A 55379-nucleotide genomic window follows, 5' to 3' on the forward strand; every position below is an offset into this window, starting at 1 on the left:
CCAGGCACTTCGCCGCCGAGATCCTGCCCCAGGTCTCCGTCGCGCGGTCCGTCGCCGACGGCGTCAGCCTCGACATCATGGACCTGCCCGAAGAGGCGTTCTGACCCGGTCCTGACCGGTTCTGGCCGGGACCGATACGGCAACGGCGGCCCGCTCCTCCCTCGGGGAGCGGGCCGCCGCGCGTCCTTATGCTTGAAGCATGAACCCTCAGCCCCACTTCGGCCGCGGCCACACCGACGACCTCGCAGCGTTCCTCACCGCCAGCCCGTCGCAGTACCACGCGGTCGCGAGCGCCGCCGAGCGCCTGGAGAAGGCTGGATTCCAGCAGGTGGCCGAGACCGAGGCGTGGGGCGCCGAGGCGGGCGGCAGGTACGTGCTGCGGGGCGGGGCGATCATCGCCTGGTACGTGCCCGAGGGGGCCGGGCCCGCCACCCCCTTCCGGGTGGTCGGCGCGCACACCGACTCCACCAACCTGCGCGTCAAGCCGCGTCCCGACTCCGGCTCCTTCGGGTGGCGCCAGATCGCCGTCGAGATCTACGGGGGCGCCCTCCTCAACACCTGGCTCGACCGCGACCTGGGGGTGTCCGGCCGGCTGGTGCTGCGCGACGGCACGACGGCCCTGGTCCACGTCGACCGGCCGCTGCTGCGGGTGCCGCAGCTCGCCGTCCACCTGGACCGCGGTGTCAACGACAACGGTCTCAAGCTCGACAAGCAGCGCCACATGCAGCCCGTCTGGGGCCTCGGCGAGGTCGAGGAGGGCGCCCTGATCGCCTTCCTCGCGGAGGAGGGCGGGGTGGCCGCCGCCGACGTCGTCGGCTGGGACCTGATGACCCACGACGTCCAGCCGCCCGCCTACCTCGGCCGCGACCGCGAGTTCCTGGCCGCGGGCCGGCTCGACAACCTGCTCTCCGTGCACGCCGGCACGGCCGCCCTGGCCGCCGTCGCCGGGGCCGACCTGCCGTACATCCCCGTGCTGGCCGCCTTCGACCACGAGGAGACCGGCAGCGAGTCCGACACCGGCGCCCTCGGCCCGCTGCTCGGCAACGTCCTGGAGCGTTCCGTCTTCGCCCGCGGCGGCAGCTACGAGGACCGCGCCCGCGCCTTCGCCGGCACGGTGTGCGCCTCCGCCGACACCGGCCACGCCGTCCACCCCAACTACGCGGAGAAGCACGACCCGACGCACCGCCCGATGCCCAACGGCGGCCCCATCCTCAAGGTCAACGTCAGCCAGCGCTACGCCACCGACGGCACCGGCCGCGGCGTCTTCGCCGCCGCCTGCGAGCGGGCGGGCGTGCCCTGGCAGGCCTTCGTCTCCAACAACGCGATGCCCTGCGGCACCACCATCGGCCCCATCACCGCCGCCCGGCACGGCATCGCGACCGTGGACGTCGGCGTGCCGATCCTCTCGATGCACTCCGCACGCGAACTGTGCGGCGCCGACGACCCGTTCCTGCTGGCCAGCGCCCTGAAGGCGTTCCTGGAGGGCTGAGCCCCCGCCCCCGCCGGCGAAGTCCGCCCGCAAGGAGCGGACTTCACCGGCGTCCGGCGGTCATGAGTCGCCCGCACCGGGGTACCCGAGTCCTACGAGTCCGTAGCGCCAACCCCGTTCGGAGGCGGACATCATGGGCATCGGCGGTTGCATCGGCCTGATCGCGGTGGGGGCCATCCTCACCTTCGCGACCGACTGGCACATGGCCGGGGTCAACCTCGACCTGGTCGGCCTGATCATGATGGCGGTCGGCGTCATCGGCCTGGCCGCGTACATCAGCATCTTCAAGAAGCGCCGGGTCGTGGAGCCGATGCCGGTGATGGACGAACGCGCCCGCAACTACCCGCACGTGTGACGGACGTGCGGATGCGTCAGGCGTCCATCCCGGCGAGCACCAGGGCGAGCCGGGTGTCCCCGTCGGCCGTCAGGCGGACGGGGACACCCCAGTCCTGCTGGTGCACGTGGCAGGCCGGGTACTCGTTGTCCGGGTCGTCGTCGCAGGACGCGGCCATGGCCGACACGTGGAGCACGCCCTCGCCGACGTCCCCGTTCAGGACGACGTCGCGGAAGAGGTCCGTGCCCTTGCCCGCGCCCTCCAGCAGCAGCTCCGGCGGCGTCGCGCTGACCAGCAGCCGCGTCGACGGGCCGTAGCGCTCGTCGAGCTTCTGGCCGGCCGGGGCGGAGAACACCACGTCCAGCCGCAGCGGCCCCGGCGCCACGTCCGTCGCGGGCCGCTGTGTACGGTGCGCCGCGCCCTCGACCCGCACCGCCTCCTCCGGCAGGCGCAGCCGCGTCAGCCGGTGGCGGGCGGACTCCACCACCACGATCTCCGCGCCGTCCAGCACCGCTCCCGACGGCTCCCGCAGGTCGGTGGCGAGCGTGGTGACCTCACCGGTCGCCGGGTCGAAGCGGCGCAGCGCGTGGTTGTACGTGTCGCTGACCGCGACCGACCCGTCGGGCAGCGCGGTCACCCCCAGCGGGTGCTGCAGCAGTGCCTGCTCCGCCGGGCCGTCGCGGTGGCCGAAGTCGAACAGCCCCGTGCCCACGGCGGTGCGCACCGCGTACCCCGGGCCGTCCGCGGCCCGCTCGACCCAGCGCAGCGCGCTGGTCTCGGAGTCCGCGACCCACAGCCGCTCCCCGGCCGCCGCCAGCCCCGACGGCTGGGCGAACCACGCCTGCTCCGCCGGCCCGTCGACCAGCCCCTCGTTGGTCGTCCCGGCCGCCACCGCGACCGTCCCGTCCGCCGGGTCGTACGTCCACAGCTGGTGGACGCCCGCCATGGCGATCCACACCCTGCCGTCCCACCACGCCAGGTCCCACGGCGAGGACAGGTCGGTCCCGAGCGCCGGGCCCGAGGACGCCGACCCCTGCCACCACTGCTTCCCGGTACCGGCCACCGTCTCCAGGGCGCCGCTCGCCGGGTCGAACGTCCGCAGCCGGTGGTTCACGGTGTCCGCGACGACCACGGTGCCGTCCGGCAGGAGCGCCAGGCCCTGGGGTTCGTTGAACTCCCCGGGGCCGCCGATGCGGCGTACGACGGTCTCGCCGTCCGGCTCCATCTCCACCAGCTGGTGCCGGGTCGAGTCGGACACCAGCAGGTTCCCCGACGGCAGCCGCAGCGCCTTCCCCGGGAACCGCAGGTCCGTGGCCACCGGCTCCGGCGGCACGTACGGCCCGTCGCCGCGGCGCAGCGTCCCCTTCGCCGCGTGCTCCGCCTCCAGCTCGGTGACCAGCGTCTCCAGCGCGTGCGCGTGGCCCTCACCGGAGTGCTGGGCGACGACGTACCCCTCCGGGTCGATCACGGTCAGCGTGGGCCAGGCCCGCACGGCGTACTGCTTCCACGTCGTGAGCTCCGGGTCGTCCAGCACCGGGTGGTGCACCCCGTACCGCTCCACCGCGTCCACGACCGACCGGTGCTCCGCCTCGTGCACGAACTTCGGCGAGTGGACGCCGACGATCACCACGGTGTCGCGGTGCTTCTCCTCCAGCTCGCGCAGCTCGTCCAGGACGTGCAGGCAGTTGATGCAGCAGAAGGTCCAAAAGTCGAGAATGACGATCGATCCCCGCAGGTCGGCGAGGGTCAGCTCCTGGCCGCCGGTGTTGATCCAGCCGCCCTTGCCGACCAGCTCGGGGGCTCGGACGCGGGCACGGCGGGTGGTGGGGGCGGCTTCGTTCATGCTGCAAGCATGCCACCCCGCGCGCGGGGCGATCGCAGCCGTGCGGCCCGTACAACCCTTTCCCGTCGCGGACCGTCTCTCCTGTACCACCGTCCCTCGTGCCACGGCAGGACCAGAGGTCACAGCGATGCTCCACCGCGTCGCACTCCTGCGTCCGGACGGGCGATCCAGACCAGCGCGGGCCGCCGCACGGCCCCGCACGCAGCAGGAGTTCGCATGCCCACGCGCAAGAACCTCCGCCTGGCCGCGGCGACGGCCGCAGCCTTCGCGCTGACCGGAGGACTGCTCACCGTCTCGGCCGGGAACGCCGCCGCCGCACCCGCCAAGTACGCCGACGACTTCAACGGCGACGGCTATCGGGACTACGCCACCGGCGCCGGCGGTTCGGTCACCGTCACGTACGGGACCGCGAGCGGCCCCGGGACCAAGGTCAAGACCTTCACCCAGAACAGCGCCGGCATCCCCGGGACCGCCGGGGATGCCGGAGGGTACGCCGACTCGTTCGGCGACTCCCTGGCGGCGGCCGACTTCAACCGCGACGGGTACGCCGACCTCGCGGTCGGCGACGGCTCCGAGAAGGTGGGCAGCCGCGCCGGCGCGGGCGCGGTCACCATCGTCTGGGGCTCCAAGGCGGGACTGTCGTCCACCGCCACCCGCCTTCCGCTCAAGTCCCCCAGCACCAGGTACCAGTTCGGCCGCTCGCTCGCGACCGGCGACTTCAACGGCGACGGCAAGATCGACCTGGCCGTCACGGACATCGGGTCCGTGTACGTCTACCGGGGCGGTTTCGCCAAGTCCGGCACCACGGGCAAGGTCACCCGCCACGCCCCGGCCCCGGGCGCGGGCACCATGCTCGAAACCGCCGGGCTCGTCGCCGGGAAGGTCACGAAGGACGCGGCCACCGACCTGTACGTCCTCGGTCAGAGCTACCGGAACGGCAGGGCCACCTCGGCCGCCTGGTTCCTGCGCGGCGGTTCCACCGTCAAGGCGGGCAAGTTCACCACGTACAACGCCTCGTCCCCGAACTACGGCGTCTCGGGCGTGATCGCGGACTTCGACAAGAACGGCTACGGGGATCTCGCGGTCGGCGACCAGCCGTACAACAAGAACGCCGGCGCCGTCTACGTGCTGCGCGGCGGCTCCGCCGGCCCCACCACCGGCTACCGCCTCACCCAGGCCAGCGCGGGTGTCGTCACCGGCGCCACCGGCGGTGACCTGTTCGGTGCCGCGCTCTCCGCGGGCGACACGAACCGCGACGGCTACCCGGACCTCGCGGTCGGTGTACCGGGGGAGAAGATCGGCACCACCAAGGGCGCGGGCGGCGTGCACGTCCTGCGCGGCGGCAAGAAGGGTCTGACGGGCACCGGCTCGCAGTGGTTCAGCCTGCAGACCGCGGGCGTCCCCGGCGACGCCACGGAGTACTCCGGGTTCGGCTGGTTCGTCCGGCTGCGCGACCTCGACCGGGACGGCGACGCCGACCTCCTCGCCTCCGAGGGCGCCTACCTCCCGTCGGGCGTGCTGCTGCCCGGCGGCACGAAGGGCATCACCGCGGCCTCCGCCCGGGTGATACCGCTGCGGGCCGCGTTCCCGCAGTAGCCGGGCCGGGGTCCGGCTCGACGACGGAAGGGCCCGGGCGGCCGCTCGCCCGGGCCCTCCCGTCCGCCGGCGCCGCCGAGGGTCAGGGGCGCAGGTCGCTCACGGCGTCCGTGGTGGCGACGAGGCCGGAATGGATGGTGGGGGCGAGGCTGGAACTGGCGAGGCAGAAGCCGAGGAGGACGCAGAGGATCGCGTGGGAGACCTTCAGCGACTTCGCCCGGAGCAGGATGAGCGTGATCACGATCAGGAGCAGGACCACGGAGATGGATACCGCCATGGCCGTATGACGTCACATATCGCCGCCCGGGTGGGGGCGACACGCGCGGGAAGGGCCCGGACGCACAAATGTCCGGGCCCTTCCCGTCGCCGTGTCCGAGGGCGGATCAGGCCCAGGTGATCAGGCGCTTGGGGTACTCCAGGACCGCCGCAACGTCGGCGAGGAACTTGGAGCCGAGCTCGCCGTCGACCAGGCGGTGGTCGAAGGAGAGCGCGAGCGTGGTGACCTGGCGGGGCTTGACCTTGCCCTTGTGGACCCAGGGCAGGTCCTTGACCGCGCCGAAGGCGAGGATCGCGGACTCCCCGGGGTTGAGGATGGGCGTGCCGGTGTCGACGCCGAAGACGCCGACGTTGGTGATGGTGATCGTGCCGCCCTGCATGGCGGCCGGCGAGGTCTTGCCCTCACGGGCCGTGGCGACCAACTCACCGAGGGCGGACGCCAGTTCGGGCAGGGTCTTGGCCTGGGCGTCCTTGATGTTGGGGACGATCAGGCCGCGCGGGGTGGCCGCGGCGATGCCCAGGTTGACGTAGCCCTTGTGGACGATCTCCTGGTTGGCCTCGTCCCAGGCGGCGTTGATCTCCGGGTTGCGGCGGATCGCGACCAGCAGGGCCTTGGCGACCAGCAGCAGCGGGCTGACCTTGAGCCCGGCGAAGGCCGGGTCGGTCTTCAGCTCCTGGACGAGCCGCATGGTCCGGGTGATGTCGAAGGTGACGAACTCGGTGACGTGCGGCGCGGTGAAGGCGCTGGCGACCATGGCCGCGGCCGTGGCCTTGCGGACGCCCTTGATCGGGACCCGGGTCTCCAGCGCGGCGGAAGCCGGGGCGGCGGCGACCGGTGCCGCCTCCGCGACCGCGGTGACCCGTGCGGGGGCGGCCGGCGCGGCGGCGGGGGCCACCGCGTTCTGGACGTCCTCGCGGGTGATCGTGCCCTGCGGCCCGGTCGGGGTGACCGAGGCCAGGTCCACGCCCAGGTCCTTGGCCAGCTTGCGTACCGGCGGCTTGGCCAGCGGGCGCACCTCGGCGGGTGCGAACGCCGTGGCGGCCGCCGCCGGGACGGCCGGGGCCGCGACCGGGGCCGGGGCGTGGCCGTTGAGCTCGCCCTGGACGGCCTGCTGCGCACCGGACTGCGCCGGGACGGCGGGCTGCTTGCGCGGCCGGCGCTTGGTCGACGAGACGGCGACGCCGTAGCCGACCAGCACGGGCTGCCGCTTCTGCTCGGGCTCCGCGGCGGGCGCCTGGGCGGTCCCGGCGGCCGCGGTCGCGGCGGCCGGCTCGGGGGCGGCCGCGGCGGGCTCCTCACCCTCGCCGGTGTCGACGGTGATGATCACCGTGCCGACGTCGACGGTCTCGCCTTCGGGGAAGCGCAGCTCGTGCACCACCCCGTCGAACGGGATCGGGAGCTCGACCGCGGCCTTGGCGGTCTCGACCTCGCAGACGACCTGGCCGTCGGTGACGGTGTCGCCGGGCTGGACGAACCACTTGAGGATCTCGGCCTCGGTGAGTCCCTCGCCGACGTCCGGCATCTTGAACTCACGGAAGCGCTGCGGTGCTGCCACTGTCGTCACAACCCTCTCCTCAGAACGCCATCGAGCGGTCGACGGCGTCCAGCACCCGGTCCAGGCCGGGCAGGTACTCCTCCTCGACCCGGGCCGGCGGGTACGGGGCGTGGAAGCCGCCGACCCGCAGCACCGGGGCCTCGAGGTGGTAGAAGCAGCGCTCGGTGATGCGGGCGGCGATCTCCGCGCCCATGCCGAGCTGCACCGGCGCCTCGTGCACGACCACCAGGCGGCGGGTCTTCTCCACCGACGCCTGGACGGCGTCGAAGTCCAGCGGGGAGAGCGACCGCAGGTCCACGACCTCCAGGCTACGGCCCTCCTCGGCGGCCGCGGCGGCGGCCTCCAGGCAGACCTTCACCATCGGGCCGTAGGCGGCCAGGGTGAGGTCGGTGCCCTCCAGGGCGGTCCGGGCCTTGTGCAGCGGCGCGGGGATGCCGTCGGTGTCGACCTCGCCCTTGTCCCAGTAGCGGCGCTTGGGCTCGAAGAAGATCACCGGGTCGTCGGAGTCGATCGCCTGCTGCAGCATCCAGTAGGCGTCCTGCGGGGTCGACGGGGAGACGACCTTGAGACCGGCGGTGTGCGAGAAGTACGCCTCGGGCGACTCGCTGTGGTGCTCCACGGCGCCGATGCCGCCGCCGTAGGGGATGCGGATGACGACGGGCAGCTTGATCTTGCCCAGGGCGCGCGCGTGCATCTTCGCGAGCTGGGTGACGATCTGGTCGTACGCGGGGAAGACGAAGCCGTCGAACTGGATCTCCACGACGGGGCGGTAGCCGCGCAGGGCCAGGCCGATCGCGGTGCCGACGATGCCGGACTCCGCGAGCGGGGTGTCGATCACCCGCTCCTCGCCGAAGTCCTTGTGCAGGCCGTCGGTGATCCGGAAGACGCCGCCGAGCTTGCCGATGTCCTCACCCATGAGCACGACCTTGGGGTCGGTCTCCAGGGACTTGCGCAGCGCCTCGTTGAGGGCCTTGGCGATGGTCATCGTTGCCATGGTCAGTGACCCTCCGTGCTGTCCGCGAACGACGCCTGGTACGCGGCGAACTGGGCGCGCTCCTCGTCGACGAGGGCGTGGCCGTCGGCGTAGATGTTCTCGAAGATCGCCATCGGGTCGGGGTCGGGCATGGCGCGCACGGCCTCGCGGACCCGCTTGCCGAGCGCGACGCTCTCCGCCTCGACCTCGGCCAGGAAGGCCTCGTCGGCGATGCCCTGCTTCTCCAGGTAGGCCCGCAGCCGCAGGATCGGGTCCTTGTGCTCCCACTGCTCGCGCTCCTCGTCGAGGCGGTAGCGGGTGGGGTCGTCGGAGGTGGTGTGGGCGCCCATGCGGTAGGTGAAGGCCTCGACGAGCATCGGGCCCTGGCCGGAGCGGGCGTGCTCCAGGGCGGCGCGGGTGACCGCGAGGACCGCGAGGACGTCGTTGCCGTCGACCCGTACGCCGGGGAAGCCGAAGCCGGCGGCGCGCTGGTAGATCGGCACGCGGCTCTGCTTCTCGGTGGGCTCGGAGATCGCCCACTGGTTGTTCTGGCAGAAGAAGACCACGGGGGCGTTGTAGACGGCGGCGAAGGTGAAGGCCTCCGCGACGTCGCCCTGGCTGGAGGCACCGTCGCCGAAGTAGGCGATGACGGCGGAGTCGGCGCCGTCCTTGGTGATGCCCATCGCGTAGCCGGTCGCGTGCAGCGTCTGGGAGCCGATCACGATCGTGTACAGCTGGAAGTTGTTCTCGTTCGGGTCCCAGCCGCCGTGGTTCACCCCGCGGAACATCCCGAGCAGGTTGACCGGGTCCACCCCGCGGCACCAGGCGACGCCGTGCTCGCGGTAGGTGGGGAAGACGTAGTCGTCCGGCCTGGTGGCCCGCCCCGAGCCGATCTGTGCGGCCTCCTGGCCCAGCAGCGACGCCCACAGACCCAGCTCGCCCTGCCGCTGCAGGGACGTGGCCTCCGCGTCGAACCGGCGGGTCAGGACCATGTCCCGGTACAGACCGCGCAGCTCTTCGGGGCTCAGGTCGATGGAGTACTCACTGTGCTGGACGCGCTCGCCCTCGGGGGTCAGGAGCTGTACCAGCTCCGGCTCGCCCTCACGGCGCTTCGCTCCACCGCGCGTGCCCGTACGGGGCGTACGGGGCTTCGCGGCAGTGCTTTTCACGCTCACGCTTGCTCCTCCGTCTGTCCGGCCCCCGGGATCCGCCGGCGGCCAGTGCGGCTCTGCCCGACTCGTCGCGGCGCACGGGGTGTGTGCGGCACGGCCGAGCCGGGAGTGTTGGTGACCCGGCAGGAGGCCCTGCGAAGTGAACGTTACCCACACCTTCCGCTTTCGCGCGAAGGGTGTTCTACCTGCGGTTTTGTTTGGATTTCCTAGTAAATGGACGTTCTCGCAGGCCACCGGGACAACGGCACGGTATCCCGAGGATCGATTCTTCGTAAGAGGTCGGCGCGGGTCGCGTGTGCAACGCTGAACTTGTGACCGAAAAGTCGGGCATTACGGTTTTCCTACTGGACGACCACGAAGTCGTCCGGCGCGGGGTGCACGAGCTCCTCTCCGCCGAGGACGGGATCGAGGTCGTCGGCGAGGCCGGCACGGCCGCCGAGGCCCTGGCCCGGATCCCGGCCGTACGTCCCGACGTGGCGGTGCTGGACGTACGCCTGCCGGACGGCAGCGGCGTCGAGGTGTGCCGCGAGATCCGCTCCTCCCAGCCCGGGATCGCCTGCCTGATGCTCACCTCCTACGCGGACGACGAGGCGCTCTTCGACGCGATCATGGCGGGCGCCTCCGGCTACGTGCTCAAGGACATCCGGGCCAGCGACCTGGTCGGCGCGGTCCGGGACGTCGCCGCGGGCCGGTCGCTGCTGGACCCGGTCGCCACCGCGCGCGTCCTGGAGCGGCTGCGCGGCGGCGGGGAGCGCCAGGAGGACCGCCTCTCCGACCTGACCGACCAGGAGAAGCGGATCCTCGACCTGATCGGCGAGGGCCTCACCAACCGGCAGATCGGCGACCGGCTGCACCTGGCGGAGAAGACCGTCAAGAACTACGTCTCCTCGCTGCTCGCCAAGCTCGGCATGCAGCGGCGCACCCAGGCCGCCGCCTACGTCGCACGGCTGCGCAGCGGCGGTCCGGCGGCCACGGACACGGGAACGGGGTCGGGGACGGGCCCCGGGCCGTCCGGATCCCGGCCGCCCGGGCCCTGACCGTCCGGCCCCGCGCGAGGCCCGCCCGACGACCCACGTACCAGTCCGTATGCCGGACGAGGACTGCCCGTGCATACGCCTTGTATCTATGATGTGCGCATCATGACCCGGAGCCCCCTCGCGACCGCCGGCGCCACCGCCGAGCCGTCCGCCAAGCAGCCACCCGCCGCCGAGCGGGTCTACACGCACGTCAAGCAGGCGGTGCTCGACCGCCGCTACGAGGGCGGCACCCTCCTGAGCGAGGGTGAGCTGGCCGAGGCGGTGGGCGTCTCGCGCACCCCCGTCCGCGAGGCCCTGCTGCGTCTGGAGGCCGAGGGCCTGCTGAAGCTCTACCCGAAGAAGGGCGCGCTGGTGCTGCCGGTCTCCGCGCAGGAGATCGCGGACGTCGTGGAGACCCGGCTGCTGGTGGAGCGCCACGCGGTGACAAAGGTGGTGCCCGCCCCGGAACGGCTGCTGACCCGCCTGGAGGAGGTGCTGGACGAGCAGCGCGGCCATGCCGCCACCGGCGACCTGGCCGCCTTCGCGGCGGCCGACCGCTGCTTCCACGCCGAGATCGTGCGCGCCGCGGGCAACCGCATCCTGTCCCACCTGTACGACCAGCTGAGGGACCGTCAACTACGGATGGGCGTGGCCACGATGCACGCCGAACCAGGCCGCATCGCCAAGAACGTCGCCGAACACACCGAGATCCTCGCGGCGTTGCGCGCCGGGGACACCGCCGCGGCGGCCACGCTGGTCGAACGGCACGTCAGCTGGGTGAGCCACCTGGCCCGGGGGGAGTGATGGCGACGAGCGGCACCACCACCACCGGTGAACCGCCCGGCGGCACCAGGGCCGTCGCCGTCTGGAGCATCGGCACCCTCGTCTACACGGTCGCGGTCGTGCACCGCACCAGCCTCGGCGTCGCCGGCATCGACGCCGCGGAGCGGTTCCACATCGGCGCCTCGGCGCTGTCCACCTTCTCGATCCTTCAGGTGCTGGTCTACGCGGGCATGCAGATACCCGTGGGCCTGATGGTCGACCGACTCGGCACCAAGAAGGTGCTGAGCATCGGCATCGTCCTGTTCACCGCGGGCCAGCTCGGCTTCGCCCTCTCGCACGCGTACGGACCGGCGCTCGCCGCCCGCGCGGTGCTGGGCTGCGGCGACGCCATGACCTTCGTCAGCGTGCTGCGGCTCGGCTCGCGCTGGTTCCCGGCCCGGCGCGGACCCATGATCGCGCAGGGTGCCGCGCTGTTCGGCGTGGCGGGCAACCTGCTGAGCACCGTGCTGCTGGCGCGGCTGCTGCACTCCGCGGGCTGGACCCCCACCTTCGTCGGGACGGCCCTGGGCGGCGCGCTCGTCCTCGTCCTGGTGCTGCTCTTCATGAAGGACCACCCCGAGGGCTTCGAGCCGGCGCCCCCCGAGCACCCCGGGCGCGGTTACGTGAAGCGGCAGATCGCCGCCGCCTGGCGCGAGCCCGGCACCCGGCTGGGCATGTGGACGCACTTCACCACCCAGTTCTCCGGGATGGTCTTCCTGCTGCTGTGGGGACTGCCGTACCTGGTCGAGGACCAGGGGCTGTCCCGCGAGACCGCGGGCACCCTGCTGACGGTGGTCGTGATCGCCAACATGGTCTTCGGGATGCTCTTCGGGCAGATCATCGGCCGCCACCACGGCGCCCGGATGCCGCTCACCCTCGGCGTCGTCGGGGCGACGGCGGTGATGTGGGCGGTGGTCCTGGTCTGGCCCGCGGACCACGCCCCCCTGTGGCTGCTCGTGCTGCTCTGCGTCGTGCTGGGCACCTGCGGCCCGGCGTCGATGATCGGCTTCGACTTCGCCCGCCCGGCGAACCCGCCCGAGCGCTTCGGCACCGCCTCCGGCATCGTCAACATCGGCGGCTTCACCGCCTCGATGGCCGCGCTGCTGGCCATCGGCGTCCTGCTGGACGCGAGCGGCGACGACTACCGGGTGGCCTGGAGCAGCGTTTTCGTGCTCCAGGCGTTCGGCCTGGTGCAGATCCTGCGGCTGCGCGGCCGGGCCGCGCGGCTGGAGCGGCAGCGCATCGCCGTCAGCCGCGTCGAGAGCGTCCACGTCCCCGCCGGGACATGAACGCTCCCCCGGGCGTCACTGCGTGACGGCGATGTTCGCCAGGATCGCGTCGGCCAGCGACTGGTCGCCCTCGGTCTTCAGCCGGTCCTCCACCGCGTGCGCACGCGTGCGACCGCAGGTCAGCCGGACGAAGGTCTCCCAGTCCAGGGTCAGCGTGACCGCCGGGCCGAGCGAGACGCTGCCGTCGATCGAGCCGTGGCCTTCGGGGTCGACCCGGACCGTCCGCATGAACTCCAGCTCACCGTGGACGTCGAACACCACGGCGGAACCCGCCGGGGCGCCCGCGCGCTCGGCGACGACCTTCGGCAGCTCGGACAGGATGTGGTCCCGGGCCACGGCGGCGCCCGCCGAGTCCAGGTTGCCGGGCTCGCCCAGCGCCCGGCGCAGGTCCTGCTCGTGCACCCACACGTCGAAGACCCGCCACTTCAGCAGCTCCCCGAGGGTCGTCTCCCGGCCCATGGGGCCGCGGACGGTGTCCTGCGCGCCGCGGGTCTCGTTCCGCAGCTGCCGCGACCGGCGGATGATGGTGTAGTCGAGTTCGCCGACCACCTCGGGCGCGGTGTGGTGCCGCCGCTTGTCGACCGGCACCTCGACGTAACGGGCGTGCTCCGTGGTCATGTGCCGCAGGTCGCTGGGGAGCGTGTGGATGGGCCGCGGATCGCCCAGCAGCTCGCACTCGAACGCGATCACGTGCGAGACGACGTCGCGCACGGACCAGTACGGGCACTCGGTCGGCCGGTTCCAGGCACCCGCCGGAACGGGGCGGACCAACTCGGCTATGGATTCTATGGAGTGGGTCCAGGCGTCGATGTACGGCTGGATCTGGCTGTGGACGGTGCCGGTCACGGGACCCCTCGACGGTCGGTGCGCGGTCGTGGTGTGCGCCTTAAATTACGCTGCGCAGTGACACCACGGGAGTGCTTTCGTGTGACGATCGTAGGCCCGCAACAACGTGCCGAACTCATGGGCGGTGGTACTGTGCGCGTTTCCCTGCTCCAGATCGACGTCGACCACGGCGAAGCGGTGGACGCCCGGCGCGAACGGGTCGCGTCGCTCGTCCGCGCACAAGCCGGATCGGACCTGGTCGTCCTGCCCGAACTGTGGCCCGTCGGGGCCTTCGCGGCCGATCTTTTCCAGCCAGAGGCCGAACCGCTGCGGGGTCCCACCGCCGAGGTCATGAGCGCCGCCGCGCTCGACGCGGGCGTCTGGCTGCACGCCGGGTCGATCGTCGAGCGCGCCGCCGACGGCGCGCTGTACAACACCTCCCTGCTCTTCTCCCCCGACGGTGAACTGCGCGCGAGCTACCGCAAGATCCACCGCTTCGGCTTCGACCGGGGCGAGGCCGTGCTCATGAGCGCCGGCGACCGCGTCGTCACCAGCGACGTCCAGGGCGTCCCCGTGGGCCTGGCCACCTGCTACGACCTGCGCTTCCCCGAGATGTTCCGGCTGCTCGTCGACGCGGGCGCCACCCTGGTCGTCCTCCCGGCCGGCTGGCCCGCGCGACGCCGCGAGCACTGGACGCTGCTGGCCCGGGCCCGGGCGATCGAGTCGCAGGCCTACGTGGTGGCCTGCGGCACCGCGGGCACCCACGCCGGGGTGGACCTGGCCGGGCACAGCGTCGTCGTCGACCCCTGGGGCGCCGTCGTCGCCGAGGCCGGACCGGGCGAGGAGGTCCTCACCGCCGACCTCGACCCGGGCCTGGTGGGCAGGACCCGGGCGGACTTCCCGGTGCTGCGCGACCGCGTGCTGGGCGTGCCGGCGCCGGATTCGACGCCGCATTCGGCACCGGATTCGGCACCGGATTCGGCGCCCGTGCCCGATTCGGCCGGTTGAGGTCGTATGACCCCATCAGGGACCATCGACCCCGGAGGTGGGGGCTGAGTGCTCTGCGCCTCCGGGGGCCCCGCCCGGCAGGGTGGTTCCCATGGAATTCGAGGGGCGCGCTGCGCTGGCGCTGCTGGGAAGGGTTCGGTACGGGCGGCTGGCGCTGACGCGGGGGGCCCTGCCGTACATCGCCGTGGCCCGGCACGTCGTCGACGACGGCTCCGTGCTGATCCGCACCGACCGCTCGTGGGGCGTGGACGGCACGGTCGTGGCCTACCAGGCGGACGACCTCGAAGCGGGCTGGGCGGTGCAGTTCCTCGGCACGGCCCGCGCGTTCCGCCCTTCGACGGCACAACGGGCGCTCTTCGGCACAGATCATCAAAACGATACAAGCCGGGAGCCGGGCCATGTGTACGTACGGCTCGACCCGCGAGTCCACCACCGGAATGATCTAGCATCTGCCTGGTGATCGGGAGTTCGGCGACGGCGCCGCCCTCCGCCGGGACACTGGACACCCTGCTGCGCCGATACACGGACGCCGGCGCCCCGCTGTCCTGCGAACCCGTTGCCCAGGGCCTACTGAACCGGGGATTCCGGCTGGCCACCACCCGCGGCCGCTACTTCCTCAAGCTGTACGTCGACAGCGCCACCGCGGACTCCGCCGTCATCGCCCGCCAGCACCGGGCGACCCAGCGGCTGGACGAGGTGGGCCTGCCCGTCGCCCCGCCGGTGCCGGACGCCGACGGCCGCACCGTCGCCGTGGTCGGCGGCCGCTGCTTCGCGCTCTACCCCTGGGTGGAGGGACGGCACCGCGAAGGCGGCGAACTCACCACCGGCGACTCCCGCCGCCTGGGCGCGCTGCTCGGTCTCGTCCACACCACCCTGGCCCAGGTGCAGCCCGCCCCCGAGCCGGGCCGGCACGCCAGCGCCGACCCCGAACTGACCTACGCGCTGATCACCGCGCTGCTGCGGAGGGTGCACGATCGCGCGCCCCGCGAGACCTTCGACGAACTCGCCGAGCACCGGCTGCTGGAGCGCCGCGCCCTGCTGGAACGTCACGCCCACCGCCGCCCGCCCGACGCCGCCGGACCGGTGTCCGGCTGGGTGCACGGCGACTTCCACCCGCTCAACCTGCTCTACCGCGAGGACGAGCCCGTCGCCATCGTCGACTGGGACCGGCTCGGCGTGCAGCCGCGCGCCGAGGAGGCGGTACGGGCCGCCGTGATCTTCTTCGTGCAGCCCGGCGGCGCCCTGGACCTCGACAAGATCCGCGCGTACGCCCGGGCCTACCGCGGCGCCGCGGGCGTGGCGGTGGACGAACTGGCCGCCGCCGTGCACCGGGTGTGGTGGGAGCGGCTGAACGACTTCTGGATGCTGCGCTGGCGCTACGTCCTCGACGACCGCAGGACCGACCCCCTCTTCCCGGCCTCGTCCGCCCTGGTCGTCTGGTGGACCGCGGCGTACGAGGCCGTGCTGGAGGCCTTCACCGGCTGACCCGGGCAGGCGGCGGTGTCGTCGCCGGCCGCCGGCCGGCGGCCACCGGTCATCGCCGGTCAGCCGCCCGTGACGCCGCCGTCCGCGCCCTCGGTGCCGGCCGTACCGCCGGACGCCTCACCCGAGGTGCCCTCGGTGCCGCCCGCGGTCTCGGTCGGGGTCGGCGTCGGCGTCGGCGGCGCGGAGCTGGCCGGGGCGCTCGGCTCCTTCGTCGGCGCCTGCGAGGTCGCGGGGGCCTGCGAGGTCGGCCGTGTGTAGGTGGGGGACGAGTTGTAGGACGGCTTCTCGGTGACGCCGCCGGTGCCCTCCTGCGTACCGCCCGTGGTGTCGTCCTGGGTCGGCTGCGAGGTCGGCTTCTCCGGCTGCGACTGCGTCGGCGTCACCTTCTCCGCCGGGGGCTTCTTGTCGCCGGTGTGGGCGACGGCGAAGTAGATGCCGAGGGCGACCGCGAGCACCGCCGCGACCACGAAGAGCACCGGCTTGACCCAGCGCCCGCCGCCGTGCGGGGGCCGCCCGCCGCCGTAGCCGTGGTCGCCGCCGTCACCGCCGGGCGGCCCGAGCAGCAGGGGCGGCTGCAACTCCGAGGTGTGGTGCGCGTTCTGCTGCCCGTACTGCGGGGGGACGCCCATCGGCGCGGTCGGGGCGGCCTGCGGCGCGGGCACGTAGCCGGTGTTCCAGGTGCCGGTGTGGCCGCCGCGCTCGTTGAGCATGCCCAGCGCGTACTGGACGACGCCGCGCATCTCCTCGGCGGTCTGGAAGCGGTCGTCCGGGTGCTTGGCGAGCGCGTGCAGCACCAGCCCGTCCAGCTCCGGCGGCACGCGGTCGCTGAGCTCGGAGGGCGGCCGCGGCTCGTCCTGGACGTGCTGGTAGACCACCGACAGCGGGGTCTCGCCGGTGAACGGCGGCCGCAGCGCGAGGAGTTCGTAGAGCAGGCAGCCCGTCGCGTACAGGTCGGAGCGGGTGTCGACCGTCTTCCCGAGCGCCTGCTCCGGCGACAGGTACTGCGGGGTGCCCATGACCATGCCGGTCTGCGTCATCGTGGTCGAGGCGCCGTGCAGCGCCCGCGCGATGCCGAAGTCCATCACCTTCACCGCGCCGGTGTTGGTGATGATCACGTTCGCCGGCTTGATGTCCCGGTGGACGATGCCGTGCGCGTGGCTGTAGGCCAGCGCCTCCAGCACGCCCGAGACGATGATGAGCGCCTGGTCGACCGGCGGCGGCTCGTCGGACCCCAGCAGCAGGTCGCGGATCGTGCGGCCCTCGACGAGCTCCATCACGATGTACGGCACGGTGCCGCCCGGCGTCACGTCCTCGCCCGAGTCGTACACCGCCACCACCGCATGGTGGTTGAGCCCGGCGACCGACTGCGCCTCACGCGTGAAACGGGCCTTGGAGACCGGGTCCTCGGCGAGGTCGGAACGGAGCAGCTTGACGGCCACCGTCCGCCCCAGGCGCACGTCCTCGGCCGCGAAGACCTCGGCCATGCCGCCGCGTCCGAGACGCCCGGTCAGCCGGTAGCGGCCGTCTCCGACCAGGCCTCCGGCGCCCCACTGCTCAGGCGAGTCGGGCACGCCCCGGCCGTCGGCAGAGGGCTCGTCAGGGCCCCCGGCGGCTGTCGTCTGTGCCATCAGTCCTCGCCGTCGATCGTCGCCGTACAGGGTCCTCCAGCGCACCACGCTACCGCGTTCGGCGACGGACGCGCTCCCGTGCCGCCCTCGCCACCCCCGCGAAGGGATTCATACGCATCCGGTGACGAACAGGTCAACGAACTTGACCTGTCCAGGCCGTCGGGCAGACTGGGCGGGCAGGATCGGGGCAACTGTCTTGTGCGTACGCGCGGTGCGCCCAGGGGGAACGTCAAGGGGACGGGTACGGATGAGCGGGGACGGCACGCGGGGCACTCATTCGGGGCGCTCGGTCGGCAACGGTCGCTACGTACTCCGGGACCTGCTGGGACAGGGTGGCATGGCCGCCGTCCACCTGGCACACGACACAGTGCTGGACCGCCCGGTGGCCGTCAAGACGCTGCACACGGACCTCGGCCGGGAGCAGTCCTTCCGCGAGCGGTTCCGCCGTGAGGCGCAGGCCGTCGCCAAGCTCAACCACACCAACATCGTCTCGGTCTTCGACTCCGGCGAGGACACCGCGGACGGCGCGCTCGTGCCGTACATCGTCATGGAGTACGTCGAGGGCAAGCCGCTGCGCGAGGTGCTCGACGAGGACATCGCACGGTTCGGCGCGATGCCCACCGAGAAGGCCCTGAAGATCACCGCGGACGTGCTCGCGGCGCTCTCCGAGAGCCACAGCATGGGCCTGGTCCACCGGGACATCAAGCCCGGCAACGTGATGCTGACCAAGCGCGGCGTGGTGAAGGTGATGGACTTCGGCATCGCCCGCGCGATGCAGTCCGGCGTCTCGTCGATGACGCAGACCGGCATGGTGGTCGGCACCCCGCAGTACCTCTCGCCCGAGCAGGCGCTGGGACGCGGCGTGGACGAGCGCTCCGACCTGTACTCGGTGGGCTGCCTGCTCTTCGAGCTGCTCACCGGACGGCTCCCGTTCGACGGCGACTCCCCGCTGTCCATCGCCTACCAGCACGTCCAGGAGGTCCCGCCGGCCCCCTCGGCGCTCAACCGGGCGGTGCAGCCGGGCGTCGACGCGCTCGTCGCGCGGGCCCTGAGGAAGAACCCCGCCGAGCGCTTCCCCACCGCCGACGCCATGCGCGACGAGGCGCAGCGGGTCGCCGCCCCGGGCCACGGCGGCGCCACCACGCCGCTGATCATCGGGGGCGGGCCGCGCCCGCGCGGCCGCGGCGAGGACGTCTCCTCCGCGGTCTTCCCCCCGGTGCAGGGTGACCTGCGCACCCCGCCGCCGCACATACAGAACCACTACCAGGCGCCGGCCCCGGCTCCGGCTCCGTACCCGCAGCCCCAGCAGCAGCACCCGCAGCAACAGCACCCCCAGCAGCAGCAACACCCGCAGCGCTGGGGCGCGGCCGCCCAGGGCGGTGGCGCCCACACCCCGCCGCCCGGCCCCGCCTACGGCTACCCGCAGAACGCCCCCCACCCCTCGCACCCGCAGGCCGGGCAGCAGCACTCCACCCCGCCCTACACGATGCGCCCGGGTACGCCGTCGGGCGGCGGGCGCAGGGGCGGCGGCGCCTCGACCGCGGTCGTGGCCATCGGCGCCACGGTCGCCGTGATCGCGGTCGTCGTGGTCGTCGTCATCGCCATGTCGATGGGCGACCCGGGCACCAAGGACGACACCGGCGGCACTCCCACCTACGACTCCCGGCCCGGCAACACGGCCACCACCGGCCGCCAGGAGACCTCTTCGGAACCGGCGGACGACGAACCGGCGGAGGACGAACCCGCGCCCGGCGTCAGCCAGGCCGACCAGACCCGCACCATCGACGCCTCGCGCTGCGCCGAGGCCACCAAGAGCTACCTGGGCGACGACCCGGACGCCGTGGTGATGCCGGACTTCTTCACCAAGTACGTCGACTCGGTCAAGTCGTGCATGGAAGCCGCCGGTTGGGACTACGAGATCAAGTACCGCAACGAACAGATCTACGGGAAGGGCGCGGTCGTCGACCAGAAGCCCAAGACCTACGGCGCGCTCAGGCCGGAGAAGGACCGGATCACCATCTGGGTCTCCACCGGCCAGGGCGGCTGACGCCCCGGGCCTCACACCCGGGCGGACCCGCCCGTGGACGGACGCGCTCGTGGACGGACGCGCTCGTGGACGGCCGCGGATCAACGACGGACGGCGGGTAACCCCATGGGTCCCCGCCGTCTGTACCTACGCGTACGTACCGTCGTGGTGCCGCCGGCTCACAGGTAGGGGCCGGTGCGCGCCCCGCCCGGGGCCTGCCCGTCCTCGTCGCCCTCGTGACCCACACCGGGCGGCAGGGCGCGGCGCATCTGCTCCAGCTGCGCGCGGGCGGCCATCTGCTGGGCGAACAGGGCGGTCTGGATACCGTGGAACAGGCCCTCCAGCCAGCCCACCAACTGCGCCTGGGCGATGCGCAGCTCGGCGTCGCTCGGCACGCCGTCCTCGGCGAAGGGCAGCGAGAGCCGCTCCAACTCCTCGACGAGCTCGGGCGCGAGGCCCGCCTCGAGCTCCTTCACGGAGCTGTGGTGGATCTCCTTCAGGCGCACCCGGCTCGCCTCGTCCAGGGGCGCGGCCTTGACCTCTTCCAGGAGCTGCTTGATCATGCTGCCGATCCGCATGACCTTCGCGGGCTGTTCGACCATCTCCGTCACGGGGACCTCGCGCTGCTCGTCGCCTTCTCCGGCGCGGTCGGCGTGTCCGCCGCCGCCGAGGGCCATCCCGTCCGGGCCGACGACCAGGACCTGCGGGCTCTCCTGCGACCGTTCGTTCATCGGCATCTCCATGCCGCCATTGTCGCGCACCGGCGCCTCTCCGGAATGTGTGCCCCCCACCGTCCCGCGCCACTCCTCCCGGCAGCCCTCGTCCGCGGCCCGGGGGCCCCGGCCGGCCCGGTCGCGGCACACGGAGGTCAGCGGCCACGGCGCAGCCGGAGGGCCAGGAAGCCCAGTCCGAGCCCGATCAGCAGCAGTCCCACGCCGAGCGGCAGGACCTCCAGCACACGTCCCACGGGCGCCCGGACGGCGGCCGGGCCCTGGTCCTGCGGCTCCTCCACGTGCACGGGGACGTGGGCCGAGGGCCGTCCCCCGTCGTCGCCCGGGGTCTGCGGCGGCTCCGCGCGGCCGGGGTGCCTGCGTCCCTCACCGGGTTCGGTGCCCGCCAGCCCGGAGGACGCCGCCGGGTGGGGAGGGGGCGGCGCGGCCGCGCCGGTGACCAGGAGGGCGACTCCGGTCACCGTCGTCGCCACGACCACCTTCCGCAACTCCATGCTCCCAGCGTCACACGGAGCGTCATGGGCGGCCAGTCGTGCCCTGGGGCCGTACCGGCCGCCCGGCGGCGGTCAGAGGGTGAGCAGCACCTTGCCGACGTGGGTGCTGGCCTCGACCAGCCGGTGCGCCTCCGGGGCCTCCCGCATCGGGAGGGCGCGGTCCACGACCGGGCGCACCACCCCGGACTCCAGCAGCGGCCAGACGTGCTCCCGCACCGCCGCCACGATGGCCGCCTTCTCCTCCAGCGGCCGTCCGCGCAGCGAGGTCGCGGTGATCGCGGCCCGCTTGGCCAGCATCCTGCCGAGGTCGAGCTCGCCCTTGGCGCCGCCCTGGAGCCCGATGACGGCCAGCCTGCCGTTGACCGCGAGGGCGTCGACGTTCCGGCCCAGGTACTTGGCGCCCATGATGTCGAGGATGACGTCGGCGCCGCCGAAGGCCTCCCGGACCTCGGCCGTGAAGTCCTGCTCCCGGTAGTTGATCCCGAGGTCGGCGCCCAGCTCACGGCATTTCTCGAGCTTGTCCGCGCTGCCCGCGGTGACGGCGACCTTGGCGCCGACCGCCTTGGCCAGCTGGATCGCCATCGTGCCGATGCCGCTGGAACCGCCGTGGACCAGCAGCGTCTCGCCGGGACGCAGGTGGGCGATCATGAAGACGTTGGACCAGACGGTGCAGACCACCTCGGGCAGGGCCGCCGCCTCGACGAGCCCCACACCCTTGGGCACCGGCAGCAGCTGCCCGGCGGGGACGGCCACCTTCCCGGCGTAGCCGCCGCCCGCGAGCAGCGCGCACACCTCGTCGCCCACCGACCAGCCGCTCACCCCCGGGCCGAGGGCGGCGACACGGCCCGAGCACTCCAGGCCCGGGTAGGGGGACGCGCCGGGCGGCGGGTCGTAGAAGCCCTGCCGCTGCAGCAGGTCGGCACGGTTGACGGCGGTCGCGGCGACCTCGACCAGCACCTCGCCCTCGGCGGGTACGGGATCGGGGACCTCGGCCCAGACGAGCGCGTCGGGGCCGCCGGGTTCGGGGATGGTGATCGCATGCATGCCGCCGACGCTACCCCTGCGGGACGTGCGACGGGTCGTCCTGGCTCGTCCTGTGGATGACGATGAGCCGATCGGTCAACTGCAGCGGGCTCGCCTCGGGGTTGTCGTGGTCGAGCAGGCGGTGGCCGCGCTTGACGACCACCACCAGGTCGTCGACCTCGCGGGGGTCCAGCCCGGCCTCCGCCTTGGTGACGGGGCGCTCGATCAGGTCCAGCCCGCTGCCGTAGCTGATCAGCTCCTCCATCACCTCGCCGGCGCTGGGGCTGAGCATCGACATCCCGAGCAGCCGGCCCGCCGCCCCGGAGCTGGTGACGACGGCGTTGGCGCCGGACTGGCGGAGCAGCGGGGCGTTCTCCTCCTCGCGCACGGACGCGACGATGTTGATCCGCTTGCTCAACTGCCGGGCCGTGAGGGCCACCAGGACGGCGGTGTCGTCCCGTTGCGCGGCGATGATCAGCTCCTTGGCCCGCTGGATCTCGGCGCGCAGCAGCACGTCGTTGCGGGTGGCGTCGCCGATGACCCCGGCGAATCCCGCGGCGACCGCGGCCTCCACGGCCTTGTGGTCGGGGTCGACCACCACGATTCGCTGGGCCGGCACCCCGTGCCCGGTCAGCGTCCTGGCCGCCGAACGGCCCTTGGTGCCGTATCCGACGATGACGGTGTGGTCGCGCACGGTGGACCTCCAGCGCTGCTGCCGGTACTGCTCACGGGTGCGCTCGGTGAGCACTTCGAGCGTGGTGCCGACGAGGATGATCAGGAAGAGCACGCGCAGGGGCGTCACCAGGAGCACGTTGCTCAGCCGGGCGCTCGCGCTGTAGGGGACGACGTCGCCGTAGCCCGTGGTGGAGAGGGTGACGGTCGCGTAGTAGACGCAGTCCAGCAGCGACATCGTGCCGCCGGCGTTGTCGTGGTAGCCGCCGCGGTCGACGTACACGATCAGCACGGTCAGCACCAGGACCAGCAGGGCCATCAGGAGCCGCCGGACCACCTGGACCAGGGGGCCGACGGCCTTCTTGTGGGGCAGGTGGACGATGTCGACACCCGTCCGTGCGGCGCCACGGCCGCGGCCCACGTCCCTCACTGCCGCCCCCAGCCCGTCTCCAGGACGGCCGTGCGGTCGCCCTTCACGGCCCCGCCCGGCGGGACGACGGCCATGCCGTCGGCCGCCGCGATGCCGCGCAGCATGGCCGGGCCGCTGAAGTGCAGCGGGGCCGCCTGCGACTCCTCGTCCAGGACCACCGGCACCAGACGGGTGTCGGTGGGGTGGCCGTGCACGTCACCGGTGAGCCGTGCCTCGTACGCCGCGGGGGCCGGGCGGCCCGCGAGCGCGCGCAGCAGGGGGACGGCGAGGGTCAGCACCCCGGAGACCGCCGCCAGCGGGTTCCCCGGCAGGCCCACCAGCCGTCCGCCGCCGGGCAGTTCGGCCAGCAGCATCGGGTGCCCCGGGCGGACCGCGACGCCGTCCACGAGCAACCGGGCGCCGATGCGCTCCAGTACGGGATGGACGAAGTCCACCGGGCCGCCCGCCGTGCCGCCGGTGGTGACCACCAGGTCGGCGGCGGACGCGGTGACGGCGTCCTGCAGCAGACCGGCGTCGTCCTTCAGCCGCCGCACGGTGACCGTGCCCGCCCCGAGTGCCGTGAGCCAGCCGGGCAGCAGCGGGCCGAGCGCGTCCCGCACCCGGCCGCCGCCGGGCGCCCCGGCGTCCAGCAACTCGTCGCCCAGCACGAGGACCTCCACCGAGGGCCGCGCCGTGACGGTCAGTGCGTCGTATCCCGCCGCCGCGGCCAGGCCCTGCACCGCGGGGGTGACCAGCGCGCCGGCCGCCAGCAACTCGTCGCCGCCGCGGCACTCCTGGCCACGGGGCCGTACGTCCTGACCGGGCCCGGGGCCGCCGCGCGTGGCGTGCAGCAGCCCGTCGGCGGTGAGCCGGCCGTGCTCCCGGCGCAGCACCGCCGTCGCGCCGGGGGGCAGCGCGGCCCCGGTGGCGATGACGGTCGCCTGCCCGTCGAGCAGCGCGGTCGCGGCCCGCTGACCGGCCAGGACGCTGCCCTCGGTGCGCCACGGGCCGGGGCCGGCGACGGCCCAGCCGTCCATCGCGGAGGTGTCGAAGGAGGGCAGGTCGGTGAGCGCGGTCAGCGGCTCGGCCAGGGCGTGCCCGAGGGCCTCGCCGAGCGGCAGGGTCAGCCGGCCCAGCGGTCCCGCGGCGGAGCCCGCGATGCGCCGGGCCCGCGGCCACGGCATGTCGTGGTGGCCGCCGTGGGCCGCGCCGCGGGAGGCACCGTGGTCCCCGCCCCGGGTCCCGCCGTGCAGGTGGGGGAGCGACCGGGCGCCGTCCGCGCCGCCGCCGGAAGGCGGCTGCACGGGGCCGTACCGGCCGGCGGCCCGCCCGTTGGCCAGGGCGAGCGCCGCTTCCAGCTCGTCGTCGGCGGCCCCGGCACCGGTGTCGCGGGCACCGCCCGCCGCACCCGGCAGGTTCATGCGTCCGGGTCCCCGCTCTCCGCTTCCTTCGCCCACCGCTCGGCCAGCGCGGAGGCACGCCTGACGGCCTCCGCGACGGCCTGCTCGCCGCCGCCCGCCGTGGCCGCCGCGTAGCCCACCAGGAAGGTGGTCAGCGGCGCTGCGGGGCGGTCGACGCCGTGCGCGGCGTCCCGGGCGAGATCGAGGAGCATACGGATGTCGACGTCGAGGTCGATGCCGAGTTCGGCCTTGGCTGCGGCGATCCATTCATCCAACACGCCCCCATGCTCCCTGATACGGGCCCGGGCTGTGGAGAGGTCGTCCCAGGTGTCGCAGTCGAAGGAGGCCTGCCCGGTGGGGTCGGGCAGCCGCCGCAGGGCGAGTTCACCGGTGAGCAGCCGCAACGGCAGCCCGGTGAGCGTCCCGTGCTCGGCGGCGATCAGCGCCAGGTGCTGGCGCAGTGCCTCCGTGCGGTAGGCGGCCGCCAGCGTCTGGTCGCGGCCGTCGGGATCGGTGAGCACGACCCCGTCGTCGCCCTCCGCTCCGCGCAGGGCGGCGAGCAGGGCGTCCACCGTCGTGCGGGAGAGGAACGGCAGGTCGGCGGCGAGCACCAGCACGACGTCCGCGGTGACCTGGCGCAGTCCGGCGGAGAGCGCGGGCAGCGGACCGCCGCCCGGCGGTTCCTCACGGGCCCAGGCCACCGGGCGGACGGTGCGGCGGCGCGGGCCGACGACCACCGTGGTGGCCGCGCCCGCGCACGCGTCCAGGACGCGGTCGATCAGCGCCCTCCCCGCGACGGGCAGGCCCGGCTTGTCGGCCCCGCCGAGGCGCCTTGCGGCGCCGCCGGCGAGGACGACCGCGTCGTGGGGCTGCTCGTACGGCGAACGCGGCGATGGGTGGTCACGCGGCTCACGCGGCTCCGGAGTCATGCCCGGAGTATCGCCCACCGTGACGTGTTCACACCGCCCGGAGCAGCACCGCCGGTTGTTCCACGCAGTCCGCGACGAAGCGGAGGAAGCCGCCCGCCGTGCCGCCGTCGCACACCCGGTGGTCGAAGGTGAGCGACAGCTGGACCACCTGACGTACCGCCAGTTCGCCCTGGTGCACCCACGGCTTGGGGGTGATCCGGCCGACGCCCAGCATCGCGGCCTCGGGGTGGTTGATGATCGGCGTGGAGCCGTCGACGCCGAACACGCCGTAGTTGTTCAGCGTGAAGGTGCCGCCGGTGAGCTGGGCCGGGGTCAGTCCGCCGGAGCGGGCCGCCTCGGTGAGCCGGCCGATCTCCGCCGACAACTCCTCCGTGCTGCGCCGGTGGGCGTCCCGGACGACGGGCACGACCAGACCGCGGTCGGTCTGCGCCGCGAAGCCGATGTGCACCTCCGGCAGCACGACGATCTCGGCGCGCTCGGTGTCCACCGTGGAGTTGAGCTCCGGATAACGGGCCAGGGCCGCCGCGCAGATCCGTGCGAACAACGCCAGGACGGAGACCTTGGGACCGCCCGCGGCGTTCATCGCCGACCGTGCCGCCAGCAGTTCCGTCGCGTCGGCGTCCACCCAGCAGGTGGCGTCGGGGATCTCCCGCCGGCTGCGGCCGAGCTTCTCGGCCACGGCGCCGCGGATGCCGCGCAGGGGGATGCGGGTGGCCCCGGCCGCCGGGGCGGCGGACACCGCGGAGGCGGCCGCGGTGACCGGCGGCGTGGCAGCGGCCGTGATGGCCCGTTCCACGTCCGAGCGCAGGATCAGCCCTTCGGGGCCGGAACCGGTCAGCGCACGCAGGTCGAGGCCATTCTCACGGGCCCTGCGCCGCACCAGCGGGGAGATGACGGCGACGGGACCCTCGTGCCGGACCGGCACGGCGACCACGGCCGGCGCGGCGGCCGGCGGGGCCGGAGCGGCGACGGCTGCGGCGACGGCTGCGGGGGCGGCCGCGACGGCACCGGCCGCCTGCCGCACCCGGCGGCGCCGGGCCGCGGGACCGCTGGTGCCGTAGCCGACCAGCACGTTGCCGGACCCGGAGTCGCCGTCGGCGGAGGCACCGGGGGCAGCGGCCGGTGCGGCGGCCACTGGCGCGCCGTCGGCGTGCCCGTCGGGGGAACCGACCGCGACGGTCAGCAGCGGCCGCCCCACGTCGAGGGTCTGCCCCTCCTCGCCGAAGCGCGCGGTGACCACGCCGCCGTAGGGGCAGGGCACCTCGACCACGGCCTTGGCCGTCTCGACCTCGACGACCGGCTGGTCGATGGCGACGACGTCGCCGACCTGCACCATCCACCGCACGATCTCGGCCTCGGTCAGCCCCTCGCCGAGGTCGGGGAGGGCGAACTCGCGGACGACGGCCATCACGCCTCCTCCCACTGCAGGCGCCCGACCGCGTCCAGGATGCGGTCGACGCCGGGCAGGTGGTGCCGCTCCAGCATCGGCGGCGGGTACGGGATGTCGAAGCCGGCGACCCGCAGGACCGGGGCCTCCAGGTGGTGGAAGCAGCGCTCGGTGACCCGGGCGGCGATCTCCGCGCCCACGCCGCCGAAGCCGGAGGACTCGTGGACGACGACCGCACGGCCGGTACGGCGCACCGACGCGGTGACCGTCTCGTCGTCGAAGGGCACCAGGCTGCGCAGGTCGACGACCTCCAGGTCCCAGCCCTCCTGCACGGCGGCCTCGGCCGCCTCCAGGCAGACCGGGAGCGACGGGCCGTACGTGATGAGCGTGGCGGAGCGGCCGCTGCGGCGGACGACGGCCTTCCCTATGGGGGCCACCTCCTCCGGCGCGTCCGCCGACCAGTCCGCCTTGGACCAGTACAGCCGCTTCGGCTCGAGGAAGATCACCGGGTCGTCGGAGGCGATCGAGGCCCTCAGCAGCCCGTAGGCGTCCGCCACGGTGGCGGGGGTGACGACGTGCAGGCCGGGGGTGTGCGCGTAGTACGCCTCGGAGGCGTCGCTGTGGTGCTCGACACCGCCGATGCCGCCGCCGTAGGGCACCCGGATGGTCAGCGGCAGCGGCATGGCGCCGCGCGTGCGGTTGCGCATCTTGGCGACGTGGCTGACGAGCTGCTCGAACGCCGGGTAGGCGAAGGCGTCGAACTGCATCTCGACCACGGGGCGCATGCCGTACATCGCCATGCCCACGGCCGTGCCGAGGATGCCGGCCTCGGCGAGCGGGGTGTCGGTGCAGCGGCTGTCGCCGAACTCCTCGGCGAGGCCGTCGGTGATCCGGAAGACGCCGCCGAGGGTGCCGATGTCCTCGCCGAAGAGGTGGACCGACGGGTCCTCGGCGAGGGAGTCGCGCAGCGCGCGGTTGAGCGCCTGGGCCATGGTGGCCGGCTTGCGTCCGGTCGCCACGGGGGTCGCGGTGGTGGCGGTGCTCATGACTGTGCCTCGGCCTCCAGCTCGGCCCTCAGCATCGCGGCCTGCTCGCGCAGCTGCGGGGTGGGCTCGGCGTAGACGTGTGCGAACAGGTCCATCGGGTCGAGGACGGCGTCCTCGTTCATCCGCTCGCGGAGCGCCGCGGCCATCCGCTCGGCGTCCTCCTCGGTGTCGCGGACCATCGCCTCGTCGAGCAGGTCCCGCTCGCGCAGGGCGCGTTCGAGCACGGCGATCGGGTCGTGCCCGCGCCAGGCCTCGACCTCGGAGTCCTCCCGGTAGCGGGTGGCGTCGTCGGCGTTGGTGTGGGCGTCCATGCGGTAGGTGATCGCCTCCACCAGGGTCGGGCCGCCGCCCTCGCGGGCGCGGGCCACAGCCTCGGTGAGCACGGCGTGGACGGCCGCGACGTCGTTGCCGTCGACGAGCCGGCCGGGGATCCCGTAGCCCACGGCCTTGTGGGCCAGCGACGGGGCGGCGGTCTGCTTGTCGAGGGGGACCGAGATGGCGAAGCCGTTGTTCTGCACGAGGAAGACGACGGGGGAGCGCCACACGGCGGCGAAGTTCAGCGCCTCGTGGAAGTCGCCCTCGCTGGTGCCGCCGTCGCCGACCATGGCGAGCGCGACGACGTCGTCGCCCTTGAGCCGGGCGGCGTGCGCCAGGCCGACGGCGTGCGGCAGCTGGGTGGCCAGCGGCGTGCTGAGCGGGGCGACCCGGTGCTCGCGCGGGTCGTAGCCGGTGTGCCAGTCGCCGCGCAGCAGCGTCAGCGCCTCCACCGGGTCCACACCGCGGGCGACGGCGGCGAGGGTGTCGCGATAGCTGGGGAACAGCCAGTCCTGGGGCTCGAGGGCGAGCGCCGCGGCGACCTCGCAGGCCTCCTGCCCGGTGCTGGACGGGTAGACGGCGAGCCTGCCCTGCTTGGTGAGCGCGGTGGCCTGCCGGTTGTAGCGGCGGCCGCGCACCAGCTGTCCGTACATCGTGGTCAGCAGTCCGGCGTCGAGCGCGCCTGCCTCGGGGGTGCCGAGCAGTCGGTACGGCTCAGGGTCGGGCAGCAGCGGCGCCGGGTCGGTGCGGGGTTGCCAGACGTGCTGGTCCAGGACGGTCATCGCGAGCACCTCCTCGTGGGCGTGTTCGGTGGGGGGAGCGGGTATCGCTCCCCTACCGATTGTTCGGTCGCCGGAGGCATTTTGGCTACAGGTGTGTCCCGCCTGTGGACAAACGGTTCTCCACACCCTGAGATGGAGCCAGTACGTCCATGCTAGGGAGGCTCGGGGGCGTGACGGATTCCCAAATTTCTCGGGGCGGCGCCCCGGGACCGCAGGCAGCGGCGGCGGACACCGGTCCGGCGGCGGTGCGTCCGCTGGACGCCATCGACCGGGCGATCCTGCGCTACCTGCAGGAGGACGGCCGGGCGTCCATACGCTCGGTGGCCGAGCACGTCCACGTGTCCCGCGCCAACGCCTACGCCCGGATCAACCGGCTCATCGAGGACGGCGTCATCCGCGGTTTCACCGCCCGCGTCGACCACGAACGCGCAGGTCACGGCGCATCCGCGTACATCACCTTGAAGATCGTGCAGAACTCCTGGCGCACCGTTCGGGAGAAACTGCTGGAGCTGCCGGGGGTGGCGCACATCGCCCTGGTGTCCGGGGACTTCGACGTGCTGCTGCTCGTCCACACCCCCGACAACCGCAGCCTGCGGGAACTGGTGCTGACGCGCATCCAGGCGGTGCCCGAGGTGCTCAGCAGCCGCACCCTGCTGGTCTTCGAGGAGACCGACCGGGTACTGACCGACTGATCCGCCGGCCCCTCCGGCGGGCTGGGCCGGGCCTAGCCGGCGTACTTCTTCAGGAAGGCCGTCACGGTGGCCCAGTTGGGGTCGGAGGTCAGCATGCCCACGCCGTGCTGGGGCCCGCTGACGATCTCGAGCCGGTTCTCGGACGCCTTCTTGGTCGCCTTGCTCAGCGCCTCGGTCGACTCCGCGAACGCGGTGTCGCCCGCCGCCGCCATGTAGAGCACGGGCACCGTCAGCCGGGGCACCGCGGAGCTCGCGTCCATCGTCCCGTAGGTCTCGGGCGCGGAGAGCGAGACAACGGCGTTTACCGGCGGCTCCACGGAGGCGGCACCCTCCAGGACGGCCGTGCCGCCCTTGGAAGCGCCCATCAGCAGGACGTGCCGCACGCCCTTGGCACGCAGGAACCCCACCCCGCCCAGGACCTCGGGCACCTCACTGCCGTTGGAGTCGACGACCAGCACCCGGTAGCCGTCCTTCACCAGGAGGTCCGCCTGCGGCATCCACTGGCACATGTCGCCGTCCGCCTGGTGCATCAGCAGCACAGCGGTGTCGCCCTTGCCGGCGAACCAGGCGTCCACCGGGTTGGCGTCGGTGTCGTCGTAGCCGACGGAGCCGGACTTCGCCTGCGCGGCCGTGAGGCAGCCGAAGTCCTCCGGTGGCGTGGCGTCGGCGGCCTGCGGGCCGTCGTCACCGCCGCCGCACCCGGCGAGCAGCAGGACGGCGGCCGCGACGGCGCAGTACAGGCGGGCACGTGTGGCGAGTGGCATGGCCCTGATCGTGATGGCTGGTCTGGACCAGCGTCAAGAGACGCGCAGCCCGTCGAAGGCCAGCCGCACGACGGCGTCCACGACCGCGGCGTCGTCGTGCTCCCGGGTACCGGCCGCGTGCGGCTGGTACCACTCGACTATGGAGTTGATCATCCCGAAGAGCAGCCTGGTCGCCAGCCTGGGCTCCACGTCCCCGCGCAGGTCCCCCTCGGCGACGGCCGACTTCAGCAGGTCGGCGACCCGGTGGTCGAACTCCCTGCGGCGCTCCATGGCCGCCCGCTCGGTCGTGGTGTTCCCGCGCACCCGCAGCAGCAAGGTGACGTAGGGCAGTTCCGTCATCAGCACCTCGGTGGTGCGGCGCGTGACGTACTCCAGCCGCTCCACGGCGCGCCCGCCGCTCGCCCCGGGCTCCCCCAGGATGCCGAAGAGACCGTCCAGGGCACGGCCGACGGCACGCTCCAGGAGCTCCTCCTTGCCCCGCACATGGTGGTAGATCGAGGACTTCGAGATGCCGGCGGCCCGCGACAGGTGCTCCATGGACGTGCCGTCGTAACCGCGCTCGATGAAGACCGCCACGGCCACGGCCAGCAGCGAGTCCGGGGTGTACGTGTCCCTCTTGGGGGCGGAGCCGTCGCGCTGTGCCATGGTCATGATTAGAGCAGTCCCCCCTCGGCCGCCGCGCGGCGGTCCAGCGGGCGGGACGGCGCGTAGCGCCCGCCGGGATACGCCTGGTGCAGGTTGCGCAGCACCTCGCGGACCCACTCGAAGCCCAGCTCCTCCCCCCAGGCCAGCGGACCGCGCGGGTAGTTCACCCCCAGCCGCATCGCGGCGTCGACGTCCTCCGGCGAGGCCACGCCACGGGCGACGGCGTCGGTGGCGAAGTCCACCAGCATCGCCACGGTACGGGCGACGATCATGCCCGGGACGTCCTCGATGACGCTGACCTTCTTGCCGAGCGCCTGGAAGAGCCCGATCGCCGCCTGCACCGTTTCCGGGCGCGCGGAGTCGGACGGGGCGACGGCGATCCGGGTCGCCGCCCGGTAGTCCAGCGCCAGGTCGAACTGCACGTAGTCGACGGCCGGGCCCGTGGTGGCCGGGCCGCCGTCCGCGAGGTAGAGCCGGCCGCCGCCCGGCAGCTCCACGTACCCGTCCTCGGGGTCCGCGACCTCCCCGTCGAGCACCTCGATGCCGGCCTCGGCGATCAGCTGGGGCAGCACCGCGGCCGGACCGCGGCCGCCCATGCACACGGTGACCTCGGCGGGCGGCTTCTCCGGCCCCGCAGTGCGGGGCGCCGGAGGAGCGGCGCCCTCGGCGTGGTCGTACCAGCCGTGCCCGCTCTTGCGGCCGAGCCGCCCGGACTCCACCAGCCGCCGCTGGGCGAGCGAGGGCGTGAACTTCGGGTCCTGGAAGAAGGAGTCCCACACCGAGCGGGTGACGGCCTCGTTGACGTCCTGGCCGATCAGGTCCGTGAGCTCGAACGGGCCCATCCGGAAGCCGCCGCTCTCCCGCAGCACCGCGTCGATGGTGGCGGGGTCCGCGACCCGCTCCTCGTGGAGCCGGAACGCCTCCGCGTAGAAGGGGCGCGCGACGCGGTTGACGATGAAGCCGGGGGTGTCGGTGCAGCGCACCGGCGTCTTGCCCCAGACCGCGGCCGTGTCGTACGTGGTCCTGGCGGCCGCCTCGTCGGTCGCGGCACCGGAGACCACCTCGACCAGGGGCAGCAGCGGGGCCGGGTTGAAGAAGTGCAGGCCCACGAAACGTCCCGGAAGGCGCAGCGCGCCGCCCACGGCCGTCACCGACAGGGAGGAGGTGTTGGTCGCCAGCAGGCAGTCCTCGGGGACCACCGACTCCAGTGCCGTGAAGAGCTGCTGCTTCGCCCCCAGGTCCTCCAGGATCGCCTCGACGACGAGCGACACGCCCGCCAGTTCCTCGATCTCCCGGACGGCCGACAGGCGCCCGCGGGCCGCGTCGCGCTCCTCGGCGGACAACCGGCCCTTCTCGACCAGGCGGTCCAGCCGTTCCCCTATGGCCCGCTCGGCCTGCTCGGCCCGGCCCGGGCCCGCGTCGTAGAGGCGTACGGGATGCCCCGCCACCAGCGCGACCTGGGCGATCCCCTGGCCCATCGTCCCCGTGCCCACCACCGCGACCGTGCAAGATCGGTCAAGAGCGCTCATCGCCGCCACTGCTCCTCGCCGGTTGTCCACAGCTTGGGTCGGCCCCCTTGTCCCGACCGAACATTCGGTTAATCTAGCGGGGAAGCCAGCACCCTGCCCACCCCAATCCAGCTCGACGAGGAGTTGGCCCCATGGCTGCCGATCTCACCGCTGTCCCGTCGGTCGAAACGCACCGCGAGACGCTCGACAAGGCGCTCGAGGCGATCCGTACCCGTGAGTACTGGTCCCCGTACCCCGAGCACCCGAAGGCATACGCGGACGGCGAGACCGCCCAGGCCGCGTTCGACGCCCTGCGCGGCACCCGCTTCGACCTGGACCAGCCCGGTACCGACGGCTGGACCGGCGGCGAGGTGTCCCCGTACGGCATCGAGCTGGGCGTGGAGTACCCGCACCCGGACGTCGACGTGCTCCTCCCCGCGATGAAGGCCGCGATGCCCGCCTGGCGCGAGGCCGGTCCGGAGAACCGGGCCCTGGTCTGCCTGGAGATCCTGGCCCGGATCAACGCGCGCACCACGGAGATGGCCCACGCGGTCATGCACACCTCCGGCCAGGCCTTCATGATGGCCTTCCAGGCCGGCGGCCCGCACGCGCAGGACCGTGGCCTCGAAGCCGTCGCCTACGCCTACGTGGAGCAGGTCCGCACCCCCGGCACGGCCGAGTGGGTCAAGCCGCAGGGCAAGCGCGACCCGCTGACCCTGCGCAAGGACTTCACGCCGGTGCCGCGCGGCGTCGCGCTGGTGATCGGCTGCAACACCTTCCCCACCTGGAACGGGTACCCGGGCCTCTTCGCCTCCCTGGCCACCGGCAACGCGGTCGTCGTCAAGCCGCACCCGCGCGCGGTGCTCCCGCTGGCGCTGACGGTCAGGATCGCCCGCGAGGTGCTCGCCGAGACGGGCTTCGACCCGAACCTGGTCTGCCTGGCCGCCGAGCGGCCCGGCGAGGGCCTGGCCAAGACCCTGGCGCTGCGCCCCGAGGTCCGCATCATCGACTACACGGGCTCCACCGCCTTCGGCGACTGGCTGGAGGAGAACGCCCGCCAGGCCCAGGTCTTCACGGAGAAGGCCGGCGTCAACACCGTCGTCGTCGACTCCACGGACGACTACAAGGGCATGCTGTCCAACCTGGCCTTCTCGCTGTCCCTGTACAGCGGCCAGATGTGCACCACCCCGCAGAACCTGCTGATCCCGCGCGAGGGCATCGCCACCGACGACGGCCACAAGGGCTTCGACGAGGTGGTGGGCGATCTGTCCGCCGCCGTCGGCGGGCTGCTCGGCGACGACGCCCGGGCGAACGCCCTGCTCGGCGCCCTGGTCAACCCGGACGTGAAGGCCCGCCTGGAGGCGGCCGCCTCCCTCGGCGAGGTCGCGCTCGCCTCCCGCGAGGTCACGCACCCCGACTTCCCGGACGCCGTGGTCCGCACCCCGGTGATCGTGAAGCTGGACGGCGCCAAGCCCGACGACGAGGCCGCCTACCTGTCGGAGTGCTTCGGCCCGGTCGCCTTCGCCGTCGCCATGGACTCCACGGAGGACTCGGTCGAGTTGCTGCGCCGCACCGTCCGGGAGAAGGGCGCCATGACGGTCGGCGCCTACACCACCTCCGGCGAGGTGGAACGGCAGCTCGAGGAGGTCTGCCTGGAGGAGGCCGCCCAGCTCTCCCTCAACCTGACCGGCGGGGTGTACGTCAACCAGACGGCCGCCTTCTCGGACTTCCACGGCTCCGGCGGCAACCCGGCCGCCAACGCGGCCCTGTGCGACGGCGCCTTCGTCGCGAGCCGCTTCCGGGTCATCGAGGTCCGCCGCCAGGCCTGACCCGGGCCGGCCCGCCCACCCGCATCATCGACAGCCCCGTCCGGAGCAGCCCTGTCACTCCGGACGGGGCTGCTCCGTACCCACCCGCGCGTAACGCTGGATCCAGGCGTGCATCGCGATGGCCGCCGCCGCGCCCGCGTTGATCGACCGCGTGGAGCCGAACTGGGCGATCGAGCAGACCGCCGCGGCGTGCTTCCACGCCTCGTCGGTCAGACCGGGCCCCTCCTGCCCGAAGAGCAGCACACAGCGCTGAGGCAGCTCGGTGGTCTCCAGCGGCACGGCGCCGGGAAGGTTGTCGATCCCGATGATCGGCAGGTCCTCCGCCGCCGCCCACGCGGCCAGCGCCGCGACGTCCAGGTGGTGGCGCACGTGCTGGTAGCGGTCGGTCACCATGGCGCCCCGCCGGTTCCAGCGGCGCCGCCCCACGATGTGCACCTCCTTGGCCAGGAAGGCGTTGGCGGTGCGCACCACGGAACCGATGTTGAAGTCGTGCTGCCAGTTCTCGACGGCGACGTGGAAGTCGTGGCGCCGGGTGTCGAGGTCGGCGACGATCGCCTCCCGCGTCCAGTAGCGGTACTCGTCCACCACGTTGCGGCGGTCGCCGTGCGCAAGCAGCTCGGGGTCGTAACGCGCGCCCTCCGGCCACGGCCGCGGGTGCGGACCGACGCCGACCTCGGGGCCGAAGCCGTCGTCGTACTGCAGGGGCTCGGCCGCGTCGTCCTGGCTGGTGCTCACACCACGAGGTTAGAGGGGGCGGGCTCGCCGGCCGGTCCCGGCCCTCGTTGCCCCGCCACCGCCCGCACGTCGGCCGCGCCCGCGGTCTCCCGCGCGTCACGCGGCCCGGCGTCCGCCGGCTTCCCGGGGCCGCCGGCGCCTCCGCCGCGCCGCACCAGGCGCACCACCCGGTCGCCCGCCCAGCGCAGGAAGCCGGTGGGCAGGAAGACCGCGTCGGCGGCGATCATCGCCAGGGAGAAGAACGGCAGTCCGAGGACGACGGCGATAGAGGCGTGCTCGACCATCATCAGCGCGAGCAGCACGTTCTTCACCCGGCGGTTGAAGAGCGTGAAGGGGAAGGCGACCTGGACGATCACCGTGCCGTAGGTGATCACCATGACCATCAGGCCGCTGGCGGCCATCGCGTGGGACAGCCCCGGCCAGGGGCTGAAGTCGTCCAGGTGCAGCGGGTAGTACAGCGCGGTGCCGTCCTGCCAGCGCGAGCCCTGGACCTTGTACCAGCCCGCCGTGGAGTAGATCAGGCACACCTCGACGACGATCACCAGCAGGGCGGCGGCGTGCACGATGCCGGCGAGCATGTCGAGCACCGTGCGCGGCTCGCCCGGGGCGTAGCGGCGCACCGCCCACCACACGGCCTGGAGCAGCAGGAAGCCCCACAGGAACGGGGTCCAGCCCAGCCAGGGCAGCAGTCCGTCGGTCCAGGTCAGACCGGTACGGCCGAGCAGTTGCGCCACCGCGAGCACGAGCCCGAGGACGATCCACAGCGCGATCCCCGCGCCGTCGCCGTCCCGTCCCCTGGCCCGGCGGCGGGAGTCGAGCGACCAGACCTGCCCGCACCGGGTGAAGACGAGGTAGATCGCCAGCAGGTGGATCACGTTGTCGCCGCCGTCGCCCACGAACACGCTGCGGTTCTGCAGGGAGAGCACGCCGATCATGAACAGCAGCGAGGCCGTGCGGGTGCGCCAGCCGAGCAGCAGCATCACGCTCGCCGCGATCGCGCCCGCGTAGACGAGCTCGAACCAGGCGTCGGCCCTGCCCCACAGCAGCACGGTGAAGGCGTGGTTGTCGGCGACGAGCCGGTTCGCCAGGTCCCAGCTCCAGACCCCGTCGGGCCCGTAGAGCTCGTGGCGGTGCGGCCACTCGCGCAGCAGGAACAGCAGCCAGGTCAGCGCGACGCCGATCCGTACGACGGCGGTCTGGTAGGAGCCGACGGTGGTGCCGGTGATCCGGGCCAGGCCGCGGAACAGACCGCCGACGGCGGAGTCGAGCAGCCCGGCGAAGGGGGACGGGACGGGGGCGGCCGGCGTCCGGGCGGCCGCGGGCGCCGGCACGCGCGCGGCCCGGTCCACGGCGGCCTCGGCGGCCGCGCCTCCGCCATCGTGCGTGGCCTCGTGCGCCTCGCGTGCGGCCCCGTTCACTGCCTCGCTCACGACGCCTCCTCCCCACCCTCGTCCTCGGCCCCGCCCTTGTCCTCGTCCGCCACGTCCGAGCTCCACCAGGGCAGCACCTGGAAGGTGGTGCGCGTGTCGGTCTTCTCGGGGCTCCAGGTGGGCGCCGCGACCGCCGTGGTGCCGGTCCGCACCTGCAGGCGGACGACGTCGCCGCCGTTGAGCCGGGGCCCGAAGCGGTGCTCGACGATGCGCTGCAGGTACTGCCGGCTCAGCTCGCCGCGCATGCCGATGGGCTTGTCGTCCTCACCGTGGGAGGCCGCGTAGAAGCTCCACGCCCGGCGCAGCTCGTTCTGCTCGGTGTGGCTGGGCGCGACGTTGTGCCTGATGGCGGCCACGTCCATGGCCGTGAGGTCGACCCAGCCGGTCACCTCGGCGGCGCCGTCGTCCTTGCGCACCTCGGCGCGCGCCCACACGTGGATGTTCTGCTGGAGCGGATTGGGCGCGAAGAGCTTCCAGTTCTGCTCGAACTCGGGGTAGACGTAGGAACCGACCAGGTCGCCGTGCTTCTTGGTGGCGGTGTTCGCCGGCGCGACGTGCAGGAAGACCATCAGCAGGTGCACCGCGACGCCGACCGCCGCCGCGGCCAGCCCCAGCGCGAGCACGATCCGCCCGGGCTGCGACAGCGTGGCTATCGCAGCCGGTCCCCCGGACTCCTCGGGTGGCTCCATCGTGGTCTCCGCTCCTGTTTCCCCGCGTACCGCTCCGCACGGAACGGTACTCATGCCCCACGCATGCGGTACAGCCGTCCCGGTCAGCACGGGCCACGGGTCGCACGGCGTGGGCGGGGGCGCGGCTACGGGCGGGGCCGAGGGGCGGCAGCGGGGATGGCGACGGGGATGTGGACTTCCCGGCCCGGTCCACCTAATCTGACAGACCGTCAGAATCGATGCGCCCGGGAGGCCGGCCCATGGACTTCAGCTTCAGCGAGGAGCAGCTGGCGGCCGTCGAGGCGGCACGGGCGGTGTTCTCCGGCGTCGCCCCCGACGCCGTGCCGAGCCCCGCCCTGACCGCCGGGGCCGTCGCCGAGGACTTCGACCGCCCGCTGTGGGGCCGCCTGGCCTCGGCCGACCTCCTCGGCCTGGTGCTCGACGAGACGTACGGCGGGGCCGGCCTCGACCCGGTCGCCCTGTGCCTGGTGCTGCGCGAGGCGGGGGCGGTACTGGCCCGGGTGCCGCTGCTGGAGACCTGCGCCGCCGCCCTCGCCGTGCAGGCCGACGGCTCCGGCGAGCTGCGCGCCCGGCTGCTGCCCGCGGTCGCCCGCGGCGAGCTGGTGCTGACCGTCGCCTCCGCGGGCCGCACCGGCCACGACGGCGCGGAGCTGGCCGTCACCGCGCGGCCCGCCGACGGAGCCGACGACAGGAGCGGGACCGGGTCCCCCCGCGACTGGCTGCTCGACGGCGTCCAGACCGCCGTCCCCTGGGCCCCGCACGCCGACCACGTCCTGGTCCCGGCCTCCGCCGCCGACGGCCGCACCGTCGTCGCCGTCGTCCCCCGCGCCGCGGTCACCGCGGCCGGACAGATCTCGACCAGCGGGGAGCGCCACGCCGAGCTGCGGCTGGACGCCGTCCGCGTCCCCGCGCCGGACGTGATCACCGCCGACGGCGCCTGGGACCGGCTGCGCGGGCTGCTGACCACCGGCACCTGCGCCCTGGCCCTCGGGCTCGGCACCGCCGTCCTGCGCATGACCGGCGCCTACACCTCCCGGCGCGAGCAGTTCGGGCACCCGCTGGCCACCTTCCAGGCGGTGGCCGTGCAGTCCGCCGACCGCTACATCGACCTGCGGGCGATGGAGGTCACCTGCTGGCAGGCCGCATGGCGGCTGGACCCGGCCGACGTCGCGGTGGCCAAGATCTGGGCCTCGGAGGGCGTACGACGGGTGGTGCAGACCGCGCAGCACCTGCACGGCGGCTTCGGCGCCGACACCGAGTACCCGTTGCACCGCTACCACGCCTGGGCCAAGCAGCTTGAGCTCTCCCTCGGCCCCGCCGCCGCCCACGAGGAGGAACTCGGCGACCTGCTGGCCGCCGAGGCCTGAGCGTCGGGAACGGACGGGCACGGCCCCTCGGGGGCCTCAGAGCACGTGCGCCGGGCCCGTGCCGTCCGACACCAGCGGGCGGCCCGCGGCGTCCCAGCCGAGCATGCCGCCGTCGACGTTCACCACGTCGAGGCCCTGCGCGAGCAGGTACTGGGTCACCTGCGCCGAGCGGCCGCCCACCCGGCACACGACGTGCACCCGGCGGTCCGCCGGGACCTCGTCGAGACGGGCGACGACCTCGCCCATCGGGATGTGCACCGCGCCCTCTGCGTGCCCGGCGTCCCACTCGTCGTGCTCCCGCACGTCGAGCAGGTAGCCGTCGGCGGGGACCTGCGCGGCGTCCACCGCGGGCAGCTGGGCGTTGAACATGGGACGGACTCCTTCGGTCTGGGCGTGCAGGTCGAACGTACCCGACCCGCTAACCGGACCCCTTCGAGGACCGCACCAGCTCCGCCAGCCGGGCCTCGCGGTTGGCGACCTGGTTGAGGAGGCTCTCCGCGATCTCGTTGAGCAGCCCGTCCGGGTCGTCCGGGGCCAGCTTCATCATCTGCGCGATCGCGCTGTTCTCCAGCTCGCCCGCGAGCGCGGCCAGCTGCTCCTTGCGCTGCGCCAGCCACTCCAGCCGCGCGTACAGCACCTCGGCCTCGCTGGGCTGCGCCTCCTCCGGGACCGGCCCGGCCTCCCACTCCTCCGCGAGCTCGCGCAGCCGCTGCTCGTCGGCGTAGGTGTACGCCTCGTTGACCCGGGCGATGAACGCGCTGCGGCGCTCGACCTCGGCCTCGTCCTGCGCCAGGTCGGGGTGGGCCTTGCGGACCAGTTCGCGGTAGAGCCGCTGCGCCTCCTTGCCCGGCCGCACGCGGCGCGGCGGGTTCGGGTCCTCCTGCGGCCTGACCCCGTCGGTGCCGAGCAGCCCCTCGAAGAGCTCCTCCACCCCCGGCATCGGCATCACGAGGGCCCGCGCCTCCCAGGCGCGCTGGATGTCCTCACGGGAGCCGCTCTTCGCCGCGACCGCCTCCGCGATCAGTGCGTCGAGCTCGTCGAGCCGGGCGTACATCGGGCCGAGTTTCTGGTGGTGCAGCCGGGAGAAGTTCTCGACCTCCACCCTGAAGGTCTCCACCGCGATCTCGAACTCGATCAGGGCGCGCTCGGCGGCACGCACCGCCTGGGCCAGCCGGTCCTGGGGTTCGGAGGATGCGGCGGCCGACTCGGTGCCGGGGGCCGACTCGGTGCCGGGGGAATTCGTCACCGGTCCAGCCTACGAGGAGTGGGGGGCGCCGGTCACAGCCTACGGCCTGGTAGCTGCCCCCGGCCCACCGGCGCCCGTGCCCTCACACGCCCTCCTCCGCCGCGATCCGCCCGGCCCGCACCTCCGCCACCAACTCCGCGTGGTCCGCCTCGGTCCGGTCGGCGTAGGCGACCGCGAAGGCCGCGACCGCCTCGTCCAGTTGCTCGCCCTTGCCGCAGTAGCCGGCGATCAGCCGCGGGTCAGCGGAGTGCGCGTGCGCCCTGGCCAGCAGCGCGCCCGTCATCCGCGCGTAGTCGTCTATCAGGCCGGCCTCCAGCTCCGCGGGGTCGACGCTGCCCTTGCGGTTGCGGAACTGCCGTACCTGGTACGGCCGGCCGTCCACGTCGGCCCAGCCCAGCAGGCTGTCGCTGACGACCTGCATGCGCTTCTGGCCGAGCACCACGCGCCGCCCCTCGTGCTCCGCCACGGGGGCGTCGAACCCGGCCTTCCCCAGGTACGGCAGCAGCGCGGAGGGACGGGCCTCCTTCACCTGCAGCACCAGCGGCTGCCCGAGGTGGTCCAGGAGCAGCACCACGTACGAGCGGGTGCCCACGCTGCCCGTCCCGACCACCCGGAACGCCACGTCGTGCACCGCGTACCGGGCCAGCAGCGGCCGCCGGTCCTCGCCGATCGTCGCCAAATAGCCGTCCTGCGACAGGGCCCCGGCGACCGCCGCCGCCTCCTCGTCCGGCACCCGGCGCAGCACCGGGGGCGCGTCGACGAAGCGCCGGCCGCCGCCCGCGACCTCCTCCGTCGCCCTTGCCGCGAACTTGGCGCTGGTGTTGCGGCGCGCCTTCCCGGCCACCAGGCGCAGCGTGCCCGCCAGGTCGCGGGCGTCGGCGTGCGCGACCAGTTCCTCGTCGGCGATGGCGTGCCAGGCGTCCAGCACCGGCATCTTCGCCAGCAGCCGCATGGTCCGCCGGTACGCGCCCACGGCGTCGAAGGCGGCGCCCCGGCACGCGTCCTCGTCCGCCCCGGCCTCGCGCCCGGCCAGCACCAGGGAGGCGGCGAGCCTCTTGACGTCCCACTCCCAGGGGCCGGCCACGGTCTCGTCGAAGTCGTTGATGTCCATGACGAGCCGGCCCAGATGGTCCCCGTACAGGCCGAAGTTGGCGGCGTGCGCGTCGCCGCAGATCTGGGCGCCGATCCCGGTGACCGGGCCGCCCGCGAGGTCGGCGGCCATCAGCCCGGCCGAACCGCGCAGGAAGGCGAAGGGGCTCGCCGCCATCCTCCCCACCCGCAGCGGGACGAGTCCCGGGATGCGCCCGAGGCCGGACTCCCGCACCGCCTCCACCGTGCCCGGCCGGTCGGGACCCGGGGCGAACACCGCGTGCGCCTCGCGCGGTACCCGCTCCCGCAGCGCCTTGCCCTCCTGCTTGGGCGCGCCGTCGTGCGGCCACCTCTGGAATCCCGCGACGTGCGGGAGCCTGTGCTCCATGTGTTCTCCCTCCCCTTGGGCCATGCCCGGTTGGTCACTCCTGGGGGCAATCTAGCCATTTACCGGACCCCGCCCGATGTTTCATGCTTGCCTGGACGGTGAAGACCCGACCCTGATGCTCTTTCAGCCTTCCGCGCCGAACCGCAGCCGAACCTCAGGTGCCCGACGTTGGACGAGATGACCAGGCTTCCCACGACCACGACCCCGCTCGCAGCCACCGGTGTCTCCGCGCTCGTACGCCTCGCCGTGCTCTGCGTCGGCCCCGACGGCGACATCTCGTACTGGAACCGCGGTGCCGAGGAACTCTTCGGCCACCGCTGGGAGGGCGTGTTCGGCCGCCCGGCGGCCGGACTGCTGCCGCACACCGCGGGCCGCCACCCCGGGGAGCAGGACGCCCTGGAGGTGCTGGACGAGCTCACGCGGTCCGCCTGGGCCGGCGCGCTGCCCACCACCGACCGCGACGGCGGCGTCAAGGACGTGGTGTGGTGGTCCTACCGGATCATGGAGCCGGCCGGCCGGAGCCTGCTGGTGATCGCCGCCAACGCCCGTCCGCTGCGCGACACCGGGCCGCGCCTCGCGCTCGGCGACCACCTGCTGCCCTACACCGCCGACGGCACCATCGCCCGCGGCGCCGTCCGCATCACCCCGCGCCTCGCCCCGGTCGCCGACCCCGCGCACGCCGAGCACCTGGCCGGCCGGCTGGGCTCGGTGCTGCCCCGGGTCAGCGCGGGGCGGCTGGACCGGATCGTCCGTCAGATCGTGCCCCTGGGCTACCCGGCGGTGGAGGTCGACGGCACGGTGCTGCTCCCCGTGCTCCCCGAGGAGTACGGCACGACCGTGGCGCCGCCCCCCGTGAACCCGGCCACCGGCCGCACCGCCCGGCCCACCCGGCCCGCCCCGCACCCGGAGTTGCTGCCGGGGCCGCGGGCCGACGCGGCGGCGCCGGCGCTGGTCCCCGTGGCCGCGCCCAGCCCCTCGCTCGCCCCTGGCCACGTGCTGGACGAGCAACTGGCCCTGCTGCGCGAGACCGGGGCCAAGGTCGGCACGACCCTCGACCTGGAGACGACCGCCCGCGAGCTGTGCGCGGTCACCGTGCCGCGGTTCGCCGACTTCGCCGCCGTCCTCGTCGTCGACCAGCTGTTCTCCGACACCGAGCCGCCGAAGGACGACCTGTCCGGGGACACGATCATCGCCCGCCGGGTCGCCGTGGCCCACACCGGCACCACCCCCGGCCCGTGGGCGGCGGCCCTGCCGGAGGGCGAGCTGATCCCGCTGCCCGCCGACTCCACCCCGCGGCTGAGCGAGCCGCTGCTCGTACCGGTGATAGACCCCGCCCTCGCCCGGGACATCGCGCTCGACCTGGGCGTGCCCGGGCTCGGCCCGTTACTTCCCGAGCGGTCGATGGTCGTCGTACCGCTCACCGCGCGCGGCACGGTGCTGGGGCGGATGTGCTTCCTGCGCCATCCCGGCCGCCGTCCCTTCGACGCCAAGGACGCCGCGACCGCCGCCGAGGTCGCCGCCCGGGGCGCCGTGCACCTGGACAACGCCCGGCTGCACCGGCTGGAGTCGCGCGCCGCCGCGACGCTGCAGCGCAGCATGATGCCGACCCGCCCGCCCCGCATCCCCGGGGTGCGGATCGCGCACCACTACATGCCCGGCGACCGCCAGGCCCAGGTCGGCGGGGACTGGTTCGACGCCATCCAGCTGCCCGGCGGCCGCGTGGCGCTGATCGTCGGCGACGTCATGGGCCACGGTCTGCTGTCGGCCGCCGTGATGGGCCAGTTCCGCACCGCCGTGATCACGATGGCCGCGCTCGACCTGCCGCCCGCGCAGCTGCTGCGGCACCTGGACAACCTGGCCCACCGCCTCGGCGCCGAGCACCTGGCGACCTGCGTGTACGCGGTCTACGACCCGATCCACCGCACCCTGACCCTCGCCAACGCCGGCCACATCCCTCCCGTGCTGGCCCGTCACGACGGCCGCAGCGAGCTGCTGCAGATCCCCAAGGGCGCCCCGATCGGCGTCGGCGGAGTGCCCTTCGAGACGGTCGAGATCCCCGTCCCGGACGGCAGTTGGCTGGTGCTCTGCACCGACGGCCTGGTGGAGGTGCGCGGCCAGGGGATAGACGCGGGCCTGGCGGCGCTGTGCTCCAACGTCATCGAACCGCAGCAGACCCCCGAGGACGTCTGCGAGCAGATCCTCAGCCGTGTCCACTCCGACGACCGCCGCGACGACGTGGCGCTGCTGGTCGCCAACTTCCAGGGCATCCCGCCCGAGGACGTCGCCGAGTGGCGGCTGGCGATGGACATCTCCGACGTCCGGCGGGCCCGTGCGCTCACCCGCGAGCAGCTCGCGCGATGGGGGCTGCACGGGCTCAGCGACCTGACCGAGCTGCTGGTCAGCGAGCTGGTGACCAACGCGCTGCGGGTCGCCTCGCACGAGGTGTCGCTGCGGCTGATGCGGGTCGGCAAGCTGATGGTCGAGGTCACCGACGACGACCACAACCTGCCGCAGCTGCGCCGCGCGGACGCAGACGACGAGGAGGGCCGCGGCCTGGCCCTGGTCAGCAACCTCTCCAGGCGCTGGGGCACCAGTCGCAAGGCGGTCGGCAAGGTCGTCTGGTTCGAGCTGCCCTTGCCCGTCTGACCTGGGAACGAACCGGGGGAAACCGTCCCGATCCGGTCAGATGTAACCTACAAGCATGCAGGCCGGGAAAAACGCCTCGGTGGAGACCATCCACCGCGAGATGACCGCCTTCGCCCGCCGCGCCCGCGCGGCGGCCGCCCGGATGCACCCGCAACTGTCCCTGGTCGCGTACACGCTGCTGGCCCACATGAGCGAGCGCCGGAACTGCCGGGCCACGGACCTCGCCCAGGCGTTCCTGCTCGACAAGTCGACGGTCAGCCGCCAGGTCGCCACCCTGGAACGGCTCGGCCTCGTCGAACGGCGCTCCGACCCCGCCGACCACCGCGTCCAGGTGCTGCTGCCGAGCACGGCGGGCGCGGCACTCCTGGCGGAGGCGACCCGGGCGGCCCGGCGCAGCGTCCGCGGGAGGCTGGCGGACTGGGACGAGGGGGACCTGGCGCGGTTCGCCGCGTACCTGACCCGCTACAACCACGCCCCGGAGCGCCGGGACTGACCGGCCCGCGGCCGGCGTCCGGGGCTCAGTAGCAGGCGCCTGGCCTCAGCGGCAGGCGTCCCGGCCTCATCGCCCGGCCTCCGCGCCCTCCGTGCAGGCCTGCGCGGCCTCGGTGCAGGCGGCGGCACCGTCGGGGAGGTACTTCTCGGCCCACGACCCCAGCTCCCCCAGGGCCGGCCCGAGCGCCTCGCCCGCCTCGGTGAGCCGGTAGCTCACCCGCAGCGGGGGCCCGGGGTCCACCTCGCGGACGACGATGCCCGCCTCGGCCAGCTCCGTGAGCCGGTCGGAGAGCATCCGTTCGCTGATCCTGGGGATGGCCCGGCGCAGCTCGACGAAGTACGCCGGACGATGCGTGAGGACGGCCACGATCAGGCCGCTCCAGCGCTTGCCGAGGATCCCGAAGACGCGGGTCAACCCGACGTCGACCTTCGCGCACGGCTCCGCGTCGTGCGCGGCCGGCTCAGTCCCCTGTCCCATGGCCACAAGGGTACCCGGCTTGCCATCACTCACTGCAGAAAAGTAAGGTCCTGTGATAGCACTAGTTGCGCACGAATTCTTTACTGCGAACTTTATGGAAGTGGAGGCACCCCCATGCCCACGCTGCTGCACCTCGACTCGTCCATCTGGCCCTCCGACACCTCCGCGTCCCGCGACGTGGCGAACTCCTTCCGCAAGGAGTGGGAGGCCCAGCACCCGGGCGGTGAGGTGATCTACCGCGACCTGAACGCCGAGCCCGTGCCGCACCTCGACGCGGCCCACCACGTGGGCGGCGCCGAGCACCCGCTGCGGAACGAACTGGCCGACGAGCTGGAGCGCGCCGACGCCCTGCTGATCAGCGCGCCGATGTACAACTTCTCGATCCCCAGCACCCTCAAGGCCTGGCTCGACCAGGTGATCATCCTGGGCCGCACCGGGGGCGAACGGCCCTCCGCCGCGGACACCCCGGTCGTCGTGGTGGCCAGCCGCGGCGGCGGCTACGGCCCCGGGACCCCGCGCGAGGACTTCGAGTTCGTCACCACCTACCTGACGAAGGTCCTGGAGGGCGGCCTCGGCATCACGGACGTCGAGTTCATCGTCCCCGAGCTGACCCTGGCCCGTGCGGTCCCGGCCATGTCCGGCCTCGTCGAGGCCTCCGACGCCTCCCGCGCCAAGGCCCACGAGCAGGCCGCCGCCAAGGCCAAGGAGCTCGCCGCGCGGGTCGCCTGACCCCGTCCCGGCCGCCCCCACGCACGGAGGGGCCGCGTGGCATGCGCCACGCGGCCCCTCCCGTCGTACGTGCCCGTGCGCCCGGGCGTACGGCTACCTCACAGGTTCACGCCGAAGTCCTGCGCGATGCCGCGCAGGCCCGAGGCGTAACCCTGGCCGACGGCGCGGAACTTCCACTCGGCGCCGTTGCGGTAGAGCTCGCCGAAGACCATCGCCGTCTCCGTCGAGGCGTCCTCGGACAGGTCGTAGCGGGCGAGCTCGTTGTTGTCGGCCTGGTTCACCACGCGGATGAAGGCGTTACGCACCTGGCCGAACGACTGCTGGCGGCTCTCGGCGTCGTAGATCGACACCGGGAAGACGATCTTCTCGACCTCGGCCGGCACGGTGGCCAGGTTCACCTTGACCTGCTCGTCGTCGCCCTCGCCCTCGCCGGTGAGGTTGTCGCCGGTGTGCTCCACCGAGCCCTCCGGGCTCTTCAGGTTGTTGAAGAACACGAAGTGCTTGTCCGAGACGACCTTGCTCTCGGCGTTGACCAGGAGCGCGCTCGCGTCGAGGTCGAAGTCGGTGCCGGTGGTCGTGCGGACGTCCCAGCCCAGACCGACGGTGACCGCGGTCAGTCCCGGGGCCTCCTTCGTCAGCGAGACATTGCCGCCCTTGGAAAGGCTGACACCCATGGGATCTCCCTGCTCATTCCGGCGCGGGCCGCGCCCCTTGACGATTCCTTTGCCCAATCGCTCAACGGCTCGTCCCGGGCGTGGGTTCCCGGCGCCGCGGCCGTTCACCTGAGTGCCGTACAGACCCGTACGAGGCCGCGGTAGCGGTAGAAAGGACCCATGGCCACCGGCTCCCGTGCTTCGTCCGACTCCTCCTCCGGCGCCGACGGCCCCGGGAGCACCGCCGAGGAGATGGTCAGCGCCCTGCTGACCGCGTCCCGGCTCCTCGTCGCCGTCTCCGCCCGCTCGCTCGCGGCGGTGGAGGAGGCCCTGACCCTGCCCCAACTGCGCATGCTGGTCGTCCTCGAGACCCACGGGGCGCTGAACCTCTCGCAGCTCGCCGCGGAACTGGGCGTGCAGCCCTCCACGGCGCTGCGCATGCTGGACCGGCTCGTGACGGTCGACATGGTCGCCCGCGACGCCTCCCCCACCGACCGGCGCACGACGGTCATCTCGCTGACCGCGACCGGACGGCGCACCGTGAACGACGTCACGGAGCGCCGCCGGGCCGAGATCGCCCGCATCGTCGACGCCATGCCCCCGGGACAGCGCCGCCACCTCGTCCAGGCCCTCCAGGCCTTCGCCGAGGCCGGCGGCGAACCCCCGGTCGGCGAGCACGACGCCCGCCACGTCGGCTGGTGAGCCGCACGCCGCCTCCCGGACGCTCCGGCGGAAAACCGGGCCGTGTTCCGCGTCCGGGAACGGCTCAGGACACGCTCCTGTAGCCCTTCCAGCCCGACGCGATCTTCACTCGCGCGGCGAAGGTGCCGTTGCCGTGCCCGGTCTGCCGGTAGAGGACGCCCGCGGTGTCCCGGGCCACCAGGTCGGCCTTGCCGTCGCCCGTGATGTCACCGGCGCCGACGACCGTGTTGTAGGTGACGCCCCAGTCCCTGGCGACCAGGACCCTGGCCTTGAACGCGCCCTTGCCGTCGCCCTCGTAGCGCCACAGCTCGTTCGACTTGTCCTGCGCCAGGAGATCGCCGAACCCGTCACCGTTGAGATCGCCCGCGCCTATGAGCTTCTTCTACTCGTCCCACGACGCCCGGATCCGCTTGCCCGCCGCCAGCTTCCCGCCGCTGGTCGCGGCGAAGAGGTGGACGTCGCCGTTGGACGACTTGCGCGCGATCAGGTCGGCACGCCCGTCACCGGTCACGTCACCCGGCGAGGTCAGCACGTTGTACTGCTGGAAGCCGGTGCCCAGGGAGGTGTACGGGGTCGACGGCGTGACCGCCTTGCCGCAGCCCGGCTCGTACGCCCTCAGGGTGCCGCTGCCGAAACGCACGACCACGTCGTTGCACCGGTCACCGCTCAGGTCGCCGAAGGGAACGGCGGTGACGGTGCCGGGCCACCCCGTACCCGACAGGGTGCCGGAGAACTTCCCGGCGCCGTCGCCCTTCTGGAGGGCGAGGGTGCCGGAAGAGCTGAGCGTCAGCAGTTCGCCGATGCCGTCACCACCCGTGAAGCCCCGTCGTACGGCCGTTCCACCGCTCAGCTTCACGGCGCCGGACGTCGTCATCACCGCGCCGGAGCCGTCGGCGGGGGCCACGCTGAGCGTCCAGGTGTACGCACCGTTGGGCAGGAGGGCACCCTTGGCGTCCCGGCCGTCCCAGGCGGGGCACTGACCGTGGCCCGGGCCGCACCGCCGCTCACCGTCCGCACGCCCGCACCGGTCGCCTTGCGCTTGACCACCAGCTTCCACGACGCCGCGGGCTTCGAGAGCCACCACTTCCCGCGCCAGCCCACGGGGGTGGAATCGGTTTCGACGGTCGTCCCGACCTGCGCGTCCGGCACGCTCAAGGGGGAAGCGGGCACGGAGGCGTTGAGTACGTGGACGTTCTGGGCCGCGTCGGAATAGGCGACGTAGCCGGTGTACGGGTCCACCGACCAGGAGCCGGACTGGTCGGCGAGCGTCCGCTTCACCACGGTGCCGTGTGGACGTCGTAGAGCGTCAGGGCGCCGTTGCTCCCACGCGAGACGACGAAGCCGTCGCCGAGCCGTTCGGTGCCGGTGTCGGGAAGCGCGACCTGCTTCTTGGTCACGGTGTTGTAGACGCCGCCCTTGACCGTGCTCCCGCTCAGGCACACCCACCGCACCCAGCGGCCGACGGCTGCCAGGCCCGCGGGGCCGGAGCACCCCGTCAGCGGGAAGGTGGCGATCCGTGCGCCGGTGCGAACGTCCTGGGCTGTCACGCCCGTCGGCCCCGTCGACGTCCACAGCGTGCGGCCCCACAGGGCCCAGTCCGAACCCTGCGGGAGGCTGCGCAGCACGCTGCCCGTGTCGAGGTCCGTGAAGTTGTAGTTGGCCTTGCCGTGCCGGTACCAGACGACCCTCGTCCGGCCCGAAGCCGTGCTGAGTGCGACGTCCTCGGCGCCGGAGAAGGCCGTGGCGTGCTCGGTGACCGTGCTCGCCGGGCCGTCGCTCATGGCGTAGGGACTCTGCGCGTCGTCCGTACCGGCGTTCGCGAAACCCGTGTAGGCGACGCGCCCGTCGCCGGTGGCCGTGAACCGGGGGCAGTCCGCGATGCAGTTGTAGTGGCTGCGGGGGAGGGGTGCCACCTGCCGCCACTCGCCGTACGTCACCTGGGTGGTGCCGCTGAGGTCGCGGCCGTGGAAGGCGGTCTGGCCGTTGCCGTTCTCCAGCGTGACGAGCCGGCCGTTGGACACCACCAGTCCCTTGACGGTCATGGGAACGGGCGGCAGGTCGACGACACGCGCGGCGTGCGGGCGCCCGTCGGCGTCGGCGGTGATCCTCCCGATCCCGTAGTCGAGGGCGGACTCGCCCCCCCGCGAAGACCAGACTCCCGTCCGAGGCCGGTACCACCGTCCTGGACGCGCGGGTGACGAGAGGTCGCTCGGCGGAGCCGTCGAAGGGCACCGCGGACAACCGCCACACGGCCGCCGACGTCTCCACCGTGCCGTACTCCGGTACGTGGCGCGCCACGACCAGGGCGTCGCCGACCGTGCCCACGACCGCGGCGTCGGCGGACAGCGCGACGGTGTGTGCGGGAGCGTCCCACTCGCCGTGCGCGTAGAGCGCCACCTCGCCGGACGTCCGGCTCACCACGTACCGCGCATCGATCACCGAGGACAAGTCGGCGACGCCCGGGGGAAGGAGCGTGGCCCTGCCCGTGGCCACGTCGACCCAGGCGTAGGAGGGCGCGGTGGCCCAGGGGACGGACACGTACACCAGGAATCCGTCGCTGGACCCGTGGGGGAAGTGGCGGAAGACCGAGCCCTCCGGAAGCCCGGTGATCGGGATCTCCACCGTGGTGCCGTGGTCGTCGCGCAGGAGGTGCGGTTCGCTGCCCTCCCCGTCGACGCTCCGGGCCGTGAGGACGGTCCGCCCGTACGTCTGCACGTAGTACTGCCCGTCGGGCACGGTGACGGTGTCCTCGGTGCCGTCCGTCATGTCCCGCAGGACGACCTGGTGCTGGTGCACGAGGGCGACGACGTCCGAGGTTCCGTAGGTGCCGGCCGGGCCCGGACCGGTCGTCTCCTCCACCGGGACCCGGGTGCCGTCGTCACGGGTCCACCACAGACCCCGGGGCGCCGAGCGGTACTCGAGGAATCCCGAAGCCCCGGCACCCAGCAGCGACGCCGGCTGCGGCATCGGACGGGGTTCGGCCGGGATGACCGTCTCCTGCGGGCCCGCGGCGTGGGCCGGCGTCGGCGGCGGGCCGTAGCCGACGGCAACCGCGCACGACAGGGCGGCAGTCACGACGGCGACACGGACGCGGGCACGTCTGGCCGCCCGTTCCTCCCGGAAGTCACGAAGAAAGCGGGGCGGCACAACGGCAGCCGTGTCGCGGCGCACTCGCGCCGCACGATTCCACGAGCCCCCCGGCCCGCACCCCCACACAATGGTCATGGACCGTAACAGTCGTCCCGGCGGCCCCGGAAGCAGCACCAGCGCACAACCGGGGCGGGCGGATGATGTTCACCCGCCGAACCCTTGTCGTTCCCCCTGTGTCAGCCGGTACGGCCTCCTCGCTGCCCCGACCGCCCGAAGGGCCGGAACCGGACGTGCCGGACCCCCTGCGCGGGGCACCGGACGCCAACCGGCCACCCGGCACCCACCACTTGAGTGACACGCCTCACAGCCGGACGTCACCCGCACACAAGAGCCCCCTCGCCGACCGCGAACGGCCTGCGAGGGGGCTCCGGTACGTCAGGACACCACCGACCGGCCGGGCGGCCCGACCGATCCTTGGACCAACACGAGAAACGGGCCCCCGACTGCGACTTCCGTCACGGTCGAAGACCCGTTCCCGCTCTGTGCGCGAGGGGGGAGTTGAACCCCCACGCCCTTTCGGGCACTGGAACCTGAATCCAGCGCGTCTGCCTATTCCGCCACCCGCGCATGGGTGTTGTCCTCCGGAGTCCTTCACACCTTGGGGGGTCTTCCCCGTCCGGTGCGTCAGCCCCTTCCGACACCCAGAACATTAGCACGCTGCTCAGGGTGGAATCACATCCGTTTCCGGGCACCCCCGAGCGAGGGGAACCGTCCTCTGTTGCGGGACACTGGCAGGGGCCGCCTCTACCATCCCTGTGGGGGAGCGGCCGCGGACCGTGTCACTGTTGACACCGGTCCCGTGGGAGCTGCCGGGGAACCAGCGGTTTTCCCAGCGCGTGGATACGATCAGTAAGCAGTACCGGAAGGATCGGACCGGAAGATCACGGCGGAGGCCGTGTGCGACCGCAGGACCTCGAGGAGGGAGGTGCACCGTGGGAGTACTCAAGAAGTTCGAGCAGCGTCTCGAGGGCTTCGTGAACGGCACCTTCGCCAAGGTGTTCAAGTCCGAGGTCCAGCCCGTGGAGATCGCGGGTGCCCTGCAGCGTGAGTGCGACAACAACGCAACGATCTGGAACCGGGACCGCACCGTGGTCCCCAACGACTTCATCGTCGAACTCAGCACCTCCGACTACGAGCGGCTGAGCCCCTACGCCCTCCAGCTCGGCGAGGAGCTCGCCGGCATGGTGCGCGACTACGCCAAGCAGCAGCGCTACACCTTCATGGGCAACATCAAGGTGAACCTGGAGAAGGCCGACGACCTCGACACCGGCCTGTACCGGGTGCGCAGCCGCACCCTCGCCTCCAGCGAGTCGCAGCAACAGCAGCAACAGCAGCAGTCGCAACAGCAGTACCAGCAGCAGCCCCCCGCGGGCCGCGGCGGCTACGGCTACCCGCCGCAGGCCCCGCAGCGCCCCTCGGGCCCGCCGCCGATTCCGGCCGGCCCGCCGCCCGGCGCCGCGCCGGTCACCCGGCTCCCCGGAGGCGGCCCCACGGCCGCCGGGGGCGCCACCATGAACGTACGCCGCTGGATCGAGATCAACGGCACACGCCACCAGATCTCCCGTCCGACCCTGGTACTCGGCCGCAGCACCGAGGCCGACGTCCGGGTCGACGACCCCGGTGTGTCCCGCCGCCACTGCGAGATCAGGGCGGGATCGCCCTCGACGGTCGTCGACCTCGGGTCGACGAACGGCATCGTGGTGGACGGACAGCACACCCAGCGCGCTACGCTCCGCGACGGTTCACGGATCGTCGTGGGCAGTACCACCATCGTGTACCGGCAAGCCGAAGGGTGAAGCGGGGGCAATGTCAGAGCTGACCCTGACGGTCATGCGGTTGGGTTTCCTCGCCGTACTGTGGCTGTTCGTCATCGTGGCCGTGCAGGTCATCCGCAGCGACCTGTTCGGGACCCGGGTGACCCAGCGCGCGGCCGGGCGCCGCGAGGCCCAGTCGCGTCCCCCGCAGCAGCGCCAGCAGGCGCCGGCTGCGCAGGGCCGCCAGCAGCAGAACAACAACCGGGCCCGGCGCGGCGCCCCCACCAAGCTGGTGGTCTCCGAGGGCTCGCTCGCGGGCACCACGGTCGCGCTGCAGGGCCAGACGATCACCTTGGGCCGGGCGCACGATTCCACGATCGTGCTCGACGACGACTACGCGTCCAGCCGTCATGCCAGGATCTACCCGGACCGCGACGGCAACTGGATCGTCGAGGACCTGGGATCCACCAACGGCACCTTCATGGACCGGAACCGGCTCACCACGCCGACCCCGATCCCGCTCGGTGCGCCGATCCGCATCGGCAAGACCGTCATCGAGCTGCGGAAGTAGTCGCACAATGGGCGAGCACAGCCAGCGAGCGCGAGCGAGAGGGTGGGCAGCGTGCGGATGTACCCGGAGCCGACGGGCGAGGTGCGCATGACTCTGTCGTTGCGCTTCGCCGCCGGCTCGCACAAGGGAATGATCCGGGAGGGCAACGAGGACTCCGGCTACGCCGGTCCGCGGCTGCTCGCCATCGCCGACGGCATGGGCGGCCAGGCCGCCGGTGAGGTCGCCTCCTCCGAGGTGATCTCCACCCTCGTGCCGCTCGACGACGACATCCCCGGCTCGGACATCCTCACCTCCCTCGCCACCGCCGTGCAGCGGGCCAACGACCAACTGCGCGTCATGGTCGAGGAGGACTCGCAGCTGGAGGGCATGGGCACCACGCTCACCGCGCTGCTCTGGACGGGGCAGCGGCTCGGTCTGGTGCACGTCGGCGACTCCCGTGCGTACCTGCTGCGTGACGGTGTGCTCACCCAGATCACCCAGGACCACACCTGGGTGCAGCGGCTCGTCGACGAGGGCCGGATCACCGAGGAGGAGGCCGGCACGCACCCGCAGCGCTCGCTGCTGATGCGCGCCCTGGACGGCCGCGGCCAGGTCGAGCCCGACCTGTCGATCCGCGAGGTCCGGGCCGGCGACCGCTACCTGATCTGCTCCGACGGCCTGTCCGGCGTCGTCAGCCACCAGACCCTCGAGGACACCCTCGCCGGGTACCAGGCGCCCGCCGAGACCGTGCAGGAGCTGATCCAGCTCGCCCTGCGCGGCGGCGGCCCCGACAACATCACCTGCATCGTCGCCGACGTCCTGGACATCGACGACGGCGACACCCTGGCCGTGCAGCTGCACGACACGCCCGTCGTCGTGGGCGCCGTCGCCGACAGCCGGCACCACCTGCCGCTGTCCGACCCGCGGCACCTGCAGACCCCGGCCGGCCGCGCCTCCGAGCTCGGCCGCCCGCCGGCCCCCGAGGGCGCCTTCGGCCCGCCCGGCAGCGGCAACCCGCAGGTCGGCACGCCCACGGGCGGCTTCGGCGGGTACGACGACGAGGAGCTGGGCAAGCCCCGCAAGCGCGGCCGCTGGCTCAAGCGCTCGCTGATCCTGCTGGTCGTCCTCGGCGTCGTCGGCGGCGGCCTCTACGGCGCGTACCGCTGGACCCAGACGCAGTACTACGTGGGCGTCAAGGGCGACCACGCGGCGATCTACCAGGGCATCGAGCAGAAGCTGGCCTGGCTCGACCTGTCGAAGGTCCACGAGGACCGCCCCGGGATCGAACTCAAGTACCTACCGCAGAACCAGCGCAAGTACGTCACGGCCACGATCGCCGCCAGCGACCTCGCCGACGCGCGCAGGACCGCGGACGAGCTCGAGCACCAGGCGAAGGTCTGCCAGACCAAGGAAGCCATCGACAAGTCCAGCGCCGCCGCCGCGGAGAAGGCCAAGAAGGACCAGCAGAAGGGCGCCGACACCGCCACCGGCAAGACCGACGGCACCCCGTCCTCGGACGCGTCCGGCTCCCCCAAGCCCAGCACGACCCCCTCCACCAGCCCGTCGACCAGCCCCACCCTCTCCGACGAGGACCGGTCGCTGGCCCAACAGTGCCCGACCGGCAGCTAGCAGTGAGCAGGAGGGGCGTCAGTCCAGCATGAGCGTTGTCACCAACACCACGACCATCACGTCCGTCGGCGCGCCGAGCCGCCGCAACACGGAGCTCGCGCTCCTCGTCTTCGCGGTCCTGATCCCGGTCTTCGCGTACGCGAACGTCGGGCTGGCGAAGAGCGGCTCACTGCCGGCCGGAATGCTCGCCTACGGCCTCGGGCTGGGCGCGATCGCCCTCGTCGCACACCTCGTCGTGCGCAAGTTCGCGCCGTACGCGGATCCGCTGATGCTTCCGATCGCCACCCTGCTGAACGGCATGGGCCTGGTGTTCATCTGGCGGCTGGACCTGGAGAGCTCGCTCCCCGGCGGCGCCTCGGCGCCGACGCAGCTGATGTGGTCGACACTGGGCGTCGCGCTCTTCCTCGGCGTCCTGGTCTTCCTGAAGGACCACCGCATCCTGCAGCGCTACACGTACATCTCGATGGTCGTGGCGCTGGTCCTGCTGATCCTCCCGGTGTTCTTCCCGCCGGTCTACGGCGCGCGGATCTGGATCACCGTCGCGGGCATGTCCATCCAGCCCGGCGAGTTCGTGAAGATCATCATCGCGGTGTTCTTCGCCGGCTACCTGATGGTCAAGCGGGACGCGCTGGCGCTCGCCAGCCGCCGCTTCATGGGGATGTACCTGCCCCGCGGCCGCGACCTCGGCCCGATCCTGGTGATCTGGGGCCTCAGCATCCTCATCCTCGTCTTCGAGACCGACCTGGGCACCTCGCTGCTCTTCTTCGGCCTCTTCGTGATCATGCTCTACGTCGCCACCGAGCGCACCAGCTGGATCGTCTTCGGTCTGCTGCTGTCCGTGGGCGGCGCGGTGGTCGTCGGCAGCTTCGAGCCACACGTGCACAGCCGTGTGGAGGACTGGCTCAACCCGTTCCGCAGCATCGAGGCCGGCCAGGGCGCGAGCCAGCCCGCGCAGGCCATGTGGGCCTTCGGCTCCGGCGGTCTCTTCGGATCGGGTCTCGGCCAGGGCTACTCCCGGCTCATCGGCTTCGCCGCCAAGAGCGACTACATCTTCGCCACCGTCGGCGAGGAACTGGGCCTGGCCGGACTCATGGGCATCCTGCTGCTCTACGCACTCCTCGTGGAGCGCGGCGCCCGTACCGCGCTGGCCGCCCGTGACCCCTTCGGCAAGCTGCTGGCGATCGGCCTGTCCGGCGCCTTCGCCCTCCAGGTGTTCGTCGTCGCCGGCGGTGTCACCGGACTCATCCCGCTGACCGGTATGACCATGCCGTTCCTGGCCCAGGGCGGGTCCTCCGTGATCGCCAACTGGGCCTTGGTGGCCATCCTGCTGAGAATCAGCGACACCGCGCGCCGCCCGGCGCCGGCCCCCGCCTCGTCCCCCGACGCCGAGCCGACCCAGGTGGTGCGGACCCAGTGAACAAGCCCCTGCGCCGAGTCGCCGTCTTCTGCGGCGTACTCGTACTCGCCCTGCTGATCCGGGTGAACTACATCCAGTTCGTGCAGGCGGACGAGCTCAAGAACGACGCCAACAACCGACGGGTCACGATCAACCAGTACGCCACCCCCCGCGGCGACATACTCGTCGACGGCAAGGCGATCACCGGCCACACCGAGACCACGGGCAGCGACTTCAAGTACAAGGCCACCTTCAAGAACGGCAAGATGTGGGCGCCCGTCACCGGCTACGC

Annotated in this window: 51 protein-coding genes, 1 tRNA gene and 1 pseudogene (1 of these 53 running past the window's edge); 22 read left to right on the top strand and 31 right to left on the bottom strand. The window is 73.0% G+C overall.

What is annotated here, in order from left to right:
- Positions 1 to 199: 199 nt before the first annotated feature.
- Together ACZ7MY_RS23720 and ACZ7MY_RS23725 are read left to right on the top strand one after the other, a co-directional pair.
- Positions 200 to 1489: a M18 family aminopeptidase gene (locus tag ACZ7MY_RS23720; RefSeq protein WP_499604500.1), complete on the top strand. Its 1290-nt coding sequence runs from the start codon at positions 200 to 202 to the stop codon at positions 1487 to 1489.
- 133 nt (positions 1490 to 1622) lie between these two features.
- Complete coding sequence (locus ACZ7MY_RS23725) at positions 1623 to 1844, top strand: hypothetical protein (RefSeq protein WP_018559143.1); 222 nt, start codon at positions 1623 to 1625, stop codon at positions 1842 to 1844.
- Positions 1845 to 1860: 16 nt separating this feature from the next.
- Here ACZ7MY_RS23725 and ACZ7MY_RS23730 read toward each other — a convergent pair whose 3' ends face one another.
- Positions 1861 to 3666, bottom strand: coding sequence for an NHL domain-containing thioredoxin family protein (locus tag ACZ7MY_RS23730; RefSeq protein WP_499604501.1), 1806 nt, complete (start codon positions 3664 to 3666; stop codon positions 1861 to 1863).
- A gap of 216 nt (positions 3667 to 3882) precedes the next feature.
- On the opposite strand from ACZ7MY_RS23730, the gene ACZ7MY_RS23735 reads away from it, so the two are divergent.
- Positions 3883 to 5262, top strand: coding sequence for an FG-GAP and VCBS repeat-containing protein (locus ACZ7MY_RS23735; protein WP_499604502.1), 1380 nt, complete (start codon positions 3883 to 3885; stop codon positions 5260 to 5262).
- An 82-nt stretch (positions 5263 to 5344) separates the two neighbouring features.
- On the opposite strand, the gene ACZ7MY_RS23740 is transcribed toward ACZ7MY_RS23735, so the two are convergent.
- From ACZ7MY_RS23740 to pdhA (ACZ7MY_RS23755), 4 genes are all read right to left on the bottom strand, one after another.
- Positions 5345 to 5539, bottom strand: coding sequence for a hypothetical protein (locus ACZ7MY_RS23740; RefSeq protein ID WP_406266671.1), 195 nt, complete (start codon positions 5537 to 5539; stop codon positions 5345 to 5347).
- Positions 5540 to 5645: 106 nt separating this feature from the next.
- Positions 5646 to 7061: a dihydrolipoamide acetyltransferase family protein gene (locus ACZ7MY_RS23745; protein ID WP_499605022.1), complete on the bottom strand. Its 1416-nt coding sequence runs from the start codon at positions 7059 to 7061 to the stop codon at positions 5646 to 5648.
- A 52-nt stretch (positions 7062 to 7113) separates the two neighbouring features.
- Entirely contained in the window at positions 7114 to 8088 is a 975-nt protein-coding gene (locus ACZ7MY_RS23750; RefSeq protein WP_499604504.1) for an alpha-ketoacid dehydrogenase subunit beta, read from the bottom strand.
- Positions 8089 to 8090: 2 nt separating this feature from the next.
- Positions 8091 to 9242, bottom strand: a complete 1152-nt coding sequence (gene pdhA / locus ACZ7MY_RS23755) for a pyruvate dehydrogenase (acetyl-transferring) E1 component subunit alpha (protein WP_499604505.1) — start codon at positions 9240 to 9242, stop codon at positions 8091 to 8093.
- A 308-nt stretch (positions 9243 to 9550) separates the two neighbouring features.
- Here pdhA (ACZ7MY_RS23755) and ACZ7MY_RS23760 point away from each other — a divergent pair, with 308 nt between their 5' ends.
- The 3 genes from ACZ7MY_RS23760 (at position 9551) to ACZ7MY_RS23770 (ending at position 12366) form a co-directional block, all read left to right on the top strand.
- On the top strand, positions 9551 to 10276 hold the full coding sequence (locus ACZ7MY_RS23760; RefSeq protein ID WP_499604507.1) for a response regulator: 726 nt from the start codon (positions 9551 to 9553) through the stop codon (positions 10274 to 10276).
- Between the two features lie 102 nt (positions 10277 to 10378).
- Positions 10379 to 11059, top strand: a complete 681-nt coding sequence (locus ACZ7MY_RS23765) for a GntR family transcriptional regulator (protein ID WP_499604509.1) — start codon at positions 10379 to 10381, stop codon at positions 11057 to 11059.
- Positions 11059 to 12366: an MFS transporter gene (locus ACZ7MY_RS23770; RefSeq protein ID WP_499604511.1), complete on the top strand. Its 1308-nt coding sequence runs from the start codon at positions 11059 to 11061 to the stop codon at positions 12364 to 12366. The genes ACZ7MY_RS23765 and ACZ7MY_RS23770 overlap by 1 nt, the downstream gene beginning before the upstream one ends.
- Before the next feature lie 15 nt (positions 12367 to 12381).
- Here the strand turns inward: ACZ7MY_RS23770 and ACZ7MY_RS23775 are convergent, their stop codons facing one another.
- Positions 12382 to 13212 (bottom strand): maleylpyruvate isomerase family mycothiol-dependent enzyme, encoded by an 831-nt coding sequence (locus ACZ7MY_RS23775; RefSeq protein WP_499604513.1) that lies wholly within the window; start codon positions 13210 to 13212, stop codon positions 12382 to 12384.
- Between the two features lie 132 nt (positions 13213 to 13344).
- On the opposite strand from ACZ7MY_RS23775, the gene ACZ7MY_RS23780 reads away from it, so the two are divergent.
- From ACZ7MY_RS23780 to ACZ7MY_RS23790, 3 genes are all read left to right on the top strand, one after another.
- A complete protein-coding gene (locus tag ACZ7MY_RS23780; RefSeq protein WP_499604515.1) occupies positions 13345 to 14199 on the top strand; it encodes a carbon-nitrogen family hydrolase in 855 nt (284 codons plus the stop codon).
- Between the two features lie 91 nt (positions 14200 to 14290).
- The gene (locus ACZ7MY_RS23785; RefSeq protein ID WP_499604517.1) at positions 14291 to 14659 is read left to right on the top strand and encodes a pyridoxamine 5'-phosphate oxidase family protein; all 369 of its coding nucleotides are present in this window, start codon (positions 14291 to 14293) and stop codon (positions 14657 to 14659) included.
- Positions 14656 to 15684, top strand: a complete 1029-nt coding sequence (locus tag ACZ7MY_RS23790) for a phosphotransferase (RefSeq protein ID WP_499604519.1) — start codon at positions 14656 to 14658, stop codon at positions 15682 to 15684. The genes ACZ7MY_RS23785 and ACZ7MY_RS23790 overlap by 4 nt, the downstream gene beginning before the upstream one ends.
- A gap of 59 nt (positions 15685 to 15743) precedes the next feature.
- On the opposite strand, the gene ACZ7MY_RS23795 is transcribed toward ACZ7MY_RS23790, so the two are convergent.
- A complete protein-coding gene (locus tag ACZ7MY_RS23795; RefSeq protein WP_499604520.1) occupies positions 15744 to 17312 on the bottom strand; it encodes a protein kinase domain-containing protein in 1569 nt (522 codons plus the stop codon).
- Positions 17313 to 17559: 247 nt separating this feature from the next.
- Here ACZ7MY_RS23795 and ACZ7MY_RS23800 point away from each other — a divergent pair, with 247 nt between their 5' ends.
- A complete protein-coding gene (locus tag ACZ7MY_RS23800) occupies positions 17560 to 19359 on the top strand; it encodes a Stk1 family PASTA domain-containing Ser/Thr kinase (RefSeq protein WP_499604522.1) in 1800 nt (599 codons plus the stop codon).
- A gap of 158 nt (positions 19360 to 19517) precedes the next feature.
- Here the strand turns inward: ACZ7MY_RS23800 and ACZ7MY_RS23805 are convergent, their stop codons facing one another.
- The 9 genes from ACZ7MY_RS23805 to pdhA (ACZ7MY_RS23845) form a co-directional block, all read right to left on the bottom strand.
- Positions 19518 to 20081, bottom strand: coding sequence for a bacterial proteasome activator family protein (locus tag ACZ7MY_RS23805; RefSeq protein ID WP_499604524.1), 564 nt, complete (start codon positions 20079 to 20081; stop codon positions 19518 to 19520).
- A 125-nt stretch (positions 20082 to 20206) separates the two neighbouring features.
- Positions 20207 to 20563: a hypothetical protein gene (locus ACZ7MY_RS23810; protein ID WP_499604526.1), complete on the bottom strand. Its 357-nt coding sequence runs from the start codon at positions 20561 to 20563 to the stop codon at positions 20207 to 20209.
- Between the two features lie 72 nt (positions 20564 to 20635).
- Positions 20636 to 21607: an NAD(P)H-quinone oxidoreductase gene (locus tag ACZ7MY_RS23815; RefSeq protein WP_499604528.1), complete on the bottom strand. Its 972-nt coding sequence runs from the start codon at positions 21605 to 21607 to the stop codon at positions 20636 to 20638.
- A gap of 10 nt (positions 21608 to 21617) precedes the next feature.
- Positions 21618 to 22688 (bottom strand): potassium channel family protein, encoded by a 1071-nt coding sequence (locus ACZ7MY_RS23820; RefSeq protein WP_499604530.1) that lies wholly within the window; start codon positions 22686 to 22688, stop codon positions 21618 to 21620.
- Positions 22685 to 24088 (bottom strand): molybdopterin molybdotransferase MoeA, encoded by a 1404-nt coding sequence (locus ACZ7MY_RS23825; protein ID WP_499604532.1) that lies wholly within the window; start codon positions 24086 to 24088, stop codon positions 22685 to 22687. Before ACZ7MY_RS23825 ends, ACZ7MY_RS23820 begins: the two co-directional genes overlap by 4 nt.
- Positions 24085 to 24996: an NTP transferase domain-containing protein gene (locus ACZ7MY_RS23830; protein ID WP_499604534.1), complete on the bottom strand. Its 912-nt coding sequence runs from the start codon at positions 24994 to 24996 to the stop codon at positions 24085 to 24087. The genes ACZ7MY_RS23825 and ACZ7MY_RS23830 overlap by 4 nt, the downstream gene beginning before the upstream one ends.
- Positions 24997 to 25024: 28 nt before the next feature.
- The gene (locus tag ACZ7MY_RS23835; protein WP_499604536.1) at positions 25025 to 26404 is read right to left on the bottom strand and encodes a dihydrolipoamide acetyltransferase family protein; all 1380 of its coding nucleotides are present in this window, start codon (positions 26402 to 26404) and stop codon (positions 25025 to 25027) included.
- A complete protein-coding gene (locus ACZ7MY_RS23840; protein ID WP_499604538.1) occupies positions 26404 to 27429 on the bottom strand; it encodes an alpha-ketoacid dehydrogenase subunit beta in 1026 nt (341 codons plus the stop codon). Before ACZ7MY_RS23840 ends, ACZ7MY_RS23835 begins: the two co-directional genes overlap by 1 nt.
- On the bottom strand, positions 27426 to 28526 hold the full coding sequence (gene pdhA / locus ACZ7MY_RS23845; RefSeq protein WP_499604540.1) for a pyruvate dehydrogenase (acetyl-transferring) E1 component subunit alpha: 1101 nt from the start codon (positions 28524 to 28526) through the stop codon (positions 27426 to 27428). The genes ACZ7MY_RS23840 and pdhA (ACZ7MY_RS23845) overlap by 4 nt, the downstream gene beginning before the upstream one ends.
- Before the next feature lie 149 nt (positions 28527 to 28675).
- On the opposite strand from pdhA (ACZ7MY_RS23845), the gene ACZ7MY_RS23850 reads away from it, so the two are divergent.
- Positions 28676 to 29218 carry an Lrp/AsnC family transcriptional regulator gene (locus tag ACZ7MY_RS23850; RefSeq protein WP_499604542.1) on the top strand — a complete coding sequence of 181 codons (543 nt, stop codon included), beginning with the start codon at positions 28676 to 28678 and terminating at the stop codon, positions 29216 to 29218.
- 32 nt (positions 29219 to 29250) lie between these two features.
- Here the strand turns inward: ACZ7MY_RS23850 and ACZ7MY_RS23855 are convergent, their stop codons facing one another.
- From ACZ7MY_RS23855 to ACZ7MY_RS23865, 3 genes are read right to left on the bottom strand one after another with little or no spacing between them, the layout of a single operon-like run.
- Positions 29251 to 29982, bottom strand: a complete 732-nt coding sequence (locus ACZ7MY_RS23855) for an alpha/beta hydrolase family protein (RefSeq protein ID WP_499604544.1) — start codon at positions 29980 to 29982, stop codon at positions 29251 to 29253.
- A 33-nt stretch (positions 29983 to 30015) separates the two neighbouring features.
- A complete protein-coding gene (locus tag ACZ7MY_RS23860; protein ID WP_499604546.1) occupies positions 30016 to 30633 on the bottom strand; it encodes a TetR/AcrR family transcriptional regulator in 618 nt (205 codons plus the stop codon).
- A 2-nt stretch (positions 30634 to 30635) separates the two neighbouring features.
- Positions 30636 to 32156 (bottom strand): 3-hydroxyacyl-CoA dehydrogenase, encoded by a 1521-nt coding sequence (locus ACZ7MY_RS23865; RefSeq protein WP_499604547.1) that lies wholly within the window; start codon positions 32154 to 32156, stop codon positions 30636 to 30638.
- 131 nt (positions 32157 to 32287) lie between these two features.
- Here ACZ7MY_RS23865 and paaN point away from each other — a divergent pair, with 131 nt between their 5' ends.
- A complete protein-coding gene (paaN, locus tag ACZ7MY_RS23870) occupies positions 32288 to 33964 on the top strand; it encodes a phenylacetic acid degradation protein PaaN (protein ID WP_499604549.1) in 1677 nt (558 codons plus the stop codon).
- A 54-nt stretch (positions 33965 to 34018) separates the two neighbouring features.
- On the opposite strand, the gene ACZ7MY_RS23875 is transcribed toward paaN, so the two are convergent.
- The 3 genes from ACZ7MY_RS23875 to ACZ7MY_RS23885 form a co-directional block, all read right to left on the bottom strand.
- Entirely contained in the window at positions 34019 to 34699 is a 681-nt protein-coding gene (locus ACZ7MY_RS23875; protein ID WP_499604551.1) for a TrmH family RNA methyltransferase, read from the bottom strand.
- The gene (locus ACZ7MY_RS23880) at positions 34696 to 35970 is read right to left on the bottom strand and encodes an HTTM domain-containing protein (protein WP_499605024.1); all 1275 of its coding nucleotides are present in this window, start codon (positions 35968 to 35970) and stop codon (positions 34696 to 34698) included. Before ACZ7MY_RS23880 ends, ACZ7MY_RS23875 begins: the two co-directional genes overlap by 4 nt.
- 155 nt (positions 35971 to 36125) lie before the next feature.
- Entirely contained in the window at positions 36126 to 36818 is a 693-nt protein-coding gene (locus tag ACZ7MY_RS23885) for a DUF5819 family protein (protein ID WP_499604553.1), read from the bottom strand.
- Between the two features lie 239 nt (positions 36819 to 37057).
- Between ACZ7MY_RS23885 and ACZ7MY_RS23890 the strand changes: the two genes are divergently transcribed.
- Positions 37058 to 38185 carry an acyl-CoA dehydrogenase family protein gene (locus ACZ7MY_RS23890; protein WP_499604555.1) on the top strand — a complete coding sequence of 376 codons (1128 nt, stop codon included), beginning with the start codon at positions 37058 to 37060 and terminating at the stop codon, positions 38183 to 38185.
- 36 nt (positions 38186 to 38221) lie between these two features.
- On the opposite strand, the gene ACZ7MY_RS23895 is transcribed toward ACZ7MY_RS23890, so the two are convergent.
- The 3 genes from ACZ7MY_RS23895 to ACZ7MY_RS23905 form a co-directional block, all read right to left on the bottom strand.
- On the bottom strand, positions 38222 to 38554 hold the full coding sequence (locus ACZ7MY_RS23895) for a rhodanese-like domain-containing protein (protein ID WP_499604557.1): 333 nt from the start codon (positions 38552 to 38554) through the stop codon (positions 38222 to 38224).
- Positions 38555 to 38603: 49 nt separating this feature from the next.
- Complete coding sequence (locus tag ACZ7MY_RS23900; protein ID WP_499604559.1) at positions 38604 to 39431, bottom strand: hypothetical protein; 828 nt, start codon at positions 39429 to 39431, stop codon at positions 38604 to 38606.
- An 82-nt stretch (positions 39432 to 39513) separates the two neighbouring features.
- Positions 39514 to 40908 carry a DUF2252 domain-containing protein gene (locus ACZ7MY_RS23905; RefSeq protein ID WP_499604561.1) on the bottom strand — a complete coding sequence of 465 codons (1395 nt, stop codon included), beginning with the start codon at positions 40906 to 40908 and terminating at the stop codon, positions 39514 to 39516.
- A 177-nt stretch (positions 40909 to 41085) separates the two neighbouring features.
- Here ACZ7MY_RS23905 and ACZ7MY_RS23910 point away from each other — a divergent pair, with 177 nt between their 5' ends.
- The gene (locus ACZ7MY_RS23910; protein ID WP_499604563.1) at positions 41086 to 43554 is read left to right on the top strand and encodes a SpoIIE family protein phosphatase; all 2469 of its coding nucleotides are present in this window, start codon (positions 41086 to 41088) and stop codon (positions 43552 to 43554) included.
- Between the two features lie 55 nt (positions 43555 to 43609).
- Positions 43610 to 44047: a MarR family winged helix-turn-helix transcriptional regulator gene (locus tag ACZ7MY_RS23915; RefSeq protein ID WP_499604565.1), complete on the top strand. Its 438-nt coding sequence runs from the start codon at positions 43610 to 43612 to the stop codon at positions 44045 to 44047.
- 66 nt (positions 44048 to 44113) lie between these two features.
- Here ACZ7MY_RS23915 and ACZ7MY_RS23920 read toward each other — a convergent pair whose 3' ends face one another.
- Positions 44114 to 44524 (bottom strand): winged helix-turn-helix transcriptional regulator, encoded by a 411-nt coding sequence (locus ACZ7MY_RS23920; RefSeq protein WP_499604567.1) that lies wholly within the window; start codon positions 44522 to 44524, stop codon positions 44114 to 44116.
- 114 nt (positions 44525 to 44638) lie between these two features.
- Between ACZ7MY_RS23920 and ACZ7MY_RS23925 the strand changes: the two genes are divergently transcribed.
- Entirely contained in the window at positions 44639 to 45253 is a 615-nt protein-coding gene (locus ACZ7MY_RS23925) for an FMN-dependent NADH-azoreductase (protein WP_499604569.1), read from the top strand.
- Positions 45254 to 45351: 98 nt separating this feature from the next.
- On the opposite strand, the gene ACZ7MY_RS23930 is transcribed toward ACZ7MY_RS23925, so the two are convergent.
- A complete protein-coding gene (locus ACZ7MY_RS23930; RefSeq protein ID WP_431959002.1) occupies positions 45352 to 45927 on the bottom strand; it encodes a TerD family protein in 576 nt (191 codons plus the stop codon).
- 159 nt (positions 45928 to 46086) lie between these two features.
- Between ACZ7MY_RS23930 and ACZ7MY_RS23935 the strand changes: the two genes are divergently transcribed.
- On the top strand, positions 46087 to 46608 hold the full coding sequence (locus tag ACZ7MY_RS23935) for a MarR family winged helix-turn-helix transcriptional regulator (RefSeq protein WP_499604571.1): 522 nt from the start codon (positions 46087 to 46089) through the stop codon (positions 46606 to 46608).
- Between the two features lie 235 nt (positions 46609 to 46843).
- Here the strand turns inward: ACZ7MY_RS23935 and ACZ7MY_RS23940 are convergent.
- The 4 genes and pseudogenes from ACZ7MY_RS23940 to ACZ7MY_RS23955 all read right to left on the bottom strand — a co-directional run.
- A pseudogene (locus ACZ7MY_RS23940) lies at positions 46844 to 46981 on the bottom strand (FG-GAP repeat domain-containing protein); the annotation flags it as partial.
- 9 nt (positions 46982 to 46990) lie between these two features.
- Complete coding sequence (locus ACZ7MY_RS23945) at positions 46991 to 47512, bottom strand: FG-GAP repeat domain-containing protein (RefSeq protein ID WP_499604573.1); 522 nt, start codon at positions 47510 to 47512, stop codon at positions 46991 to 46993.
- Between the two features lie 370 nt (positions 47513 to 47882).
- Entirely contained in the window at positions 47883 to 48650 is a 768-nt protein-coding gene (locus ACZ7MY_RS23950) for a hypothetical protein (RefSeq protein ID WP_499604574.1), read from the bottom strand.
- A 1591-nt stretch (positions 48651 to 50241) separates the two neighbouring features.
- Positions 50242 to 50325 (bottom strand) — tRNA-Leu (locus tag ACZ7MY_RS23955).
- A gap of 365 nt (positions 50326 to 50690) precedes the next feature.
- Between ACZ7MY_RS23955 and ACZ7MY_RS23960 the strand changes: the two genes are divergently transcribed.
- The 5 genes in view from ACZ7MY_RS23960 to ACZ7MY_RS23980 are tightly spaced (at most 57 nt apart) and all read left to right on the top strand, a layout consistent with a single transcriptional unit that may run on beyond the window.
- On the top strand, positions 50691 to 51554 hold the full coding sequence (locus ACZ7MY_RS23960) for an FHA domain-containing protein (protein WP_499604576.1): 864 nt from the start codon (positions 50691 to 50693) through the stop codon (positions 51552 to 51554).
- A 10-nt stretch (positions 51555 to 51564) separates the two neighbouring features.
- Positions 51565 to 52083, top strand: coding sequence for an FHA domain-containing protein FhaB/FipA (locus ACZ7MY_RS23965; RefSeq protein WP_499604578.1), 519 nt, complete (start codon positions 51565 to 51567; stop codon positions 52081 to 52083).
- Between the two features lie 57 nt (positions 52084 to 52140).
- Entirely contained in the window at positions 52141 to 53691 is a 1551-nt protein-coding gene (locus ACZ7MY_RS23970; protein ID WP_499605025.1) for a PP2C family protein-serine/threonine phosphatase, read from the top strand.
- Positions 53692 to 53719: 28 nt separating this feature from the next.
- Positions 53720 to 55108, top strand: a complete 1389-nt coding sequence (locus tag ACZ7MY_RS23975) for an FtsW/RodA/SpoVE family cell cycle protein (RefSeq protein WP_499604580.1) — start codon at positions 53720 to 53722, stop codon at positions 55106 to 55108.
- On the top strand, positions 55105 to 55379 hold the 5' end (the start) of the coding sequence (locus tag ACZ7MY_RS23980) for a peptidoglycan D,D-transpeptidase FtsI family protein (RefSeq protein ID WP_499604581.1). The gene runs 1189 nt beyond the window's last position; 275 of the gene's 1464 nt are visible here — the first part of the coding sequence; the start codon lies at positions 55105 to 55107; the stop codon falls past the right edge of the window. Before ACZ7MY_RS23975 ends, ACZ7MY_RS23980 begins: the two co-directional genes overlap by 4 nt.

The sequence above is a fragment of the Streptomyces sp. NPDC111520 genome, from assembly GCF_055635295.1.

Coding starts and splice junctions, on each gene's coding strand:
- ACZ7MY_RS23720 (WP_499604500.1), top strand. CDS start 200: ATGAACCCTCAGCCCCACTTCGGCCGCGGCCACACCGACGACCTCGCA.
- ACZ7MY_RS23725 (WP_018559143.1), top strand. CDS start 1,623: ATGGGCATCGGCGGTTGCATCGGCCTGATCGCGGTGGGGGCCATCCTC.
- ACZ7MY_RS23730 (WP_499604501.1), bottom strand. CDS start 3,666: ATGAACGAAGCCGCCCCCACCACCCGCCGTGCCCGCGTCCGAGCCCCC.
- ACZ7MY_RS23735 (WP_499604502.1), top strand. CDS start 3,883: ATGCCCACGCGCAAGAACCTCCGCCTGGCCGCGGCGACGGCCGCAGCC.
- ACZ7MY_RS23740 (WP_406266671.1), bottom strand. CDS start 5,539: ATGGCGGTATCCATCTCCGTGGTCCTGCTCCTGATCGTGATCACGCTC.
- ACZ7MY_RS23745 (WP_499605022.1), bottom strand. CDS start 7,061: ATGCCGGACGTCGGCGAGGGACTCACCGAGGCCGAGATCCTCAAGTGG.
- ACZ7MY_RS23750 (WP_499604504.1), bottom strand. CDS start 8,088: ATGGCAACGATGACCATCGCCAAGGCCCTCAACGAGGCGCTGCGCAAG.
- ACZ7MY_RS23765 (WP_499604509.1), top strand. CDS start 10,379: ATGACCCGGAGCCCCCTCGCGACCGCCGGCGCCACCGCCGAGCCGTCC.
- ACZ7MY_RS23770 (WP_499604511.1), top strand. CDS start 11,059: ATGGCGACGAGCGGCACCACCACCACCGGTGAACCGCCCGGCGGCACC.
- ACZ7MY_RS23785 (WP_499604517.1), top strand. CDS start 14,291: ATGGAATTCGAGGGGCGCGCTGCGCTGGCGCTGCTGGGAAGGGTTCGG.
- ACZ7MY_RS23795 (WP_499604520.1), bottom strand. CDS start 17,312: ATGGCACAGACGACAGCCGCCGGGGGCCCTGACGAGCCCTCTGCCGAC.
- ACZ7MY_RS23800 (WP_499604522.1), top strand. CDS start 17,560: ATGAGCGGGGACGGCACGCGGGGCACTCATTCGGGGCGCTCGGTCGGC.
- ACZ7MY_RS23805 (WP_499604524.1), bottom strand. CDS start 20,081: ATGGAGATGCCGATGAACGAACGGTCGCAGGAGAGCCCGCAGGTCCTG.
- ACZ7MY_RS23810 (WP_499604526.1), bottom strand. CDS start 20,563: ATGGAGTTGCGGAAGGTGGTCGTGGCGACGACGGTGACCGGAGTCGCC.
- ACZ7MY_RS23815 (WP_499604528.1), bottom strand. CDS start 21,607: ATGCATGCGATCACCATCCCCGAACCCGGCGGCCCCGACGCGCTCGTC.
- ACZ7MY_RS23825 (WP_499604532.1), bottom strand. CDS start 24,088: ATGAACCTGCCGGGTGCGGCGGGCGGTGCCCGCGACACCGGTGCCGGG.
- ACZ7MY_RS23830 (WP_499604534.1), bottom strand. CDS start 24,996: ATGACTCCGGAGCCGCGTGAGCCGCGTGACCACCCATCGCCGCGTTCG.
- ACZ7MY_RS23835 (WP_499604536.1), bottom strand. CDS start 26,404: ATGGCCGTCGTCCGCGAGTTCGCCCTCCCCGACCTCGGCGAGGGGCTG.
- ACZ7MY_RS23840 (WP_499604538.1), bottom strand. CDS start 27,429: ATGAGCACCGCCACCACCGCGACCCCCGTGGCGACCGGACGCAAGCCG.
- pdhA (WP_499604540.1), bottom strand. CDS start 28,526: ATGACCGTCCTGGACCAGCACGTCTGGCAACCCCGCACCGACCCGGCG.
- ACZ7MY_RS23850 (WP_499604542.1), top strand. CDS start 28,676: ATGCTAGGGAGGCTCGGGGGCGTGACGGATTCCCAAATTTCTCGGGGC.
- ACZ7MY_RS23855 (WP_499604544.1), bottom strand. CDS start 29,982: ATGCCACTCGCCACACGTGCCCGCCTGTACTGCGCCGTCGCGGCCGCC.
- ACZ7MY_RS23860 (WP_499604546.1), bottom strand. CDS start 30,633: ATGACCATGGCACAGCGCGACGGCTCCGCCCCCAAGAGGGACACGTAC.
- ACZ7MY_RS23865 (WP_499604547.1), bottom strand. CDS start 32,156: ATGAGCGCTCTTGACCGATCTTGCACGGTCGCGGTGGTGGGCACGGGG.
- paaN (WP_499604549.1), top strand. CDS start 32,288: ATGGCTGCCGATCTCACCGCTGTCCCGTCGGTCGAAACGCACCGCGAG.
- ACZ7MY_RS23885 (WP_499604553.1), bottom strand. CDS start 36,818: ATGGAGCCACCCGAGGAGTCCGGGGGACCGGCTGCGATAGCCACGCTG.
- ACZ7MY_RS23890 (WP_499604555.1), top strand. CDS start 37,058: ATGGACTTCAGCTTCAGCGAGGAGCAGCTGGCGGCCGTCGAGGCGGCA.
- ACZ7MY_RS23895 (WP_499604557.1), bottom strand. CDS start 38,554: ATGTTCAACGCCCAGCTGCCCGCGGTGGACGCCGCGCAGGTCCCCGCC.
- ACZ7MY_RS23905 (WP_499604561.1), bottom strand. CDS start 40,908: ATGGAGCACAGGCTCCCGCACGTCGCGGGATTCCAGAGGTGGCCGCAC.
- ACZ7MY_RS23910 (WP_499604563.1), top strand. CDS start 41,086: ATGACCAGGCTTCCCACGACCACGACCCCGCTCGCAGCCACCGGTGTC.
- ACZ7MY_RS23915 (WP_499604565.1), top strand. CDS start 43,610: ATGCAGGCCGGGAAAAACGCCTCGGTGGAGACCATCCACCGCGAGATG.
- ACZ7MY_RS23920 (WP_499604567.1), bottom strand. CDS start 44,524: ATGGGACAGGGGACTGAGCCGGCCGCGCACGACGCGGAGCCGTGCGCG.
- ACZ7MY_RS23925 (WP_499604569.1), top strand. CDS start 44,639: ATGCCCACGCTGCTGCACCTCGACTCGTCCATCTGGCCCTCCGACACC.
- ACZ7MY_RS23930 (WP_431959002.1), bottom strand. CDS start 45,927: ATGGGTGTCAGCCTTTCCAAGGGCGGCAATGTCTCGCTGACGAAGGAG.
- ACZ7MY_RS23935 (WP_499604571.1), top strand. CDS start 46,087: ATGGCCACCGGCTCCCGTGCTTCGTCCGACTCCTCCTCCGGCGCCGAC.
- ACZ7MY_RS23950 (WP_499604574.1), bottom strand. CDS start 48,650: ATGACCGTCAAGGGACTGGTGGTGTCCAACGGCCGGCTCGTCACGCTG.
- ACZ7MY_RS23965 (WP_499604578.1), top strand. CDS start 51,565: ATGTCAGAGCTGACCCTGACGGTCATGCGGTTGGGTTTCCTCGCCGTA.
- ACZ7MY_RS23970 (WP_499605025.1), top strand. CDS start 52,141: ATGTACCCGGAGCCGACGGGCGAGGTGCGCATGACTCTGTCGTTGCGC.
- ACZ7MY_RS23975 (WP_499604580.1), top strand. CDS start 53,720: ATGAGCGTTGTCACCAACACCACGACCATCACGTCCGTCGGCGCGCCG.